The organism is Agrobacterium sp. Ap1, from assembly GCF_017313375.1.
GTDB lineage: Bacteria > Pseudomonadota > Alphaproteobacteria > Rhizobiales > Rhizobiaceae > Neorhizobium > Neorhizobium cellulosilyticum.
In genome coordinates this window covers 508182-565852 of record NZ_JAFLMY010000001.1, presented here as the reverse complement: position 1 = coordinate 565852, position 57671 = coordinate 508182, and the positions used below count along the sequence as shown (strand labels likewise).

The 57671-nt window shown below is 59.5% G+C and carries 53 protein-coding genes (1 of these 53 only partly in view); 35 read left to right on the top strand and 18 right to left on the bottom strand.

Annotated features, from left to right (window positions below; genetic code table 11):
* The 7 genes from adh to JZX87_RS02665 form a co-directional block, all read left to right on the top strand.
* On the top strand, positions 1–779 hold the 3' portion of the coding sequence (adh, locus tag JZX87_RS02695; RefSeq protein ID WP_206823650.1) for an aldehyde dehydrogenase. Its footprint begins 730 nt before the window's first position; only the last 779 of its 1509 coding nucleotides appear in the window; the start codon falls outside the window, past its left edge; its stop codon occupies positions 777–779.
* 127 nt (positions 780–906) lie between these two features.
* On the top strand, positions 907–1236 hold the full coding sequence (locus JZX87_RS02690) for a hypothetical protein (RefSeq protein WP_206823649.1): 330 nt from the start codon (positions 907–909) through the stop codon (positions 1234–1236).
* Between the two features lie 29 nt (positions 1237–1265).
* Positions 1266–1646: a DUF779 domain-containing protein gene (locus JZX87_RS02685; RefSeq protein ID WP_148143016.1), complete on the top strand. Its 381-nt coding sequence runs from the start codon at positions 1266–1268 to the stop codon at positions 1644–1646.
* Between the two features lie 71 nt (positions 1647–1717).
* A complete protein-coding gene (locus tag JZX87_RS02680; RefSeq protein WP_206823648.1) occupies positions 1718–4012 on the top strand; it encodes an FdhF/YdeP family oxidoreductase in 2295 nt (764 codons plus the stop codon).
* Entirely contained in the window at positions 4009–4284 is a 276-nt protein-coding gene (locus JZX87_RS02675) for a hypothetical protein (protein ID WP_206823644.1), read from the top strand. The genes JZX87_RS02680 and JZX87_RS02675 overlap by 4 nt, the downstream gene beginning before the upstream one ends.
* 407 nt (positions 4285–4691) lie before the next feature.
* A complete protein-coding gene (locus JZX87_RS02670; RefSeq protein WP_206823641.1) occupies positions 4692–7121 on the top strand; it encodes a glucose/quinate/shikimate family membrane-bound PQQ-dependent dehydrogenase in 2430 nt (809 codons plus the stop codon).
* Between the two features lie 196 nt (positions 7122–7317).
* Complete coding sequence (locus JZX87_RS02665; protein WP_206823639.1) at positions 7318–8709, top strand: FAD/NAD(P)-binding protein; 1392 nt, start codon at positions 7318–7320, stop codon at positions 8707–8709.
* Positions 8710–8879: 170 nt separating this feature from the next.
* On the opposite strand, the gene JZX87_RS02660 is transcribed toward JZX87_RS02665, so the two are convergent.
* Together JZX87_RS02660 and JZX87_RS02655 are read right to left on the bottom strand one after the other, a co-directional pair.
* Positions 8880–11441 carry a GcvT family protein gene (locus tag JZX87_RS02660; protein ID WP_206823638.1) on the bottom strand — a complete coding sequence of 854 codons (2562 nt, stop codon included), beginning with the start codon at positions 11439–11441 and terminating at the stop codon, positions 8880–8882.
* Positions 11442–11553: 112 nt separating this feature from the next.
* Entirely contained in the window at positions 11554–12354 is an 801-nt protein-coding gene (locus JZX87_RS02655) for a potassium channel family protein (RefSeq protein WP_206823637.1), read from the bottom strand.
* 180 nt (positions 12355–12534) lie between these two features.
* Here JZX87_RS02655 and JZX87_RS02650 point away from each other — a divergent pair, with 180 nt between their 5' ends.
* Positions 12535–13926 (top strand): ethanolamine ammonia-lyase subunit EutB, encoded by a 1392-nt coding sequence (locus JZX87_RS02650; RefSeq protein WP_206823636.1) that lies wholly within the window; start codon positions 12535–12537, stop codon positions 13924–13926.
* Between the two features lies 1 nt (position 13927).
* The gene (gene eutC, locus JZX87_RS02645; protein WP_206823634.1) at positions 13928–14701 is read left to right on the top strand and encodes an ethanolamine ammonia-lyase subunit EutC; all 774 of its coding nucleotides are present in this window, start codon (positions 13928–13930) and stop codon (positions 14699–14701) included.
* Positions 14702–14709: 8 nt separating this feature from the next.
* Here the strand turns inward: eutC and JZX87_RS02640 are convergent, their stop codons facing one another.
* Positions 14710–16284, bottom strand: a complete 1575-nt coding sequence (locus tag JZX87_RS02640) for a sensor histidine kinase (RefSeq protein ID WP_206823632.1) — start codon at positions 16282–16284, stop codon at positions 14710–14712.
* 305 nt (positions 16285–16589) lie between these two features.
* Here JZX87_RS02640 and JZX87_RS02635 point away from each other — a divergent pair, with 305 nt between their 5' ends.
* From JZX87_RS02635 to JZX87_RS02625, 3 genes are all read left to right on the top strand, one after another.
* Entirely contained in the window at positions 16590–16775 is a 186-nt protein-coding gene (locus tag JZX87_RS02635) for a hypothetical protein (RefSeq protein WP_148143025.1), read from the top strand.
* Between the two features lie 26 nt (positions 16776–16801).
* Complete coding sequence (locus JZX87_RS02630) at positions 16802–17320, top strand: Dps family protein (protein WP_183820872.1); 519 nt, start codon at positions 16802–16804, stop codon at positions 17318–17320.
* Between the two features lie 89 nt (positions 17321–17409).
* Positions 17410–19056, top strand: coding sequence for an FAD-dependent oxidoreductase (locus JZX87_RS02625; protein WP_206823629.1), 1647 nt, complete (start codon positions 17410–17412; stop codon positions 19054–19056).
* Positions 19057–19080: 24 nt separating this feature from the next.
* Here JZX87_RS02625 and JZX87_RS02620 read toward each other — a convergent pair whose 3' ends face one another.
* The 3 genes from JZX87_RS02620 to JZX87_RS02610 all read right to left on the bottom strand — a co-directional run bounded on the left by JZX87_RS02620 (position 19081) and on the right by JZX87_RS02610 (position 20587).
* Positions 19081–19377 (bottom strand): UBP-type zinc finger domain-containing protein, encoded by a 297-nt coding sequence (locus JZX87_RS02620; RefSeq protein ID WP_183991038.1) that lies wholly within the window; start codon positions 19375–19377, stop codon positions 19081–19083.
* 19 nt (positions 19378–19396) lie between these two features.
* Positions 19397–19765 (bottom strand): response regulator transcription factor, encoded by a 369-nt coding sequence (locus tag JZX87_RS02615; protein ID WP_206823623.1) that lies wholly within the window; start codon positions 19763–19765, stop codon positions 19397–19399.
* Between the two features lie 204 nt (positions 19766–19969).
* The gene (locus JZX87_RS02610) at positions 19970–20587 is read right to left on the bottom strand and encodes a response regulator transcription factor (RefSeq protein WP_148143030.1); all 618 of its coding nucleotides are present in this window, start codon (positions 20585–20587) and stop codon (positions 19970–19972) included.
* A 198-nt stretch (positions 20588–20785) separates the two neighbouring features.
* On the opposite strand from JZX87_RS02610, the gene JZX87_RS02605 reads away from it, so the two are divergent.
* Both JZX87_RS02605 and JZX87_RS02600 read left to right on the top strand, forming a co-directional pair.
* Entirely contained in the window at positions 20786–21334 is a 549-nt protein-coding gene (locus tag JZX87_RS02605) for a helix-turn-helix domain-containing protein (RefSeq protein WP_206823621.1), read from the top strand.
* 249 nt (positions 21335–21583) lie between these two features.
* Positions 21584–21982, top strand: coding sequence for a response regulator (locus JZX87_RS02600; RefSeq protein WP_148143032.1), 399 nt, complete (start codon positions 21584–21586; stop codon positions 21980–21982).
* A gap of 6 nt (positions 21983–21988) precedes the next feature.
* Here the strand turns inward: JZX87_RS02600 and JZX87_RS02595 are convergent, their stop codons facing one another.
* Both JZX87_RS02595 and JZX87_RS02590 read right to left on the bottom strand, forming a co-directional pair.
* Positions 21989–22966 (bottom strand): agmatinase, encoded by a 978-nt coding sequence (locus JZX87_RS02595; protein ID WP_206823619.1) that lies wholly within the window; start codon positions 22964–22966, stop codon positions 21989–21991.
* An 85-nt stretch (positions 22967–23051) separates the two neighbouring features.
* Positions 23052–24434 carry an aminotransferase family protein gene (locus JZX87_RS02590; RefSeq protein WP_206823617.1) on the bottom strand — a complete coding sequence of 461 codons (1383 nt, stop codon included), beginning with the start codon at positions 24432–24434 and terminating at the stop codon, positions 23052–23054.
* Positions 24435–24709: 275 nt separating this feature from the next.
* On the opposite strand from JZX87_RS02590, the gene JZX87_RS02585 reads away from it, so the two are divergent.
* Together JZX87_RS02585 and JZX87_RS02580 are read left to right on the top strand one after the other, a co-directional pair.
* The gene (locus JZX87_RS02585; RefSeq protein ID WP_206823610.1) at positions 24710–25912 is read left to right on the top strand and encodes a mandelate racemase/muconate lactonizing enzyme family protein; all 1203 of its coding nucleotides are present in this window, start codon (positions 24710–24712) and stop codon (positions 25910–25912) included.
* Positions 25913–25923: 11 nt separating this feature from the next.
* Positions 25924–26838: a DMT family transporter gene (locus JZX87_RS02580; RefSeq protein ID WP_286194050.1), complete on the top strand. Its 915-nt coding sequence runs from the start codon at positions 25924–25926 to the stop codon at positions 26836–26838.
* A 66-nt stretch (positions 26839–26904) separates the two neighbouring features.
* Here JZX87_RS02580 and JZX87_RS02575 read toward each other — a convergent pair whose 3' ends face one another.
* From JZX87_RS02575 to JZX87_RS02550, 6 genes are all read right to left on the bottom strand, one after another.
* Positions 26905–27912 (bottom strand): TRAP transporter substrate-binding protein, encoded by a 1008-nt coding sequence (locus JZX87_RS02575; protein WP_148143036.1) that lies wholly within the window; start codon positions 27910–27912, stop codon positions 26905–26907.
* A 51-nt stretch (positions 27913–27963) separates the two neighbouring features.
* Positions 27964–29241, bottom strand: a complete 1278-nt coding sequence (locus tag JZX87_RS02570) for a TRAP transporter large permease (protein ID WP_148143037.1) — start codon at positions 29239–29241, stop codon at positions 27964–27966.
* Between the two features lies 1 nt (position 29242).
* Positions 29243–29776 carry a TRAP transporter small permease gene (locus tag JZX87_RS02565; protein WP_183820881.1) on the bottom strand — a complete coding sequence of 178 codons (534 nt, stop codon included), beginning with the start codon at positions 29774–29776 and terminating at the stop codon, positions 29243–29245.
* 19 nt (positions 29777–29795) lie between these two features.
* Positions 29796–30956, bottom strand: a complete 1161-nt coding sequence (locus JZX87_RS02560) for a fumarylacetoacetate hydrolase family protein (protein ID WP_183820882.1) — start codon at positions 30954–30956, stop codon at positions 29796–29798.
* Between the two features lie 148 nt (positions 30957–31104).
* Complete coding sequence (locus JZX87_RS02555; RefSeq protein ID WP_206823601.1) at positions 31105–31818, bottom strand: FadR/GntR family transcriptional regulator; 714 nt, start codon at positions 31816–31818, stop codon at positions 31105–31107.
* 24 nt (positions 31819–31842) lie between these two features.
* Positions 31843–33288, bottom strand: a complete 1446-nt coding sequence (locus JZX87_RS02550; protein WP_206823599.1) for an FAD-binding oxidoreductase — start codon at positions 33286–33288, stop codon at positions 31843–31845.
* Positions 33289–33472: 184 nt separating this feature from the next.
* Between JZX87_RS02550 and denD the strand changes: the two genes are divergently transcribed.
* From denD to minE, 6 genes are all read left to right on the top strand, one after another.
* Positions 33473–34456, top strand: coding sequence for a D-erythronate dehydrogenase (gene denD, locus JZX87_RS02545; RefSeq protein ID WP_206823596.1), 984 nt, complete (start codon positions 33473–33475; stop codon positions 34454–34456).
* On the top strand, positions 34453–35343 hold the full coding sequence (locus JZX87_RS02540) for an NAD(P)-dependent oxidoreductase (RefSeq protein WP_206823593.1): 891 nt from the start codon (positions 34453–34455) through the stop codon (positions 35341–35343). Before denD ends, JZX87_RS02540 begins: the two co-directional genes overlap by 4 nt.
* Positions 35344–35585: 242 nt before the next feature.
* Positions 35586–36887 carry an MFS transporter gene (locus JZX87_RS02535; RefSeq protein WP_286194049.1) on the top strand — a complete coding sequence of 434 codons (1302 nt, stop codon included), beginning with the start codon at positions 35586–35588 and terminating at the stop codon, positions 36885–36887.
* A gap of 308 nt (positions 36888–37195) precedes the next feature.
* Positions 37196–37957 carry a septum site-determining protein MinC gene (gene minC, locus JZX87_RS02530; RefSeq protein ID WP_206823591.1) on the top strand — a complete coding sequence of 254 codons (762 nt, stop codon included), beginning with the start codon at positions 37196–37198 and terminating at the stop codon, positions 37955–37957.
* A gap of 31 nt (positions 37958–37988) precedes the next feature.
* Entirely contained in the window at positions 37989–38804 is an 816-nt protein-coding gene (minD, locus tag JZX87_RS02525) for a septum site-determining protein MinD (protein ID WP_148143045.1), read from the top strand.
* Complete coding sequence (gene minE, locus JZX87_RS02520) at positions 38801–39064, top strand: cell division topological specificity factor MinE (RefSeq protein WP_148143046.1); 264 nt, start codon at positions 38801–38803, stop codon at positions 39062–39064. The genes minD and minE overlap by 4 nt, the downstream gene beginning before the upstream one ends.
* Before the next feature lie 70 nt (positions 39065–39134).
* Here the strand turns inward: minE and JZX87_RS02515 are convergent, their stop codons facing one another.
* The 3 genes from JZX87_RS02515 to JZX87_RS02505 form a co-directional block, all read right to left on the bottom strand.
* A complete protein-coding gene (locus JZX87_RS02515; RefSeq protein ID WP_148143047.1) occupies positions 39135–40394 on the bottom strand; it encodes an O-antigen ligase family protein in 1260 nt (419 codons plus the stop codon).
* Positions 40395–40404: 10 nt separating this feature from the next.
* Entirely contained in the window at positions 40405–41790 is a 1386-nt protein-coding gene (locus JZX87_RS02510) for a polysaccharide biosynthesis/export family protein (protein WP_246435665.1), read from the bottom strand.
* 83 nt (positions 41791–41873) lie between these two features.
* Positions 41874–42554: a sugar transferase gene (locus JZX87_RS02505; protein ID WP_206823588.1), complete on the bottom strand. Its 681-nt coding sequence runs from the start codon at positions 42552–42554 to the stop codon at positions 41874–41876.
* Positions 42555–43280: 726 nt separating this feature from the next.
* On the opposite strand from JZX87_RS02505, the gene JZX87_RS02500 reads away from it, so the two are divergent.
* Both JZX87_RS02500 and JZX87_RS02495 read left to right on the top strand, forming a co-directional pair.
* Positions 43281–43574, top strand: a complete 294-nt coding sequence (locus JZX87_RS02500; protein WP_206823581.1) for an exopolysaccharide production repressor protein — start codon at positions 43281–43283, stop codon at positions 43572–43574.
* A 111-nt stretch (positions 43575–43685) separates the two neighbouring features.
* Positions 43686–44693 (top strand): glycosyltransferase family 2 protein, encoded by a 1008-nt coding sequence (locus tag JZX87_RS02495; RefSeq protein WP_206823579.1) that lies wholly within the window; start codon positions 43686–43688, stop codon positions 44691–44693.
* 79 nt (positions 44694–44772) lie between these two features.
* Here the strand turns inward: JZX87_RS02495 and JZX87_RS02490 are convergent, their stop codons facing one another.
* Positions 44773–45741: a glycosyltransferase family A protein gene (locus JZX87_RS02490; RefSeq protein WP_206823576.1), complete on the bottom strand. Its 969-nt coding sequence runs from the start codon at positions 45739–45741 to the stop codon at positions 44773–44775.
* Between the two features lie 443 nt (positions 45742–46184).
* Between JZX87_RS02490 and JZX87_RS02485 the strand changes: the two genes are divergently transcribed.
* The 11 genes from JZX87_RS02485 (at position 46185) to JZX87_RS02435 (ending at position 57669) form a co-directional block, all read left to right on the top strand.
* Complete coding sequence (locus tag JZX87_RS02485; RefSeq protein WP_206823573.1) at positions 46185–46472, top strand: hypothetical protein; 288 nt, start codon at positions 46185–46187, stop codon at positions 46470–46472.
* A gap of 17 nt (positions 46473–46489) precedes the next feature.
* Positions 46490–47407: a glycosyltransferase family 2 protein gene (locus tag JZX87_RS02480; RefSeq protein ID WP_206823572.1), complete on the top strand. Its 918-nt coding sequence runs from the start codon at positions 46490–46492 to the stop codon at positions 47405–47407.
* A gap of 92 nt (positions 47408–47499) precedes the next feature.
* The gene (locus JZX87_RS02475) at positions 47500–48996 is read left to right on the top strand and encodes a lipopolysaccharide biosynthesis protein (RefSeq protein ID WP_206823570.1); all 1497 of its coding nucleotides are present in this window, start codon (positions 47500–47502) and stop codon (positions 48994–48996) included.
* Between the two features lie 39 nt (positions 48997–49035).
* Positions 49036–50064 carry a polysaccharide pyruvyl transferase family protein gene (locus tag JZX87_RS02470; protein ID WP_206823568.1) on the top strand — a complete coding sequence of 343 codons (1029 nt, stop codon included), beginning with the start codon at positions 49036–49038 and terminating at the stop codon, positions 50062–50064.
* A gap of 557 nt (positions 50065–50621) precedes the next feature.
* On the top strand, positions 50622–51740 hold the full coding sequence (locus tag JZX87_RS02465; protein ID WP_286194048.1) for an acyltransferase family protein: 1119 nt from the start codon (positions 50622–50624) through the stop codon (positions 51738–51740).
* 4 nt (positions 51741–51744) lie between these two features.
* A complete protein-coding gene (exoK, locus tag JZX87_RS02460) occupies positions 51745–52536 on the top strand; it encodes an endo-1,3-1,4-beta-glycanase ExoK (protein ID WP_206823560.1) in 792 nt (263 codons plus the stop codon).
* 67 nt (positions 52537–52603) lie between these two features.
* Positions 52604–53797: a glycosyltransferase gene (locus JZX87_RS02455; protein ID WP_206823558.1), complete on the top strand. Its 1194-nt coding sequence runs from the start codon at positions 52604–52606 to the stop codon at positions 53795–53797.
* A 14-nt stretch (positions 53798–53811) separates the two neighbouring features.
* Positions 53812–54840 (top strand): glycosyltransferase family 2 protein, encoded by a 1029-nt coding sequence (locus JZX87_RS02450; RefSeq protein WP_286194047.1) that lies wholly within the window; start codon positions 53812–53814, stop codon positions 54838–54840.
* The gene (locus tag JZX87_RS02445; protein ID WP_206823555.1) at positions 54837–55766 is read left to right on the top strand and encodes a glycosyltransferase family 2 protein; all 930 of its coding nucleotides are present in this window, start codon (positions 54837–54839) and stop codon (positions 55764–55766) included. The genes JZX87_RS02450 and JZX87_RS02445 overlap by 4 nt, the downstream gene beginning before the upstream one ends.
* A 2-nt stretch (positions 55767–55768) precedes the next feature.
* Positions 55769–56719 carry a glycosyltransferase family 2 protein gene (locus tag JZX87_RS02440; RefSeq protein WP_206823904.1) on the top strand — a complete coding sequence of 317 codons (951 nt, stop codon included), beginning with the start codon at positions 55769–55771 and terminating at the stop codon, positions 56717–56719.
* 44 nt (positions 56720–56763) lie between these two features.
* A complete protein-coding gene (locus tag JZX87_RS02435; protein WP_148143057.1) occupies positions 56764–57669 on the top strand; it encodes a UTP--glucose-1-phosphate uridylyltransferase in 906 nt (301 codons plus the stop codon).
* The last annotated feature ends 2 nt before the right edge of the window (positions 57670–57671 follow it).

Genomic DNA, 57671 nt, shown 5'->3' with positions numbered 1-57671 from the left:
TCATGCAATATGCCAGCCAGAACCTCATTCCCGTGACGCTGGAACTTGGCGGCAAGTCGCCGAACATCTTCTTTGCCGACGTGGCCAATGAAGACGATGATTTCTTTGACAAGGCGCTGGAAGGGTTCGCGATGTTCGCGCTCAACCAGGGCGAGGTCTGCACATGCCCGAGCCGCGCGCTGGTGCATGAGTCGATCTACGACCGGTTCATGGAGCGGGCGGTGAAGCGTGTGGAAGCGATCGTGCAGGGCAACCCGCTTGATAGCGCCACGATGATCGGTGCGCAGGCATCCAGCGAGCAGATGGAGAAGATCCTCTCCTATCTCGATATCGGCAAGCAGGAAGGTGCTGAAGTGTTGACCGGCGGTGATCGCAACGATCTCGGCGGCGAGCTGGCCAACGGCTATTACATCAAGCCGACGATCTTCAAGGGCCACAACAAGATGCGTGTGTTCCAGGAGGAAATCTTTGGCCCGGTGGTTTCGGTCACCACGTTCAAGGATGAGGACGAGGCGCTCTCGATCGCCAACGACACGCTTTACGGTCTTGGTGCCGGGGTATGGACGCGTGACGGCAACCGCGCCTATCGCTTCGGCCGCGAGATCCAGGCAGGCCGCGTGTGGACCAATTGCTATCACGCCTATCCGGCGCATGCGGCCTTCGGCGGCTACAAGCAGTCCGGCATCGGTCGCGAGACGCACAAGATGATGCTCGACCACTACCAGCAGACCAAGAACATGCTGGTGAGCTACAGCCCGAAGAAGCTCGGTTTCTTCTGATCCAAGCCGGAGCCGGGCAGGGGAAGAACTCTTCTGCCCGGCTTTCGTGCCTATCAACCGGCCTTGAAATTCTCGCGAAAGGACTATTCGATAGGCAGTCATAATCCGGCAGCCGAGATATTCCGCGATGTCGAATGAAAATGAACCGCTGGTCGAAATGCTTTTCCGCAATGGCACGCTGACCTTTGTGGGGATCATTCTCTCGTTCTCTCTGACATTTCTCAGCCAATGGGCTCAAAACCCGATCCCATGGACCCTTATCGACCTGCCGACGATGCTTCTGCTCTCCGCCGGGATCATCACGCAGGGGAGCTCTCTCGTGATTTTTCTGCGGCACGATTCACTGCAGCGGCGGGTATATGACAAGGCAAGCAAAGTGTTTCTCTGCGGTCTGGCGATGACTGTCTCGGGTGTTTTCATGGCGATCGTGATAGACTTCGTTCAGCTCATCACCTGAGCATCAAAAGCTCTTTGGGAGGAGAGATCATGAATACTCATGTCAACGGGGAGCCGCGCGTCACCGCTACCGATGCGGCACTCGATCTCATCGCCGAGATAAGGCAGGACTACCCGGAAATCCTTTTCCACCAGTCCGGCGGCTGCTGCGACGGGTCATCGCCGATGTGTTACCCGGCTGATGATTTCATTATCGGTGACCATGACGTGAAGCTGGGCGAGATCGGCGGCGTGCCGGTCTATATCAGCGGCAGCCAGTTCGAGGCGTGGAAGCACACGCAGCTGATCATCGATGTCGTGCCGGGCAGGGGGGGGATGTTCTCGCTCGATAACGGCAGGGAAAAGCGGTTCCTCAGTCGCTCGCGGATTTTCGGTGGCGGAGAGGCCTGCACTATTCCTCGGGTGCGTTGATAGATTTTGTCTATCGAGCCATATGAACAGTTGGCTTGAAGCGCTTTTGATGATCGTCAATAGCATCCGTCATGACTGCATCGTTTATTGGCAAGAAGTCCTCGGCCGCCGGCGGCTGGGGTGCGTTGAAGAGCTGCGGCAAGCGGCTTCTCGAAAGTGGATCGCCGCTCTCAGGCGCCCGCACCATGTTGAAGGCAAACCAGCCGGACGGTTTTGACTGCCCCGGCTGCGCCTGGGGTGATCCGGAACATGGATCGTCATTCGAATTCTGCGAAAACGGGGTGAAGGCGGTTTCCTGGGAGGCGACGGAAAAGCGTGCCACTCCAGCCTTTTTCGCAGCCAATACGGTATCCGAACTTCGCAAGCTGAGCGATTACGAACTGGAGCTCAATGGGCGTCTCACTCATCCCATGCGGTATGATGCGGCGAGCGACCGATATCTGCCCGTTGCCTGGGAGGATGCCTTTGCCGAGATCGGCGGCATTCTCAAAAGTCTCGACAGCCCCGACCGGGCGGAATTCTACACGTCGGGTCGGGCCAGCAACGAGGCGGCCTATCTCTACCAGCTGTTCGTGCGCATCTATGGCACCAACAATTTTCCCGATTGCTCGAACATGTGCCACGAGGCAAGCGGTGTCGCGCTGAAACAGGCGATCGGCGTCGGCAAGGGCACGGTGCTTCTGGAGGACTTTGAAAAGGCGGATGCGATTTACGTCATCGGCCAGAACCCCGGCACAAACCATCCGCGCATGCTCGGCGATCTTCGCCGTGCGGCGATGCGTGGGGCGGATGTGGTCGTGTTCAATCCGGTGCGCGAAAAGGGGCTCGAGCGCTTTTCTGATCCGCAGGACAAGATCGAGATGCTGCGCGGCGGCTCCACCGAGATTGCCAGCCACTATTACCAGCCACGTCTCGGCGGCGACATGGCAGCGGTGCGCGGCATGGCCAAGGCCGTGTTTGCAGCAGAAGATGAAGCGATTGCCGCAGGTGAGCCTTCGGTCCTCGACCATGCCTTCATCGCCGAACATTGCGCCGGGTTTGCTGAATACCGCGCCGCGGTCGATGCTACCGGCTGGGCCGAGATCGAGGACCAGTCGGGGCTTTCCCGCGCCGAGATCGAGCGGGCGACAACCGTCTATATCAAGGCCGAGAAGGTGATCTGCACTTGGGCGATGGGCGTCACCCAGCATGTCCATTCGGTGGCGACGATCCGCGAGATTTCCAATTTCATGTTCCTGCGCGGCAATATCGGCAGGCAAGGCGCGGGGCTTTGCCCGGTGCGCGGCCATTCCAATGTGCAGGGAGATCGTACGGTCGGCATCAACGAAAAACCGCCCGCTGCTTTCCTCGATGCGCTGGAAAGACATTTCGGTTTTTCCGCGCCGCGTGCCGATGGGCATAATGTTCTGGCGGCGATCGGGGCGATGCTGGATGGTTCCGCGCAGGCCTTTATCGCGCTTGGCGGCAACTTTGCCCGGGCGACGCCCGATAGTGCGCTGGTCGAGAAGGCGCTGAGCCGGATGAAGCTCACAGTCAATATCGCGACCAAGCCGAACCATTCGCATCTGATGCCGGGCGAGGTCTCCTATATCCTGCCCTGCCTCGGTCGCACCGAGATGGATCTGAACTCGCTCGGCAATTCCCAGCTCGTTACCGTTGAGGATTCGATGAGCATGGTGCATGGTTCTGCGGGTATCAACCGCCCAGCTTCGCCGCATCTCCTCTCGGAAGTCGGTATCATCGCCGGCATTGCCGAAGCGACGGTCGGCACAGATGTCGTGCGCTGGGCAGCGCTTGCCGACGATTACGATCTCATCCGCGATCATATCGAAGCGACCATTCCGGGTTTCGAGAATTTCAATGCCCGTCTCCGGAAGCCGCGTGGTTTCCATCTGCGCAACACGGCGTCGCATCGCGAATGGAACACACCGGCGGGCAAGGCGTCCTTTGCTGCCGTTGCGTTGCCGCAGGAGACGGTGCACCAGCGCGCCCGCAAGCGCGGCGGTCGCTTTGCCTTGCAGACCTTCCGCTCGCATGACCAGTACAATACCACCGTCTATGGTCTCGATGACCGGTATCGTGGTGTTTATGGCGAGCGGCAGGTGATCTTCATCCATCCCGAGGACCTGAAGGATATCGGTGCGGAAGCCGGTGACCGGATGGATGTCGTGACCGACTACAATGACGGAGTTTCCCGCGTGGCAGAGGATTTCCGCTTCGTGCCCTATGACATTCCGCGCGGGAGCATTGCCGGTTATTATCCAGAGCTGAACGTGCTCGTGCCGCTCGGCAGTGCCGGCGAGGAAAGCGATACGCCGACCTCCAAGTCGATCATGGTGTCGTTCCGCAAGCACGAGGCGGCGTGACCGAGGATAGCGTTGAAACCGAGCGGTTTCTTGCTCTTGTCGCGGAGCTTCAGGAGAAGGATCCGCGACTGACGTCATTGCAGGCGGCGATCATCGTCGCCGCGGAAGCGAACATTGCTCTCGACAGCCGTTCGTTTGCCCGGCTTCTCGGGGTTGCCCATGCTCTGGCGCTGAGAGAGCTGAATGCACTTGTCGAAATGGGCGGGCCGTTGCGCATCGTGAAGCGGGAAACGCGGACACTGCGCAGCTTTTACGTCGTCGAGCATCCATAGAAGATACCGGGATGGCCAGATATTTACCGGCTTCAGATCGCGACGTTCATCCCAAATCATGCTTGAAATTCAGATTTATCAGTAGATTAAGGTCGTTCAGAATCCTTGAACAGATTATGTACGGAATAGTACATACATTTTTTTGCCATTTTGCCGCAGGCGGCGTTATACCGCAGGTGCGGGCATGCAAGCCTGCCGCTGGCGCGCGGGGAGGGCGTGGCAAGCGACCTCGAAGTCCTCGAAAGGGACGCCTCCGACCAGCCGATTGCATATCATTCGGCCTGCCGTTTGCGTTTCTTCGACAGAAGCACGGTACTGCACTTGATCCTGTTCCCCGCTCCTGACGGCACCGCTGTGGCCTTTGACTGTCGACACTGTCGAATCCACAACTGGAGCTAGAGACCCAAATGGAAACCTCAAAGGGCGCCCTGTCCGCGATAGCCAAGACCTGGCTTTTCGTGCTCGGTGCCGTTCTCGCCCTCGCGGGCCTGTTTTTCGCCGTTGCCGGCGGCAAGCTCGTCATGCTCGGCGGCAGCTGGTACTTCCTGCTTGCCGGCATTGCGATCGTTATCGCCGGTGCGCTTGTCATTCTTCGCAAGCCTGCAGGTGCGCTGCTGTTCGGCCTCGTTACCATCGCCACCGTCGTCTGGGCGATTTGGGATGCGGGCCTTGATTTCTGGCCGCTGATCTCGCGCCTGCTCGCCTTCGGCGTCGGTGCAACGGTGATCGCGCTGAGCTTCCCGCTGCTGCGCAAGGCCGCCGGCAGGACGCCCGCCTATCTGCCGTCCTTCCTGGTTGCCGCTATTCTTGCTGTTGCTTCCGTCGCCGGTTTTGCCGGCATGATGGTGCCGCACCCGACCGTCGCTTTCTCCGGCACGCCTGCACCGCTCACTCCGGTCGATCCGGCCAAGGAGCAGAAGAACTGGGAAGCTTATGGCAATTCGGCCGGCGGCTCGCGCTTTGCCGCGCTCGACCAGATCACCCGCGACAACGTCAAGGACCTGACGGTCGCCTGGACCTATCGTACCGGCGACACCCCGATCAGCCCCGGCGGCGGCGGTGCCGAAGACCAGCAGACGCCTCTGCAGGTCGGCGACCGCGTATTCCTGTGCACCCCGCATAATAACGTCATCGCGGTCGATGCCGATACCGGCAAGGAGATCTGGAAGAACGAGATCAACTCGAAATCTTCCGTCTGGATGCGTTGCCGCGGTCTCGCCTATTTCGACGCCGCTCGTCCGCTCGCTCAGCCGACCGTCGATGGCTCGACGCCGGTGGCCCCGGTGACGGTTGCCGAAGGCGCGCTGTGCCAGCGCCGCCTGCTGATGAACACGATCAATGCCGAGCTGATCGCGCTTGATGCCGATACCGGCGCATTTTGCCCGGATTTCGGCACCAATGGTCGCGTCGATCTGAAGGTCGGCATGGGCAATGCGCCTGATCCGCAGTACGTGCTCACCTCCGCTCCGACGCTTGCCGGCACCACCGTCGTCGTCGGCGGCCGTATCGCCGACAACGTGCAGGTGGATATGCCTGGCGGTGTCATGCGCGGTTTCGACGTGATCACCGGCGAGTTGCGCTGGGCCTTCGACCCTGGCAATCCGGAAATCACCAAGCTGCCGCCGGAGGGCCAGACTTATACGCGCTCGACGCCGAACGTCTGGGCAGCCATGTCCTATGACGAGGCTTCCAACACCGTGTTCCTGCCGGTCGGCAGCCCGTCGGTCGATCTCTATGGTGCTACCCGCACCGATCTCGACCACAAGTACGGCGCTTCCATGCTGGCGCTCGACGCCACGACGGGCCGCGAAAAGTGGGTCTACCAGACGGTTCACAACGACCTCTGGGACTTCGACGTGCCGATGCAGCCCTCTTTCTTCGATTTCAAGAAGAAGGACGGCTCGACGGTTCCGGCGCTGACCTTCGGCACCAAGGCCGGCCAGATCTGGGTTCTCGACCGCGCCACCGGCCAGCCGCTGACGGAAGTCGCGGACGTGCCGGTCAAGCCGGGCAAAATCCCCAACGAACCCTATGCACCGACGCAGAAACTGTCGGTCGGCATGCCGCAGATCGGCGCGCAGACGCTGACCGAAAGCGACATGTGGGGTGCAACTCCGTTCGACCAGCTGTTGTGCCGTATCGCCTTCAAGGGCATGCGTTATGATGGCGTCTACACGGTTCCGGGTACAGATCTGGCGCTCAACTTCCCGGGTTCGCTCGGCGGCATGAACTGGGGCGGTTTCTCCACCGACCCGGTGACGAACACCATCTTCGTCAACGACATGCGTCTCGGCCTGTGGATCCAGATGAAGGAAGCCGCACCGACCACCGCCGTTTCAAGCGGTTCGGAAGCCACCAACACCGTCATGGGTGTCGTGCCGATGAAGGGAACGCCCTATGCGGTCGACAAGAACCGCTTCCTGTCGGCGCTGGGCATTCCTTGCCAGGAACCGCCTTTCGGCACGCTGACGGCGATCGACATGGATAGCCAGAAGATCAAGTGGCAGGTTCCGCTTGGTACCGTCGAAGATACCGGCCCGTTCGGTATCAAGATGGGCGTTCCGATCCCGATCGGCATGCCGACCATCGGCGGCTCGCTCGCCACTCAGGGTGGTCTCGTCTTCTTCGCAGCCACGCAGGACTATTATCTGCGCGCCTTCGACAGTGCGACCGGCAAGGAAATCTGGAAGGCCCGCATGCCGGTTGGCAGCCAGGGCACGCCGATAACCTACAAGTCGCCGAAGACGGGCAAGCAGTATATCGTCATCTCGGCCGGCGGCGCGCGCCAGTCGCCCGACCGTGGCGACTACGTGATCGCCTACGCTTTGCCGGATTGATCGGTCCGAACTGCATCGAAATTGGAGCCGCGGCATGGAAACATGTCGCGGCTTTTTTCGTTTATGCAACCGAGCATCACCTGTGGCTGACAGAAACGAGGGCTTTACAGACGTTCAATCCCGACTAGGTTGGTAGTGATATCGGACGCCTGAGGGGATGGCGACCGGCTTTCCGAAATAGAGCAGGAGTTGGCCCTTGATCTATGACGTCGCTGTTGTCGGCTCTGGTTTTTCAGCCATTGCGCTGACGATCAATCTTCTGCGCCAGCTTGGGCCGGAGCGGTCGATTGCCATTATCGGCGATGATCCGGGGTTCGGCCGCGGCACTGCCTATCGCAGCGAATTCTATCTCCACAGGCTGAATGTGCCTGCAGCGCGAATGAGCGCCTTTCCGGATGAACCTGACGATTTCCTCGATTGGCTGAAGGAAAAGGGGCGCAAACCGGTCGGTGATTATTTTGCCGCGCGTGGAGATTACGGGCTTTATCTCAGGGACAGGCTGGCCTCGCTGTTGCGCCGCCGGGATGACCGCGTTGCCGTCGATTTCATCAAGGCCAAGGCGACCGCCTGCATGATGCCCGGTGATACGGATGTCGAATTCCATCTCGACAATGACACGGTGCTGCGAGCACGAAATGTTGCGCTCTGCCTTGGTGTCGGTAATGCAGAAATGCCGATCGCGTCTGATCTTGTTCCGGAAAGGATGCAGCGCCGTATCGTTCAGAACCCCTGGCGGCTCGGCTGGCTGTCGTCCGTCAAACCAGATGACGATATCTGCATTCTGGGTTCAGGCCTGACGATGGTCGATCAGGTCCTTTCGCTACGCTCGCACGGACATCGTGGCAAAATCCATGTGATTTCGCGTCGGGGCCTCGTTCCGCACCCCCACAGCACGATCAAGCCGGAGCCGGTCGAACCTCGCCTGCCTGCGACAGGCCGCGAGATCAGCGACATTCTCGCCGGCTTTCGGTTGCAGGTGCGCGAGGGAGCCGACTGGCGCGGGCTGATGGATGGATTGAGGCATCGCACGCAGCAGCTCTGGCAGGAACTCAATGACGCGCAGAGATCCCGTTTCATGCGGCATGCGCTTGCCTGGTGGAACATTCACCGGCACCGTCTTGCCCCGCCGGTCTGGTCGCGCTTCAAGCCGTTGATCGATGCCGGCACGGTGACGGTCCATGCCGGTTTCATACGCGAGATCGCGGAGGCCGATGGCGGGATCGGCATCCGCTTCCGCAAACGCGGGACATCCGAGATGCAGGAGATTGCCGTCGACTGGATCGTCAACTGTACCGGCATGGAGCGCGCTGGCATCGCTCATTCACCGCTGTTGCAGCAGATGTGCGAAGCATCCGTGATCGGCATGGACAGGCTGGGCCTCGGCGTCAGCGTCGATGCCCGCTCGCGTATTTGTTGCCCGGATGGAACGGTGCGGCAGAGGCTTTATGCCGTCGGTGCGTTGACCGCGGGGCAGTTCTGGGAAATCACCGCCGTGCCAGATATCCGCAATCAGGCAAAAAAGGTGGCGGAGGAGATTGCCGGGGAGCTGGCGGGTGATGCCGAGATAGGGCGGCGGCAGAGCGCTTGAGGTTTTTTGATGAGCGGGCAACGCTCTCTTCCCTCATCTCTGTTCCTCGGGTTAAACCCGAGGAACAGAGATCCAGCCAGCCCAAGCACTGGGCTGAGAAGACTCGTTTCGCCGCGCCGACGCGCGTCGGCTGGATTCCTGTCACAAGGCAGGAATGAGGGAGTTTCAGGTTACGTCCGCGGCTTCAAATTCTCCGGGTCATAGAGCGGCTTGTAACCCACCGCCGCCACTTCCACCGGGAAATCCTCGTTGAAATAGTTGACCGTGAGTTTGCGGCCGACCTCACAGTAATCCCACGGCAGATAGGCAAGCGCGATGTTCTTGCCGATCGTCGGGCCATAGGCGACGGAGGTCGTGTAGGAGATGCGGCCGAGTTCATCCACCAGCGTCTTGCCGGTATCCGGGTCGATCACCGGCATGGAGCCGACCGGGTAGCGCTTGACGCCGCTCGCATCGGTATTGTCGGTCATCACCAGTGTGCACAGCATCGCCGGCTGGTGGTGCCTAGCCTTGTATTCCAGATGCTTCGCCTTGCCGCGGAAATCCGCTTCCTTGACCTTGGGACGGGCAAGATCGGCCTCGATCAGGTTATACTGGGTCAGAAGATCGCCGTTCTGCAGCCGCAGTGACTTTTCCATGCGGCGGGAATTGGCATAGGTCTCGACGCCGAAGGCCATGACGCCGGTGGCGCGCAACGCATCCCAGATGGCAAGACCGTCCTCGTATTTCATATGCAGTTCCCAGCCCTGTTCGCCGACATAGGAAATGCGGAAGGCGGTCACGGTTTTGCCAGCGATCTCGATCGGCTTGATTGCGGCGAAGGCGAAGTTTTCGATGTCGAGACCGGCCGGATCAGCGACCACTTGTCTCAGCGTCTCGCGGGCATTCGGTCCCCAGATGCCGATTGTGATGAACTTTTCCGAGACGTCGGTAATGGTGACGTCGAGGCCGCGATCTTCGGCAACGCGCTTCATGTAATGGAAATCGCGCGGGCCGGCATCGGCGCCGTTGACGAGGCGGCCGCGGTCTTCCATCCGGAAGACGGTGAAGTCGGCACGCACCATGCCCTCGTCGTCGAGGAAGTGGGTATAGATGCCCTTGCCGATATTGGCGTCACCGCCGATTTTCGCGGCGCAGAGCCATTCCAGCAGTTCGAGATGGTCGGGGCCTTCGATATCAACCATGTGAAAATGCGAGAGATTGACGATGCCGCAATCCTCGCTCATCGCCAGATGTTCAGCATTGGAGACCCGCCAGAAATGGCGGTTGTCCCATTCGTTTTCGCGCACCGGCACCTGATTGGCGTATTTTTCCAAGAGGTGCTCGTTGGCAGCATAGCCATGCGCACGCTCCCAGCCGCCGAGTTCCATGAAGTAACCGCCAAGCTCTTTCTCGCGCTCGTAAAAGGGCGATTTTTTCGCTCCGCGGCCCGTTGCATAGGGCTCTCGCGGGTGGATGGCCGGGAAGTAAATCTTCTGCGCCGCCTCATAGGTGCGTCCCTCGATAAACTCTTCGGTCAACTGATGCGGATAGAAGCGGGAATAGTCGATCGAATTGTGGTCGACCTCCGTACGCCCATCGGTCATCCAGTCGGCGATCAGCTTGCCGTAACCGGGGCCGTCCTTGACCCAGATAGCGACGCAGTACCAGAGGCCGTGCACCTTCTGGCTTTCGCCGCAGGACGGGCCGCCGGCGGCGGAGACCTGCAACAGGCCGTTGAAGGAATGGCCTTCGTTATAGCCGAGTTCGCCGAGGATCGGGGTCAGTTCCATCGCACGCTCGAGCGGTGTCAGGATCTGCTCCATGTCGAGGTCGCGCTGCGAGGGTGACAGGCGGGCCTCGTGTTTTTCGAGAATGTCGCGTGGGTGGCAGAGGCGCGGATTGTCGGTCTCGTAATAGCCCCACTCGATCTGGCCGCCTTCGGTCGTGTTCGGGTCGCCGGTGTCGCGCATATAGGCGGAGTTTCCCTGGTCGCGCAGCAGCGGGTAGCCGATTTCCTTGCCGGTGCCGGCAAACTCGTTATACGGCCCGAAGAAGGTGAGCGGGTGATCAACCGGCATGACAGGCAGATCTTCTCCTACCATTTCCGCAATCAGGCGCCCCCATATGCCGGCGCAGACGATGACGTGATCGGCCATGATCGTGCCGCGATGGGTGACGACACCCTTGATGCGGCCGTTCTCGACGACTAGCGAGGTTGCCGGCGTATTGCCGAAGACCTTAAGCTTTCCGGCTTTTTCGGCGGCATCGACCAGCTTGCCGGCAACCGTTTGCGAGCGGGGAATGACGAGGCCTGCATCGGGATCGAACATGCCGCCCTGGACCTGATCCTCCTCGATCAGCGGGAACATTTCCTTGATCTCGGCGGGGGAGACGTAATGGGCGCGGGTGCCGAAAGCCTTGGCGGAGGTCAGCTTGCGCTTGATCTCTTCCATCCACGGGTCATCGCCGGTGCGCGCGACTTCCAGCCCGCCGATGCGGGCGTAATGGCCCATCTTCTCGTAAAAATCGATGGAGTACTGTGTGGTCCAGACCGAGAGATAATCATGGCTGGTCGTGTAGCAGAAATCCGAGGCGTGGGCGGTCGAGCCGATATCGGTCGGGATGCCGGATTTGTCGATACCGACGATGTCGTCCCAGCCGCGTTCCACCAGATGGTGGGCGATCGAAGCGCCGACGATGCCGCCCAGACCGATGATGACCACTTTTGCCTTTGATGGAAATTCTGCCATTGCCGTCTCCTGACTCTGCGGGGGAGATTAGCGACAGTTTGCGGCCCGGCCCAGTCGATATACGACACGGAAGGATGATCATCACGCCATCGGATCAAACCGCGTCATTCCATCAATCGCCATCGTCAGGAATGTTCAGGAGGTGACCACAGGCCTTGCAATGTACGGCGTCGGTATCGTGTCGCTGCAGCCCGCATTCGGGGCAGGGGAAGCGCACCTTGGGCGGCCGGATGATCGCCTGCGCCAGTCGTACGAACAGCGAGATGCCGATGATCATGGTGAAGACGGAGGTCAGCTTGCCGAGCGTGCCGGGAAGCGTGATGTCGCCGAAGCCGGTGGTGGTGATAGTGGCGACGGTGAAATAGAGTGCGTCGACGAAACCCTCTCCGCTGGGGCGGTCGTAGAAGAAGGTCGTGTAGACGAAGCCCGTCACCACAAAGAGGAAGACGACGAAGTTCAGGCAGGCGCGCGTCACGTCTTCCAGATGCTGGCAACCAAACCGGCGCATGACTTCCTTTAAGAGCGGGCTTCTGCCGATCGCCCAGATGCGCATGACGCGCAGGAAGGCGAAGTTGAAGAGCGTATCGGGAAACAGCAGGGTTGCCAGAATGAAGAGGTCGACCCAGGTCATAGGCATTTTCAGGAAGCGGCCAAAGGATGGGGCGGCAAGCGAACGGGCCGCCAGCTCGAAAGCGACCCAGACGGCGATCATGTAGTCGATAATCAGATATGACGGCCCGTCACGCAGGTATGGGCCGAGAAGGAAGAATGCGAGTATGCAGATGTCGATGAAGGCAAGCAGAGCCTGCCAGCGCAAGGCCCAGGCATCGCGGCCCCTGGCTATGCGGCGGATGGTTTCCCGCAGCGAATTGATATCGAAACGGGATGTGTTCGGGGCGCCGTGAGATTCCATGCGGCGTAGATATTGGACCGCGCTCGCAGGTCAAGCACGTCTCCGTTGCGACAGATCAAGTTTGACCTTGAAAAGCGAAGTGTTTGTCGTGCTTAATCGGTTTGGAAGAGAGTGCTTTGGAGGAAGCGGTATTTTCCAGGGAGGCCGACTGCGCGCGCTTTTTCAATGGGTTGATCCTTCATGGCCTACAAGACGACGATCGAGCAGACTGTTTTTCGCTTCGATGACCTGAAGACGCTCTTGGCGAAGGCGACGCCGGAACGTTCCGGTGACCAGTTGGCAGGCATTGCGGCTGAAGGTCCGGTCGAGCGGCTGGCGGCGCAGATGGCGCTTGCCGATCTGCCGTTGAAGGCGTTTCTCGGCGAGGAACTGATTTCAGCGGATGATGACGAGGTTTCCCGGCTGATCGCGGAGCGGCACGATCCGGCGGCCTTTTCCGCAGTCTCCTCGCTTACCGTCGGAGAATTCCGCGAATGGCTGCTCAAACCCGAGACGACGCATGATCGGCTTGAAGCCGTCACCTGGGGGCTGACGCCGGAAATGGTGGCAGCCGTATCGAAGATCATGCGGCTGCAGGACATGATCGCGGTTTCCGCCAAGCGCCGCGTCGTCACCCGTTTTCGCAACACGATCGGGCTTGCGGGGCGGCTTTCCACCCGTAACCAGCCCAACCATCCGACCGACGACAGCCGCGGCATCATCGCGTCGGCTATCGACGGGCTGCTGATGGGATCGGGCGATGCCGTGATCGGCGTCAATCCGGCGACCGACAGTACCGAGGACTATATCCGTATCGTCTCGTTGCTCGACGAGTTACGCGAGAAGCTGGCGATCCCGACCCAGACTTGCTGTCTCGGTCATGTGACGACTGCGATCCATGCGATCGAACGCGGCGCGCCGGTCGATCTGGTCTTCCAGTCGGTGGCGGGATCGGAAAAGGCCAATCGCGGTTTCGGCGTCGATCTGGCGCTGCTAAAAGAGGCACATGAGGCCGGACGGTCGCTGAACCGCGGCATGCCGGGTGCAAACGTCATGTATTTCGAGACGGGGCAGGGTGCCGCCCTTTCCGCCGACGCGCATTTCGGCGTCGATCAGCAGACGATGGAAGTGCGCGCCTATGCGGTCGCCCGCGAGTTCGATCCGCTGCTCGTCAACACCGTCGTCGGCTTCATCGGTCCGGAATATCTGTTCAACGGCAAGCAGATCATCCGCGCCGGTATCGAAGATCATTTCTGTGGCAAGCTGCTCGGCCTGCCGATGGGCGTCGACGTCTGCTACACCAACCATGCCGATGCCGATCAGGAAGACATGGATACGCTGCTGACGCTTCTCTGCGCGGCCAATGTCAATTTCGTCATCACCGTTCCGGGTGCCGACGATATCATGCTGAACTATCAGTCGCTGTCGCATCACGACGCCGTCTATTGCCGCGAGACCTTGAAGCGGCCGCCTGCACCCGAGTTCGAACAGTGGCTTTCCGAGATCGGTCTGACGGATCGCGATGGTGCTTTGATCGGCGAGCCGGCAGCACTTTCCAACTATGCGCGCCAAAGCGCATTGATCGGAGCCTGACATGGCCAAGGTGATAGAACCCTCCGCTGCCGAAAAGACACTGGATCTCAGGGAGATGACCGATGCGCGTGTCTCGCTCGGTCGCCATGGGGCAGGTCTTCCGACGCAGGCGCAGCTTGCCTTTCTGCTCGATCATGCGCGGGCGCGCGAAGCGGTCTGGACGAGTGTCGACCGGGCCTCGCTCACTGATCGGCTGAACCGCATCGGCTTGTCTGTGATCGGGGTCGACAGCATGGCTCCTGATCGCAGCATCTATGTGCGGCGGCCGGATCTCGGGCGGATGCTCGCGCCGGAATCTGCTGATCGACTGAAACAGGCGGGGACGGGCAAGGGCTACGACGTGGCGATTGTCGTTGCCGACGGCCTGTCGTCCAGCGCGGTCGATCTCAATGCCGTGCCGTTGATCGAGGGGCTGGTGCCGAAGTTGGCGGCCTTGAACCTTTCGGCAGCGCCGATCGTGATGGCAAATCAGGCAAGGGTGGCGCTCGGCGATCCCGCAGGGGAAGCGCTCGGCGCAAAGCTGACGATCGTGCTTGTCGGGGAGCGTCCGGGGCTTTCGGCCGCCGACAGTCTCGGGGCCTATGTCACTTATGGTCCGAAGTCGGGAAACCCGGATTCCGGCCGCAACTGCGTTTCGAATATCCGCGATGGCGGTCTGCCGATCCGTGAAGCCGCCGAGGTCATTGCCGCGCTGGTCAAGGACATGATGAAGACCCGCGTCAGTGGGGTTGCGCTGAAAGCGGCCGTGGCAAAGCTGCCGCCTTCGAGCGTCTAGCGTTTTTGTCAGGCGGTCAGCGGCACCGCTTCTTCCTCATCCGTGGCGAGTGGCAGTCTGACCTCGACGATCGCGCCCTGTCCGTCTGTCCGGTCGCGGATCGAGATCGTGCCGCTATGCGCCATCATGATCGAGCGGCACATGGCAAGACCGAGGCCCATGCCGTTCGGCTTGGTGGTGTTGAACGGCTTGAACAAGGTTTCCGGCGCCATCGAACCCAGGCCTGCGCCGCTATCGGTAAAGCGGATTGCGATGCCTTCATCCGTGAGGCTGCTCTGGATCGTCAGCGTACGCGTGTCCGCCGTCTCCATTGCATGTATGGCGTTGGATATGATGTTGAGGAAAACCTGCTGCAGCAGAACCCGATCCCCACGAACCGTTCCACCTTGAGCCATCAGCGACAGGTTTACCTGCACGCCGTCGGCTACAAGTTCCTTCTGCTTCAGCTGCACCGCATCGGCGATTGCGGCATCGACCGTGACTTCCGCATTTTCCGATTTTGACTTGCCGAGCAGCATCCGTACGCGCTTGACGACCTGGGCAGCATGTTCAGTCGCTGCAACGGCATCCTGCAGGGCGAGCTTCGCCTCATCGATATCCGGTGGTTGCCGATTCAGCCAGCGTGTGCCGGCCTGCACGAAGGTCATGATCGCCGAAAGCGGCTGGTTGACTTCATGGGCAATCGAGGCCGAGATTTCGCCGATCATCGCGGCGCGAGACGCCTGTTCCAGTTCCTGCCGCGACGTTTCCAGCGCTTCCTGGAACTGGTGCCGCTCGGTCATGTCGACGATGCTGGCCTGTATGCGGTCGAGACCGGAACCGTCCTTCGGAAAGCTGAGGGCGACCAGGATAGGGATCAGTCTGCCATCCTGGCTGCGCACGGTGGTTTCCGACTGAAATTCGGTCTGGCCTTCGAAAATGCCGGCGAGGAAATGGGCGAAACCGCCATCGTTGTCAGGAAGAAAATCGTCGAGCGTGCGGAAGAACTCATCCTTGGAGGGAACGCCCATCAGCTTCAGCGCGGTCTGGTTGACGTCGGTGATCCGAACGGCCTTGCGCATTCTGACGACAAAATCGTGATTGTCTGCAAGATACGGGCGTATATCGACGATGCCACGTTGGCGCAGCTTGTCGAGTTCGGCCTTCACGAAGCGGAAATCGTTCTCCCAGATTGCAATGGCCAGCGTCTCGAAAATCGTCCGGTAGCGGTGCTCGCTCTCCTTAAGGGCTGCCTCGTCTCCAACGCGGCGCAAAAGGAGAAGCGTCGTCACGATGTTCGCGGCGAGGCTGAAGAGAAGCCGCAATGTCGCCTGGGATTCGAGATTATGCGCATGTGAAGTTGCGAAGCTGATGAGGGTGAGAATTGCGCAGATTGCGGAAGTCCTGCGAATAGCTTTTTTGCTGCCAAGGTCACCCGCCAGCACGATCACCAGCACGTAGAGCACGGCAACGGCGCTTGCCAGCGTCGTAAACGTGTCTATGGCGAAGATGGCGAGCCCGGAAGCAATACCGAAAGCTACGCGATATCTGTTGCTGGCTGCCACACCCGGCCGGTTCCCGGATCGCCGCATCCAATTCGTCATGTCGCCCTGCAAGACCAGTCCCCTTGATCGACAATTCGTGCCTGATCGCTGTTGCCCCATTCTTGCGACAGACTATCGGAGAATTGCGTGATATGCTTCTCTGAAATAATCCTGAATTGTCCAAAATTACGCAACCGGCTCGTTTGGGTTGCTGTCGAAATGCAGGCTGCACTGCTCGCGCAAATGGATTTGTCCAAGTCGCACGCAGGGCAGGGCGATATTGTCTCACCCGTGGAACACAAACATCGTAACCTCATTTGTCAGAGTGGCGGCGTGGGTGTTCGCAGCAAAATTGGAGGCATGACATGACGAACAAGCGTCAAGACGCGGAAGACGTTCTGCGTGACGGTCTCGAAAGCCTGCCCGAACCTCTCGATCTCGTCGTTGCGAGAGCGCCCGCGGCCCATGTCGAGACCGATGAGGATGTCGACGAGGCGTTGCGCGAGACGTTTCCCGCAAGCGATCCGCCGGCGTCGTTCAGAACCGCGTAATTCAAATCTCAATGAAGGATATGATCATGGAACAGACCGCCAAATCTCGCCGCTCGGCAGATCTCAAGACCCCGACAGGTCTTGGCGCTGAGGCAACCAAGGACATTTCCGGCGGCGCCAATGCGCTGCTCGCCGATGTCTTTGCGCTTTATCTCAAGACCAAGAATTTCCACTGGCATATGTCCGGTGTGCATTTCCGCGATTTCCATCTGATGCTGGACGATCACGGCGACGAGCTGCTGGCGATGACCGACCCGCTGGCCGAACGCGTCCGCAAGATCGGCGGCAACACGCTGCGCTCGATCGGGGATATTTCGCGCAAGCAGCGGATCGAGGACAACGACGCCGATTTCGTCCATCCGCATGAAATGCTGGCGGAATTGCGTGAAGACAATGCTTCCCTCATCGCCAGCATGCGCGAACTGCATGATGTCTGCGACGAGCATAACGATGTCGGCACAGCCAGCCTGCTCGAAAACTGGATCGACGAGTCTGAAAAGCGTGCCTGGTTCCTGTTCGAGATCCTGCGCGACACCAACAAGTAATATGTGCTTCGCCGGCATCCGTATTGCGGATGCCGGCTTTTCGTTGATAAAATCCGCGATTATCGGTGATGTCGTGACGGGAGCTTTGCATGCCTGATCTTCCTGTCGATCCCACCGATCCGTGGATACGCCCGGCCCAGACCTTTCCCGCACTGACAGACGAGATGATCGAACGCATCCGGCCTTACGGGACGGAGGAGCTTGTCGCGGAAGATACATATGTTTTCCGCCGAGGCGATCATTCGATCGATTTCCTTCTGGTTCTGGATGGTGAATTGCAGATGTTCGCTGATGATCCGATCCAGGGCCGGCATCATCTCTACAGCTACAAACGAGGCCAGTTCAGCGGTGAGCAGAACATGTTCACCCATCGCAGCATTCTGCTGTCCGGCCTCTGCCTTGCCGGATCGCGGGTTATCCGGGTCTGCCACGAGAAGTTCCGTGCGCTGATCACCGGAGAGCCGGATATCGGCGAGACGATCATCCGATCCTACATCCTTCGCCGCGCCGGCTTCGTGCGCCACGCGACCGGTGGCGGCATTCTCATCGGCCATAGGGAAAGCGGCGATCTGTTGGGCATCCAGCGATTTCTCATCCGCAATCTCTATCCCGTCACGATCATGGGCGTGAGTGATGTGGATGCGCCTGCTGTGATGCAGAGGTTCGGGATCGGTGCGGATGATCTTCCGGCCCTGATTACGCCGGATCATGGCGTTCTCAAACAACCGACGAATGAGATACTGGCCGACGAACTGGGGCTTTTCGAACCGCCGGAAGACGATGCGCTTTATGACGTCGTGGTGCTTGGCGCGGGACCGGCCGGGCTTGCATCGGCGGTCTATGCCGCCTCGGAAGGGCTGAAGACACTGGTCATCGAAACCATGGCGCCGGGCGGCCAGGCCGGCACGTCGTCGAAGATCGAGAATTATCTCGGGTTCCCGACCGGTATTTCCGGGCTGGCGCTTGCGGGGCGCGCCCATATCCAGGCACAGAAATTTGGCGCACGGCTTTGCGTGTCACGAAGTGCCGCATCACTCGATTGCTCAAACTCGCCTTATGCGGTGGGCCTGAGCGATGGCCGTTCGGTCAGCACGAAGACTGTCGTGGTTGCGACCGGCGCGCGTTATCGCAAGCTCGATATTCCCGATTATGCAAGGTTTGAAGGTCGCGGCATCCAGTATGCGGCAACCGCCATGGAAGGCCAGATCTGCTCCGGTCAGGAAGTCGTCATTGTCGGTGGCGGCAATTCGGCAGGGCAGGCAGCGGTGTTTCTTTCCCGGACCGCGCGTCACGTGCATATGCTGGTGCGCAGCAAGATTTCCGCGACCATGTCCGACTATCTTGTCCAGCGTATCAAGAGCTCGCCGCATATCACCCTTTGCGAGGGATGCGAGATTACCGAGCTTGGCGGAGAACACGGGCTGGAAACCGTGACCTGGATCGATCGCACGAGCGGGGAGACGTTGCGCTGCAATGCCTCCAACCTGTTCGTTATGATCGGTGCGGACCCCAATACCGACTGGCTCGACGGATGCCTGGAACTCGACCGGCAAGGCTTCGTCTGTACCGGCCTTTCCTCCGACGATATGACACGGCATCCCTATGCCGCCAGCAAGCCGGGCATCTTTGCCGTAGGCGATGTGCGGGCCGGATCCGTCAAGCGGGTGGCATCAGCCGTGGGTGAGGGATCGGTTGTCGTCGCCGCGATCCATCTGTACCTCGCAGCGGCTCATTGAACCGCTGCCCTTTCTCTTGAACTTTCACACGTAACGGGGGATCGGGCCGACCTGCGGTGTCTGGTCGGGCAGGTCGACGATCTCTTCGTCGATATAGCACCATCCCCAGCCTTCCGGCGGATCGTAGCCTTCGATGATCGGGTGACGCGTGTGCCTGAAATGGGCTGTCGCATGCTTGCCTTCCGATTGGTCACAGCAGCCCACATGGCCGCATTCGCGGCATAACCTCAGATGAACCCAGGTCATGCCAAGCTCCAGACATTCCTCGCAACCGCGGGTCTTCGGCGTCACTTTTCTGATGAAGTTATGATGCGTGCACATGCGCTGCTTCCTTGAGTGTTCAGGTTGCCGGCTGCGTTGCCTTTTCGATGCAGTCGATGAGAATATCGACCTTGAAAGGTTTTGGCAGGACGCAAGTGTCCTTGCCCAGACTAAGCCGCCCGACCTCTTCGGCAAAGGCGGTGACGAAAATGAACGGAACCTCGCTTCCGCGCGCTGAAAGCGTCTGGAAGAGGTCGATGCCGCTCATGCCGTCCATGTGGACATCGGAGACGATGCAGGAACAGTCGGCTGCTGCGGTGGTGGCGAGGAACGCTTCTGCGGATTCAAAGCTGCGCGCTTCGTAACCGAGTGATCGCAAAAGGCCGCTCATCCCGCGACGGATGTTCTCTTCGTCGTCGATGATGGCAATGATGACAGGCGCTTTCAACGGGTATGAACCAATCTCCGGGAAACCCGGTCTTTCTCTTTCCCTGTAATATGCGCCTCTGAGCCAAGGGTTTAAATTATACGGGGGTTTATTCGGCTCATTCCAAAGCGTGTCGCTATCTTTCGGATATGTTCTAAACGCTCTGATCTTTGCTTCATCGCATTTCTTTGACGCAAAATCGCTTCGCACTTTTGCGCGAAATGCTTAACGGTGCGACAGGCCGAGCAGCTCTGCCATCTTCACAAGATCAGCGAAGGTTTTCGCGCTCATCTTGCGACTTACCTTGCCGCGATGGATCTTCACGGTGATCTCGCTTAGGCCCAGTTCGCCGGCGATCTGCTTATTCATCAGGCCGGCCGTTGCCATGGCCATAATCTGCTGTTCGCGCGGAGAAAGCTGGGTATAGCGGGATTTCAGGTCAGCCTCGGTTTTGCTGGAGCCCAGGAATTCCTGATGCTTCAGCACGGCCGAGGCGACGGAATCGAGAATGTCCTGATCCCGGAACGGCTTGGAAAGAAAGTCTGCGGCTCCAGCCTTCATGGCGCGCACCGTCATCGGGATATCGCCATGTGCGGTAACGAATATGATCGGAACGACGATGCCGCGATCGGTGAGTTTCTGCTGGAAATCCAGTCCGCTGGTGAAGGGAAGCCGGATATCGAGGATCAGGCAGCTGGCCTCGGGAAGGCAATCGTCCTCATAGAGGTCGAGCGCGGTCGCAAATGTCCGCACGCGGTAACCGACGGAGCGAAGCAGAGTGTCGAGTGCCTGCCGGATCAGCGGCTCGTCATCGACAACCAGAATGATTGGGCTTTCCGTCATATCCTCAATTCATTGAAATTGCCGTGATTCAAGCTCTAACCGACCCTACGCGGCAGCTTCCGCCAAGGGCAATCATACCCGAGTATATGAGGCTAAAACCCATGTGTGCGAAAACTGACTGACTGTAGAATATCCGATTGGCGGCGGTCATCTCAATATGGACTGGTGAAAATTCAACAGACCCACAGGAGAGCGCAGATGTCCGCCACCGCAGCTGTTGTCGCCCGTCAGATCAACCCGCTCGATATGAGCACCATCTATGCCGATCTCACAGGCCTATATCCAGAAAATCCCTTTTCCATCGACGCCAAAATCACCGAACGCCAGCCTGCCCAATTGCGGCTTGTGGAACCGGTTGCATCTGTCAGGCCTGAAAAGCAGGGCACGACCGGTGGCCTTGCTCCCTGGCAGGTCAAGAAGGTGAAGCTATATATCGAAGCGCGTATCGGACATGGGATTCCGCTCGATGAACTGGCGCAGCAGGTTCGCCTCAGCACAAGTTATTTTTCCGCGGCATTCAAGGCAACCTTCGGCGTTCCTCCGCACAGCTATGTCGTGTCATGCCGGGTGGAGTATGCCAAGCAGCGTATGTTGACCACCAATGCGCCGCTCTGCGAGATCGCGCTCGATTGCGGACTGGCCGACCAGTCTCATCTATCCCGCGTGTTCCGGCGCGTCACCGGCACCACGCCCAGCGCCTGGCGTCGTTTTTTCTCCCGTCCGGACTGTGCCGTCGCGCTGCAATAGGCGACGGCATGCGTGCCGTGTCGAGGCGCTGCAGGCGGCCCCCTCAGGCCTGCAGCGTCTCGATCTGAAGCGACCGATGATGCAAGGATATCACGGTGGCTTAGCATTTTCGAAGATTGTATCAGAATGGGGAACTACTTGCCCTTGATCGCGTTAGGCGGCCGGACGGGATGGTGACGACGGTGAAGTCGGAGCCTGAAACTGGGATGCGGGCTTCTTGTCTTACCGCCGCATCCGATAGGACGGACCATGGCGGATGACGCATCAATTCAATTGCTTTTGGTCGAAGACGACCATCTTCTGCGGCTCGATGCCGAGGAGTTGTTGATCGAAAACGGCTTCGAGGTTGCGTCCTTCGCTTCCGCAGAAGAGGCAATTGCCGCGCTCGATGCGGATGCCGCCCAGTTTTCCGGCGTTATCACCGATATCCGCCTCGGCAAAGGTGCGAACGGCTGGCAGGTCGGCCGCCATGCGCGGCAGTGTCAGTCGAACATTCCCGTCGTCTATGTGACGGCTGATAGCGCGGCTGAATGGACGTCGCATGGCGTGCCAAACAGCGTGCTGATCCAGAAACCCTTCGTGCCGGCACAGTTGATCTCCGCTATCAGCGGGCTTCTCAACGATGCCGCCATGGCGAATGCGGTGTGATCGGCGCTAGTTGGTGCCGCGACGCTTGCCAATGATTTCGGCCATGACGCAGAGCAATTCGAACATCACGGTTATGCCGAGGAAGGCGGTAGCGCCGCTCGTGTCGAATGGCGGCGAGACCTCCACCATGTCGGCGCCGACGATATTGAGCCCGCGCAAGGCCCGCACGACCTGAAGTGCCTGAAAACTGTTCGGGCCGCCGATCTCCGGTGTGCCGGTTCCGGGTGCAAAGGCCGGATCGATGAAATCGATATCGTAGCTGACATAGGTTTCGCCCGAACCGGCAATTTCCTTGGCCTCAACCATGACGTCCTCGACACCGCGGGCATGAAATTCCTCGATCGGGATGACGCGGATGCCGACCGCATCGGCGAAGTCACGGTCCTCGAAATCATAGGCCGGGCCGCGGATGCCGATCATGCAGACGCGTTTCGGGTCGAGCAATTCTTCCTCGACGGCCCGGCGGAAGGGCGTGCCGTGGGTATATTTGAAGCCGCCGAAATAGGAATGGAAGAGATCGGTGTGGCTGTCGAAATGGATCATGCCGAGCGGCCTGTCGCGACCAAGCGAGCGCAGGATAGGCAATGACGAAAGATGATCGCCGCCGGCGGTCAACGGCATGATGCCGGCTGCTTTCACCCGATCGTAGAAGGCGGTGATGCGCTTCATCGAATCCTCGACATCGGCCGGGTTCGGTCCGACATCGCCCAGATCGGCGCAGTTTGCGAGATCATAAGGCCTGATCCGCGTTGCACCATTCTCGTGCCGGACCATGCTGGAGAGATCGCGCAACTGGCGCGGTGCATGGCGGGGTCCGGGGCGGTTGGTCGTGCCGCCATCCCATGGCACCCCGATCAGGCCGATATCGACCTGGCTCAAACGTTCGTCGTCCAATGCAATATGCGGCAGGCGCATGAAGGTTGCGATACCTGCGAAGCGTGGCAGATCAACACCCGAGATCGGGCGGAATTCGGAATTGGTCATCCAGGTTCCCACGCGGCATTGCCGCTCATATCGTGCGAAATGATGCGGGCCGCGTCTCGAAACTCCGGCCCGCTTTTCGTGGCAGTCAGCCGAATACCTTGGTCAGGGCCTTGTCGATGGCACCGGTGATCTGGTCGATTTCGCTGGCATTAATGATCAGCGGCGGGCTCATGCACAGCGTGTTGTTGAGGCCGGGGACCGAGCGGTTGGTGGCGCCGATTATGACGCCCTGCGCCAGGCAGTCGGCCGTGACGGCCTGGACCATCTTTTCCGGTGCCGGTTCCTTGGTTGCGCGATCCATCACAAGCTCCGCGCCGCAGAACAGGCCGAGGCCACGGACATCGCCGATCACCTGATGGCGGCTCTGCAATTCGCGCAGGTTGTTCATCAGCCGCTCCCCCATTTTCAGCGTGTTTTCGAGCAGGCCTTCGTCCTCGATAATGCGCATGTTTTCAAGCGCTGCGGCCGGTCCGGACGTGCAGCCGCCGAAGGTGGAGATGTCGCGGAAATAGGACATCGGGTCGGTCGGATCGTCCTTGAACATCTCGAAGACCTTTTCGGTCGTCACCGTGCAGGAGATCGCTGCGTAACCCGAGGCGACGCCCTTCGCCATGGTGACGAAATCGGGCTCGATACCGTAGTGCTGGTAACCGAACCATTTTCCGGTGCGGCCCATGCCGCAGACGACTTCGTCGATATGCAGCAGGACATCGTATTTGCGGCAGATTTCCTGCACGCGTTCCCAATAGCCCTTCGGCGGGGTGATGACGCCGCCGCCGGCAGTGACCGGTTCTAGGCACAGAAGACCAACGGTTTCCGGGCCTTCGCGCAGGATGACTTCCTCGATCGCGTTGGCGGCGCGGATGCCGTAATCGTCCACGTCACCCCACTGGCTGCGATATTCGAGGCAGTGTGGCACCTCGACAAAACCTTCCGGCATCGGGCCGTATTGCTCGCGGCGCTCCTTCTGGCCGGCGGCGGCCAGCGTGCCGAGCGTCGTGCCGTGATAATCGCGGTCGCGGTAGAGGATCTTGTACTTGCCGCCATTGTGTTTGCGATGCGCGATCTGGCGCACCATCTTGAACACCTTCTCGTTCGCTTCCGAACCGGAATTCGAATAATAGACGCGGGTCATGCCCGGCATCTTTTCGATCAGTTTTTCGGCAAACAGCGCTGCCGGGACGTTGCCGGCGGCTCCGGCGAAATAGTTGAGTTTTACCAGCTGGTCGCGCACCGCGTCTGCAATCGTCGTGCGGCCGTAACCGACATTGACGGTCCACACCGCACCGGCCACGGCATCGAGATATTCCTTGCCGGTCGCATCCCACACGCGCGTACCCTTGCCCTCGACATAGATTTTCGGATCGACGCTCTCATATTGCTTGTGCTGCGAGAGATGATGCCAGACATGGGCGCGATCGGCCTCGATGACGGCCTGGATGTCGTTCGGACGGGAAGCGACGTTCATGATGTTCCTCTTTCTTGCTTTATGTGTCGTCCAGCCCTTTCCTCGGAGCATGGCGACGTTTGTTGTTGCCCATGAAAGAGCCCTTCTCGCCTCATGTCAAAGGATTTGCGCGGTAATTTTACGAAAGCGGTAGTGGCGTTTGAAAGCGGAGCAGCGGAGGCGTGAAATACGCGGTAATTTTATTAGCGTAGCGTACTTTAGAGGCTACAAACGGCTTTCGATCCCGGCGCAATTCCCTTAAGATTACAGGCTCTTGGGAAATTCTGGGAGGAAACATGAAGATCACCAAGCTGGAGACGGTGCGTGTCGCCGAGCGGAGCAACCTGCTCTGGGTTCTGGTTCACACCGATGAGGGCATTACCGGATTGGGGGAGACCTTTTTCGGGGCCGAAACGGTGGAGAGCTATATCCACGAATATGTCGCCCCGCGTGTCATCGGCCGCGATCCGCTGGCGATCGATCTTCTGGCGCAGGAACTGGTCGGTTATGTCGGCTTCCGTTCGTCGGGTGCCGAAGTGCGCGGCAATTCCGCCTTCGACATCGCGCTGTGGGACATTTTCGGCAAAGTGACCGGCCAGCCGATCGCGCAGCTGCTCGGCGGTTTTTCGCGCAAGGAAATCCGCACCTACAATACCTGCGCGGGCACCGAATATATCAAGAAGGCGACGGGGCAGACGACGGCCAATTACGGGCTTTCGACCGGCAAGGACTATGACGACCTGAACGGCTTCCTGCACCGCGCCGACGAACTGGCGGAATCGCTGCTTTCCGAAGGCATCACGGCGATGAAGATCTGGCCATTCGACCAAGCGGCGGAAAAGACCAAGGGTCAGTATATCTCGTCTGCCGATCTGAAGGCGGCGCTCGAACCCTTCGAGAAGATCCGCAAGGCCGTTGGCGACAAAATCGATATCATGGTCGAGTTCCATTCGATGTGGCAGCTGTTGCCGGCGATGCAGATCGCCAAGGCTTTGAAGCCCTACAACACGTTCTGGCACGAAGACCCGATCAAGATGGACAGCCTGTCCAGCCTGAAACGCTATGCTGAAGTCTCGCCCGCGCCGATCTCGGCGTCCGAGACGCTCGCCACGCGCTGGGGCTTTCGCGATTATCTGGAAACCGGGGCTGCCGGCATCGTCATGCTCGATATTTCCTGGTGTGGCGGGCTTTCGGAATCGCGCAAGATCGCCTCGATGGCGGAAGCCTGGCATCTGCCGGTCGCCCCGCATGATTGCACCGGCCCAGTCGTGCTCTGCGCCTCGACGCATCTGTCGCTCAACGCGCCGAATGCACTGGTGCAGGAAAGCGTGCGCGCCTTCTACAATACTTGGTATCGCGATCTGGTGACGGCGTTGCCTGAGGTGAATAACGGCATGATCACTGTGCCGCCCGGTCCGGGTCTTGGCATGGAGCTCAACCCGGAACTCGACAAGGCCTTCACCGTTAGCCGTCGGTTCTCCGACGCTTCGTCCATCTGAGGAGACCAGCCATGCAAATCTCCTCGACGGCAGCCTTGCGCGGCGCATCTGTGGCCGGTCCCGCGATCATGTTGCTTGGCATGCTGATGTTCGCGCTGAATGACACAATGGGCAAATGGCTGGTCGCCAGCTACGGGCTCGGGCAGGTCGTGCTTCTTCGAAGTCTTGCCGCCCTCGTCATCCTTGTGCCGATGGTCTGGATGGCCGGGTTGCCGGCACTTACCAAAGCCGAGCGACCATGGATGCAGCTTGCCCGCGTGGTCTGCTCGACGGCGGAAGTGTTCTGCTTCTATTACGCCGTGATGTACCTGCCGCTTGCCGACGTGATGACCTATTGGCTGGCAGCGCCGATCTATGTCGCGGCGCTTTCGCCGCTTCTTCTGGGCGATCATGTCGGATGGCGGCGCTGGACGGCGATCGCCATCGGTTTTGTCGGGGTCATCATCACGCTGGAACCGTCTGCTGCGATGTTCACCGCGCCTGCGGTAATCTCGATCATCGGCAGTGCCGCCTTCGCCTTCATGATGATTTCCGGACGCTTTCTGCGCGGAACGCCGGACACAACGCTGGTCTTCTTTCAAGTGATGGGGGCGGGGCTCGCAGGGCTGGCGTTTGCCCTCTTCGACTGGTCGCCGATCCAGTCCGGTTTCGATCTCGGCCTTTTAGGCCTGCTCGGCATCGTAGCGATGGCGGCGCATATGCTGGTCAATCGGGCGCTGAAAATCTCGGATGCGGCAACGGTCGCGCCACTTCAATATACGCTTTTGCTCTGGGCGGTGATCTTCGGCTTTCTGTTCTTCGGCGACGTGCCGCGGTTGACCATGCTTGTCGGTGCAGCCCTCATCGTCGCTTCCGGCCTGTTCATCTTCATCCGCGAACAGATGCTGAAGAAGCGGGACAGCGTGCTTCCGGCTGTGCCCGAATAAAAAGAAGCCCGCACCGGCGGGGTGCGGGCTTCACTCACGACAGCTTTTCCGGGGAGTGTATCCGGATCAGTTGCCGCGGATGGTTTTCAGCTCGGCGAGAATGCCGTCGACAACGTCGGCGCCGATCTGGGCCTTGTGCTTTTCATAAACGATCATGGACTTTTCGCGGATGCGGGTCTGCTCTTCCGGCGAAAGCTGGTTCACTTCGAGACCTGCCGCCTTGATCTTTTCCAGCGACTTCTTGTTCAGGTCGGCGATGACCTGCCGCTCGACATCACGGCCGACGACCGCACATTCGCGCAGCGCTGCCTGTTCTTCCGGCGTGTAGGTGTTGAAAATCGCCTTGGAGAAGAGGAAGAGGAACGGCGTGTAGGCGTGGTTCGTCTCGGTGATGTATTTCTGCACTTCGAAGAACTTCGATGTGTCGATCGTCACATAGGGGTTTTCTTGCGCGTCGATCGCCTTGGTTTCCAGCGCCGAATAGACTTCACCGAAGGCCATCGGAGTGGCGTTGGCGCCGAGGTTCTGGAACGTGTCGAGGAAGATGTTGTTCTGCATGACGCGGACCTTGAGGCCCGAGAAGTCTTCCCACTTGGTTACCGGATGCTGGGAGTTGGACAGGTTGCGGAAACCGTTTTCCCAGTAGGCGAGGTTGACGAGGCCAGCTGCGTCGAGCTTCTGGTTCATCGAGTCGCCGAACTTGCCATCGAGAACCTTGTAGGCTTCTGCAGGGCTCGCAAACAGGAACGGCAGGTCGAACACGCCGAGCGCCGGGATGATGCCGACGAGCGGCGAGGACGAGGTGACGACGGCTTCCTGGACGCCTGAACGCAGCGCCTGAGTTGCCTGAAGGTCACCGCCAAGCGCGCCGCCCCAAAACGCGGTGAGCTTCAGCTTGCCGCCCGACTTCTGGTCAAGGCATTCCTGCATGGCCTTGATACCGTTGCCGACCGGGTGATCGGCATTGATGCCGTTCGAGACGCGGATGTTGCGGCTGTTGAACTCGGCAAATGCCGGAGCCGAACCCGTAATCGCCATCGCCAGTGCGGTTGTTGCGAAAAGAAGTTTCTTCATGGTTAGTCCTCCCAGTTGAACTTTGAATAGAAAAGGTTGTTTGTCAGGCCGTCAATGCAACCATCGTGCAGGTACCATCACGAGATCGGGAAACAGCACGAGCAGGAAGAGCACGATCGTCTGTGCCAGCAGGAACGGCCAAACCCCGGCCGTCACCTTGCCAAGCGGTATCCTCCCGACACCGCTGACAACGTTGAGAACAATCCCGACTGGCGGCGTAATCAGGCCGATCGAGTTGTTGATGATGAATAGCACGCCGAAATAGACCGGATCGATGCCCGCCTGCTTGATGATCGGCATCAGGACAGGGGTCAGGATCAGGATGGTCGGCGTCAGGTCGAGGGCGGTGCCGACGACGAGCACGAGGATCATGATGACGAACATCAGCAGCATCGGCCGGTCGATCAGCGGCTCGATATAGCCGGCGATTTCGGCCGGAATATTGGCAGCGGTAATCAGCCATGCCGATACGAGTGCGGCGCAGACCAAGAACATGATGACCGCGGTGGTCTTGGCTGCCTGCAGGATGACGCGGGGCAGGTCGCTCGGTTTCAGTTCGCGGTAGATCACCATGCCGACAAACATCGCATAGGCCGCAGCCACGACCGCGGCTTCCGTCGGGGTCACCACGCCGGCCTTGATGCCGCCGAGAATGATCACCGGCATGCCGAGCGCCCAGAGTGCGCGCCCCGTCGCGTTGAGGCGTTCCTTGTAGGTGGTCTTGGGCAGCGCCTGCACGTTGTCCTTGCGGGCAACGATGAGCCAGGTGATGACCAGCGACAGGCCCATCAGGATGCCGGGGAAAATACCGGCCATGAAGAGCTGGGTGATCGAGACGTTTGCGGCGACGCCGAAGACGATGAAGGCCATGGATGGCGGGATGACCGGGGCGATGATGCCGCCGGCGGCGATCAGGCCGCCCGAGCGCGGAATGTTGTAGCCGGCCTTCGCCATCATCGGGATGAGGATCGCGGCAAGCGCCGCGGTATCGGCCGCTGCCGAGCCGGAGATCGAGGCCATGATAAGGGCTGCGACGATCGCCACGATGCCGAGGCCGCCGCGGATATGGCCGACGCAGGCGATGGCGAAATCGATGATGCGCTTCGACAGGCCGCCGGAGTTCATCAGCTCGCCGGCGAGAATGAAGAAGGGAATGGCGAGCAGGGTGAAGGTGTCCGCACCCGCGATCATGTTCTGGGCGATGATCTGGCTGTTGAACATGTCCATGTGCCACATGAGCACGACGCCGCAGAACATCAGCGAGAAGGCGACGGGTACACCGATCGCCATGGCTCCAAGCAGGGAGCCGACAAATACGAATAGTGTCATATCAGGTGCGCTCCGCCATCTGCTCGATCGTCAGGTTTTCGCCGGTAAAGGCGGCGATCTCTTCCTCGGTGACGCGGCCGGTCAGGAGGCGGAAAAGGCGGTCCAGTGAAATCAGGATACAGCCAGCGCCGGTAAAGAAGCCGACACCATAGACCCAGCCCATCGAAAGGCCGGTGACGGGAGCCGCCATGCTGGTGTTGATCGGCAACTGGACCCAGGTGCCCCAGAAGAATATGGCGGAACAGCCGATGATCACGAGGTTGCTGAGGATCATGCAGGCGATGCGGCCCTTGCGGCCAAGCATCGCCACCAGGGATTCAACGCCCAGATGGGCGTGTTCGCGAAATGCGACGACGGCGCCGATAAAGGTAAGCCAGACGAAGAAGTAACGCGACAGTTCGTCGGAGACGTTGAGGCCCGAATTGAAGCCGTAGCGCAGCACGACATTGCCGAACACCATCAGGGCCATGCCCGCCAGAAGCAGGATCAGCAGGATCTCAAGGAACTTGTAGAATAGGTCGATAATCTTTTGCATTTGCTCCTCCCTGATGCCCTTACAAAAGACCGCGCTTGGCCAGATTTTTCATCAGCGCGGTTATCCCGAATGTCCATTCGGGGCAGGTGTCGCTGTGCTCCACCCGGTTGACCAGCCGCCCGAGTTTGGGGCTCGAGATCTCGACGATGTCGCCGATCTCGTGGGTGAAGCCGAGGCCCTTGCCGCGGCGATCCTTGACCGGGGCGAACATGGTGCCGAGGAAGAACAGCGCGCCATCAGGATATTGATGGTTGCGGTTCAAAAGCTGTGAGGTCAGATTTTCCGGCGTACGGCTGATCGCCTTCAGCGGGCTGACACCGGTCATCTCGAAACCGTCTTCGCCCTTCACGGACAGGCTGATCTCAGCCGACTTGACGTCGTCGATGGTGAATTTGCCGTCGAACAGGCGGATGAACGGGCCGATCGAGCAGGAGGCGTTGTTATCCTTCGCCTTGCTCAGGAGCAGCGCCGAGCGGCCTTCGAAATCACGCAGGTTGACGTCGTTGCCGAGCGTTGCGCCGATGATCTCACCCTTGGAAGTGATGGCGAGCACGACTTCCGGCTCAGGATTGTTCCAGTCGGATTTCGGATGGATGCCGACATCGGCGCCACAGCCGACGGATGACATGGGCTGGGCCTTGGTGAAGATTTCCGCGTCCGGGCCGATGCCGACTTCGAGATATTGCGACCAGAGGCCCATATCCTGCAGCAGTTTCTTGACTTCGGCAGCCTTTTCCGATCCCGCAACGAGGCCCTTGAGGTTATCGCCGAGAACCGGGGCCAGGCGGCCGCGAATTTCTTGGGCGCGCAGAGGATCGCCTTTGGCCTGTTCCTCTATCACCCGCTCCAGCATGCTGTCTGCGAAGGTGACGCCGGCGGCCTTGATCGCCTGAAGGTCGGCCGGCGCAAGAAGCGTTCCTGCCTTGCCGTTCAGGAAGTCATCGAGGCTTCCAAGATCGGTGAATGATGAGGTTGCGGACAGCCTCGCAACAAGATCCTCAATCTCCAGCAGCGCGGACAGGGTCGGCGCCAGTGAAGAGAGGTCTAGAAGATGTCCGTTCGAGAAAAGTACCGGGCTAGGGCCGGCTGCTGCGCTCGACCATACACGTCCAACCAGAAGCGCATGTCGCGCATCCACCGGCAAGACGATATCCGACGACAGGGCATGCAGATATGCCAAGAAAATCCTCCCATGTTCAGGAAAAGGCCTCCACCTTTCCCGACGTTGTCAGATGTCCGACAACGTTAGAGCCGTTTTAATATGACTTTTGCGTTTTGTCTATAACGGCAGGAGGACGTGGGGGTGGAAAACCAACCCTGACCTGCCGTCAGCTCATTTCCAGCTCAAGGTTCAGGCGCCGGGCAGCGCCATTCAGGTGCCGCTTCATTGCGGTCTTTGCGGCAGCCGGCTCGCCGGTTGCAATCGCATCACGAATGGCGACATGTTCGGCGATGGTCACTTCGACGATTTCCTCCAAAATCGCTGCGGCGCGAGCCGCGTTGATCGCGACATGGGTTCGCTCGGTGATGAAGCCGACGAATTGCTGGAAATATTCATTGTGAGTGGCGGCAGCGACGGCACGATGGAAGGCGAGATCGGCGACGACGCCGTGTTCACCCCATTTTTCCGCGCCGGTTATCTGCGCTAAAATCTCGTCGAGCCTGGCAAGATCCTCGCGTGAATGGTGGAGGGCTGCCAGGCCAGCAGCTTCCGTCTCCAATGCGAAGCGCACCTGGAACAGGTCGCGGAAAGCTTCCTTGTCTTCCGGTGGTCCGGCCTCGATCCGGAGCGACTGGCGCTGCGCGAGTTCGGTCGCGAAGGCACCGACACCCTGGCGGGTTTCGACCAGGCCCTCGTTGCGCAGATGGGCGATCGCCTCGCGTACGACCGAGCGGCTGACGCCAAACGTCTGGGCCAGAAGATGTTCGGTCGGCAGTTTCTGGCCAGGAGCGATGCTGCCATCGGAAATCTCCCGGCCGATTTCAGCGGCGATGCGCGTCGGCAGATGCTCACTTCGTCTGATCTGGGTGAAATCGGCCATGGCGGATGTTGCTCCTTGTGATGGCTAGCGAATATCCGCGCCGAGATCGATTTGGCAATGGGGGTTCAGTAGCAGATCCGGATCGATCGCCTTCTTGATAGCTATCAGAAGGCCGCGCTTGGTGTCGGACAGGCGCTCCTCGAAATCTTCGCGCTTCAGGCGGCCGATGCCGTGCTCGGCGCTGATGCTGCCGTTGTATTTGTCGACCACGACATTGACGACCTTCTTGGCCTTGTAGATTTTTTCGTGGCGTTCCTCGATGGTCGAGCCGTTCGGCGGCAGCACGTTGAGGTGTACGTTGCCGTCGCCGACATGGCCGTAGGACACGCTGATGCAGTCGGGCAGTGCTTGCGCAACCGCCGCTTCGGCATCGACGACGAAAGCGGCAAGCTGCGACAGCGATACCGAGATGTCGGTGCGCATATGGGCGCCACGCTTGGCCTGGCCCTCGTTCATGCCTTCACGGATGAGCCAGAGATTGCGAGCCTGCGCCTGAGATGTGGCGATCGTGCCGTCGACCACCAGTTCGTCGTCCATCACACCCTCGAGAAAACGGTGCATCAGATCGTCGATATCGACGAGGCCGGAGCCGGAAATCTCCATCAGTACGTAGGCGGGATAGTCGCCCGACAACGGGATCGGCAGGTCGGGCATGGCTTCGCGCGCAAGCGTGAAGGCGAGCGGCGGCATGAATTCGAAGGCCGACATCAGGTCGCAGCAATCGCGCCTTGCACGACGGTAGAGCGTGATCGCGTCGTCCAGCGAATTCAGCGCCAGAAGTGCGGTTGCGACATTGTCGGGGTAGGGCGTCAACTTCACCGATACGGCGGTGATGATGCCGAGCGTGCCTTCTGCGCCAATGAAGAGCTGTTTCAGGTCCAGCCCACGATTGTCCTTGCGCAGCGTCGACAGGCCGTCGAAGACGCTGCCATCGGGAAGCACGACTTCGAGGCCGAGAACCAGTTCACGGGTCATGCCGTAGCGCAGCACATTGATGCCGCCGGCATTGGTGGAGACGTTGCCGCCGATGCGGCAGCTGCCCTGGGCGCCGAGTGCGAGCGGGAAGAACATGCCCTTTTCGGCGATGGCATCCTTCAGTTCGGCCAGCACGCATCCGGCGTCGACCACGGCGGAGAAATCGTCGCTGTCGATGTTACGGATTCTGTTCATGCGCTCTAGCGAAAGCACGACCTGACGTTCCGGTTCATCCGGAATGCCGCCGAGAACGAGGCCTGTGTTGCCGCCCTGCGGCACGATCTTCAGGCCGAGATCGCGACATGCCTTGACGGCCGCCTGCACATCCTCAGTCGAGCGGGGGCGGATGACGGCAACAGCAGCGCTGGTCACGTCGCCGTGCCAGTCGCGGCAATATTGCAGCATGTCAGCCGAGTTGGTGAGGACAAGATCTTCGCCAAGAATTGCGCATAGCGAAAGACGCTGCTCGGCGATCGAGCCTGAAAGGTCCGTCATGTAGTCTCTCCTCCCCAGGAGTGCCCGGAAATGTCTCCGGCAGTCCAAAGCCTCACGTCAGTTTTCACCGGCTGCTTTTTTGCCTGATGACGAACTCTTCTATTTCCAAACGGAGCATACAGGGTTATCAGACAACCTTACAAGAGGAAATTCGTGGGGCATCCACGGGTGTATGGGAGGAAACATGCATATTCTTGTTATCGGTGCTGCCGGCATGGTCGGTCGCAAGCTCACCCAGCGTCTCGTTTCGGAAGGGGTGCTGCACGGCAAGCCCGTTGATGCGTTGACGCTTGTCGACGTCATCGAGCCGGAAGCGCCTGCCGGTTTTGCCGGCAAGGTGACGACGCTGGCGTCTGATTTCAGCCTGCCCGGTGAAGCGGAAAAGTTGATCGCAACGCGGCCGGACGTGATTTTCCATCTGGCGGCAATCGTTTCGGGCGAAGCGGAACTCGATTTCGACAAGGGTTATCGCATCAATCTCGACGGCACCCGCTATCTGTTCGATGCCATCCGGCTTGAAAACCAGAAGGATGGTTATTTCCCGCGCGTTGTCTTCACCTCGTCGATCGCGGTCGTCGGTGCGCCCTTGCCCTATCCGATCCCCGATGATTTCCATCTGACGCCGCTCACCAGTTACGGCACGCAAAAGGCGATGAGCGAACTGCTGCTGGCCGATTACAGCCGGCGCGGTTTCTTCAATGGTATCGGCATCCGTCTGCCGACAGTCTGCATCCGCCCGGGAAAGCCGAACAAGGCTGCCTCCGGTTTCTTCTCCGGCATTCTGCGCGAGCCGCTTGTCGGACAGGAAGCAATCCTGCCTGTCTCCGAGGACGTGCGTCATTGGCATACATCTCCGCGCTCCGCTGTCGGTTTCCTCATTCATGGCGCCGGTCTCGACCTTTCGAAACTCGGCTGGCGTCGCAGCCTGTCCATGCCGGGTGTCAGCGCGACAGTCGGTGAGCAGATAGAGGCCCTGCGGCGGGCTGCGGGCGAAGACGCGGTGAAACTGATCCGTCGTCAGCCGGACGAGATGATCATGAATATGGTCGCCGGCTGGGCGCCGGGTTTTGAGGCCAAGCGCGCCACCGAACTCGGCTTCACGTCTGAGAAGAATTTCGACGAGATCATCCAGGTTCATATCGAGGATGAGCTGGGAGGCAAGCTGTGACCGGCGAGACACAAAAGAAGAAGATAGCCTTTCTCGGGCTTGGCCTGATGGGGCTGCCCATGGCGCGCCGGCTTGCCCGTGCCGGTTATCCTCTGACGGTATGGAACCGTGACGCTGCAAAGGCGAAGCCGCTTAAAGCCGAGGGGGCAGTGGTCGCCGCTTCGGCCACGGACGCGGTTCGCGATGCCGATATCGTCTTCACCATGATGACCAATGGCGATGTCGTCGGTACGGTCCTGTTCGATAGCGGGGTTGCCGCTGCGATGAAGAAGGGTGCCGTGCTGATCGACACCAGTTCGATTGCGCCGTCGATTGCCCGCGATCATTCCGCCAGACTTGCTGCTATCGGCATCAGGCATCTCGATGCCCCGGTTTCCGGTGGTGTCGTCGGTGCCGATGCGGGCACGCTGGCAATCATGGCCGGTGGTGATGTCGATGTGGTTGCGGATCTTGCCGATGTCTTCGCCGTTCTCGGTCGCGTCACGCATGTGGGGCCGAGCGGGGCAGGTCAGGTGTGCAAGCTCGCCAACCAGCAGATCGTGGCGGTCACCATCGGTGCCGTCGCTGAGGCGATGATCCTTGTTCAGGCCGGCGGCGCATCGCGTGAAGCCTTCCGCAATGCGATCCGCGGCGGCTTTGCGGAGAGCCGTATTCTAGAGCTGCATGGCGCGCGCATGGTGGAACGGAATTTCGATCCCGGTGGTTCGTCGAACAACCAGCTGAAAGACCTGAATACGGTCATGGCGCTCGCCAAGGAACTTTCGCTGCAGCTGCCGTTGACGCAAACGGTGACCGGTGAATTTTCCGACTTCGTTTTCGAAGGCGGCGGAGAAAAGGATCATAGCGGCCTTCTGCTTCACTTCGAAAACATCAACCCCAGGTCCTGACGGCAAACAGGCAGGTGAGATCGGGAATGGCGGCGTTGCTGCCATTCGCTCGCGAAAAAATGCTGCACTGCGATAATATGTCTTATTGACGGGTCGATTAGGGCTGGCCTCGACGGGCTTTCGGGCGTAACACGGTCGGACACCCCAACCCGGCGCGGCCCGCGATTGCGATGCGTGGCACCCCCTGGCACCCTTACGTCGCCGCGCTGTTCAGAAATGGATCTGCGCTCTTGGATAACACCTTGGCAAAAGACGTGGCCTCGTCGCCTATCGACGAAAAGGTCAGGCTGAAATCTATCATTGGCGGCTCTGCCGGCAATCTGGTCGAATGGTACGACTGGTATGTCTATTCCGCCTTCACCCTCTATTTTGCTCCCATCTTCTTTCCCTCGGGCGACCAGACGGCGGAACTGCTGAGTGCTGCGGCCGTCTTTGCCGTGGGCTTCCTGATGCGGCCGATCGGCGCCTGGTTCATGGGCATCTATGCCGACCGCAAGGGCCGCAAGGCCGGCCTGACGCTTTCCGTCACGCTGATGTGTCTCGGTTCCTTCCTGATCGCGATTGCACCAGGTTACGAGTCTATCGGCCTTGCTGCGCCAGCGATCCTCGTGTTTGCGCGTTTGCTCCAGGGTATCAGTGTCGGCGGCGAATATGGCGCCAGCGCCACCTATCTCAGCGAAATGGCCGGTCGCAACCGTCGTGGTTTCTTCTCCAGCTTCCAGTATGTGACGCTGATTTCCGGTCAGCTTGTAGCCCTTGCGGTGCTGCTCGTGCTGCAGGCTTTGCTCACTGCGGAACAGCTGCAGTCCTGGGGTTGGCGCATTCCGTTCTTCATCGGCGGATTGCTGGCGATCGTGGTGTTCTATATCCGCCGCGGCCTCGTTGAAACGCAGTCGTTCAAGAATGCCGACAAGGATGCGAAAAAGGCTTCCGGCGGCTGGGCGCTGTTCAGGCATTACCCGAAAGAAGCCTTCCTCGTCATCGCGCTGACGTCGGGCGGTACGCTCGCCTTCTACGCCTATACGACCTACCTGCAGAAGTTCCTGGTCAACACGTCGGGCTTCAGCAAGGAGACGGCGACGGAGATCACCACGGCGGCCTTGTTCGTCTTCATGCTGTGCCAGCCGATTGCCGGAGCGCTTTCCGACAAGATCGGGCGCAAACCGCTGATGGTTGGCTTCGGCGTCCTCGGCACGCTGTTCACCTACCTGATCTTCACCTCGCTTGCGGCCACGACGAACGCGTTCACTGCGTTCCTGCTATCGCTGGTCGGCCTGCTGATCGTGACCGGTTACACGTCGATCAACGCTGTGGTGAAGGCCGAGCTTTTCCCGGCGCATATCCGTGCGCTCGGCGTCGCTCTGCCTTACGCGCTCGCCAACACGATCTTCGGCGGCACGGCTGAATTCGTGGCGCTGAAGTTCAAGCAGATCGGCCATGAAGAGTGGTTTTTCTGGTATGTGACGATCATGATCGCCATCTCGCTTATGGTCTATGTGAAGATGCGCGACACCAAGCATCACAGCCATATCAAGGAAGACTGATTCTCGCCGGCTTGGCCGTTTAAGCTCAAGAACGATGATTTACCGGAGGCGGGCCCATGGCTCGCCTCTTTTCGTTTCTCCTTGCGCCACTTTTTTCTATGCGGAAACAAGGCGTGCCCGGCTCGTCGCTTGCAAAAGAAAACTCGCATAAGCCTCGATCAAGGCTGCAGGTTCAGGGTCTTCCGTATCACCTATCGCGACCCTGTTTCACCCGAGTTGGTTACCGCTTCTTAAGATTTGGGCGGGTCGCGTTAACCATTTGTTAACCACGTCAGCGGTAGACATCGGGCAACGATTTATTAACGTAGATGACCAAAGTGCTAACAGACGCTCGCTCCATTCGCATCAAGGGCCGTTCGTTCCTGGCGGTCGTTCTTTCACCGGATCTTCCGCTGGATCAATGGCTTGAACGCCTCGACGATCTGGCTGCCCGATCTGCCGGTTTCTTTCTCGACAGGCCCGTCGTGCTCGACGTGTCGGAACTGTCGATCAAGAAGGCCGAACTGAAACAGTTGATCGACGACCTTGCCCAGCGCAAGGTCCGGATCATGGGCATCGAGGGCGCGCGCCCGTCGCAGCTCACCCCCGAAATGCCACCGGCGATGAAGGGCGGCAAGCCTGCCTCCGACGTCGAGGTAACGGCACAGGAGCCGGAAACCGAGGCCGAGGCCGAAGCCGATGTCGCCGCGACTGTCTCACCGGCGCCGCAGCGCCAGGAAGCGCCGCAGGTTCGGGCGATCCCGCAGTCGCTTACAATCGACGAGCCGGTCCGTTCCGGCCAGTCGATCATCTTTCCGGAAGGCGACATCACCATTGTCGGCTCTGTCGCATCCGGTGCCGAGGTTATCGCCGGCGGTTCGATCCACATCTACGGCACGCTGCGCGGCCGGGCGATGGCAGGGTCGATCGGCAATAGCAACGCACGCATTTTCTGCCGCCGCCTAGAGGCGGAACTGATCGCCATCGACGGTATCTACAAAATGGCGGAAGACATGGATTCAAGCCTTCGGGGGCACGCCGTGCAGCTTTCGCTTGAGGGCGAAACGATCATGGCAGACGTACTTTTCTGAACCGGAACAAGGTTCAATACAGGAGATCAATATGGGGAAAGTCATAGTCGTGACGTCCGGCAAGGGCGGGGTTGGCAAGACAACATCGACGGCCGCACTCGGAGCAGCGCTGGCACAGCGCAATGAAAAGGTCGCCGTCGTCGATTTCGATGTCGGGCTTCGCAACCTCGACCTCGTGATGGGTGCAGAGCGCCGCGTGGTCTACGACCTCGTCAACGTCATCAACGGCGACGCAAAGCTGCCGCAGGCGCTGATCCGCGACAAGCGGCTCGACACGCTGTTCCTGCTGCCCGCTTCCCAGACGCGCGACAAGGACGCGCTGACGGAAGAGGGTGTCGAGCGCGTCATCGGCGAATTGAAGAAGTATTTCGACTGGGTCATCTGCGACAGCCCGGCCGGCATCGAAAAGGGCGCGACGCTTGCCATGCGCCATGCCGACGTTGCCGTCGTCGTCACCAACCCGGAAGTCTCTTCGGTTCGCGATTCGGATCGCATCATCGGCATGCTCGATTCCAAGACGCTGAAGGCCGAGAACGGCGAGCGGATGGAAAAGCATCTGCTTCTGACCCGCTACGATTCCGTCCGTGCGGAACGCGGCGACATGCTGAAGGTCGATGACGTTCTGGAAATCCTCTCCATCCCGCTTCTCGGCATCATCCCGGAAAGCACGGATGTTCTCAAGGCATCGAACCTCGGTGCTCCGGTCACGCTGTCGGATGCACGCAGTGCGCCGGCACAGGCCTATTTTGAAGCTGCCCGCCGTCTGGCCGGCGAAATCGTACCTGTGACGGTGCCGGGCGAAAAGCGCGGCATCTTCGGAAAACTCTTCGGAAGGAAGGCCGCATGAGCATACTGCGTCTTTTCACCCGTTCGCCTCGGCGCTCGGCGCCTGCTGCGCGGGAACGCCTGCAGGTTCTTCTGGCTCACGAGCGGGCATCCACCGGCTCCGACCTGACCGCGATCCTGCGCGAGGAAATCCTTGCCGTCATCGCCAAGCACGTCCAGCTCGATGCTGACCGTGTCACGGTGAAGGTCGATCGCGACGAGAATGTCTCGATCCTCGAGATCGATGTCGAGATTCCGCTCGATGCCGCAAGGGCAGCCTAAGTCTCCCAAGACTTGAAATGAAAACGGCCCGGGGCTTCTGCTCCGGGCCGTTTGCTTTTTTTTTGGTGGGTCAGGCCGCGATCGGGTGGTGCCTGTATCGCTGCTGCGGAAGCTGGGGCACGGGCCGCCGGAGGGTCAGTTTTCCAGCGGCATAGAACATCAGGAAAGAACCGATCTGATAGGGGAAGATCACGTCGATCTCGACGAAGGATCGCATCAGCAGCAACAGGCTGACGGCGAATAGGACGATGGATGACGGATCATTGTGCCGGTTCAGCATGGCGCTCAGATGGCCGAAAACGTTTCGCAGCAACATGAAGACAAGCAGCGCAAGACCGACCAAGCCGTTCTCCACGGCCACCTCGATATAGGTGTTGTGGAAGTGGAAGCCTGTGCGGGTGGCGATGAAAAACTCGTCCCAAAGCTGTTCCGGCTTGGCAAAACCCTGGACCCAGAAACCCTGATAACCCATGCCGAGGACCGGGTTGAGATGTGCTGCCTCGATACCCTGTTGCCAGAGATAGGTTCTGCCCGTCAGCGTCGAATCCTTGCCGAACAGGCCGAGGATCGCATCGACTGCGCCCATTTGCAGGCCGGCCACGACGATCGCCAGGCCGATCACGAGAATGCCGACGAACAGCAGCTTTCGGCTTCCTGGCGCCAGAAGACCGAATGGCAGATAGGCGATACAGGCGGCAATCAGCCCCGCCGTGGTGATAACGGACGTTGCCGATTGGGACGCCATCAGGCAGTAGGCGCAGAGAAGTGCCGCGGCACCGGCGCCAGCCAGCCATATATCCCGGCGGCGGAAGACGATGGCGTAGAGAACCGAGAAAACAATGCCGAGGGAGGCGTAAAGCCCGAGCTGGTTCTTGGAAGCGAAGGATCCGACGAAGCTGTAGCTGCCATCCATCGCATCATAGCTGTAGTGACCGAAGACGATCGAATAGAGCATGACCACGACCGTGCCGACGATCGAACCGCGTGTCAGCGTCAGCACGCTGATCGTGCGCATTGCTATCAGGGCGCAGATCAGATGGGTAAGCAGCTGGATTGCCGTCCTCAACGACACCGATGGCGCCGGCGACCAGAAGGCCGACAGGAAACAGAGAAGCGGGAAGGCGATTATCCAGAAATATCTGAAATAGTTGCCCAGCACCCGTTTGTAATCAACCAGGATCAGTGGAAACCAGAGCCCGTAATAGACCAGGATCGACACCTGCCCGAAAAGGCTGGAATAGGCGAAGACGAAGAAGGATAGCGCCACTGCCGCTATCCCATAGACCTGGTTCCTGTCAGGGTCGACCAACATCGACCGAGCGATTTTCATTCGCCACCTATCACTGCATCAGAAGGTCTGATGATACCTTGATCACGTCACCGGGGCGTAGCATGGCGTTTTCATCGACGGTGATCTGTTTCGGACCGTCGCCATTATCCCGGACGATGACGTATTTGATCGTCGCGTCCTTGTTCGACGGGTCGAATTTCAGGGCTTCGGCCGACTGCGCCAGGGCTTCCTGCATCAGCTCGCGGCTGGTCGAGAGTTCAAGACCGAGCTTTTCCAGCTGCGCCTCGGTGTCCTGCAGTTCCTGGGCGCGCTGGGCATCCCAATCGTTGCGAAGGTTGATCTCGTCCTGGTTCGCCTTGTTGATATCCTGCTTGGCCCGCAGTGAAGCCGTGTCCGTATCGAGCATGTTGGATTCGAGATCCGCTGCACGTTCTTCCGCCGAGAGACGGCGGCTGGATGTGGCAAGACCCTGTTCGCTGAGCTTGGCCATGCGATCGCGGTCGTCGTTATAGAGCGCGAGCTGCCGCTGCTGTGTTCCCGATTTCTGCGCCAGAGACTGGACTTCGGTATCAAGCAGGGTTTTGAGGTCGGCCAACGCCTTCAATTGAAGCTCGTAACGTTCGCGACGCGACTTCATAAGCGAGGCCTCGCTCGCCATCAGTTCCTTGGCGTTCGGCACATCCTTCAGTTCCGGCGGCATGGCCAGTTCCTTGGCATTGGCGATTTCGGCCATGAGGCGCGCCCTGCGAGCGATTAGTCGCCCGCGTTCCGAATCACTGACCTGCGCATCGCCGCGCGCCCGGATGAAATCGCGGGCAAAGCGCTGGCCGGCGTCGGAACGCTTGAGGCCACCGGCGAGGCTGACGGCTTTCAGAACGGTCAGATTGGGGGAATAGGGATATTCGCCCGGTTTATCGACATCGCCCGCCAAGAAGAGCGGCCGGAATTCCGCGATTTCCACGGAAGCCGAGGGGAGGTTACGCAGGGCGAATTCGCTCTGCAACCTCTCGCCGATCGCCTTGCCGACCTCTGCCGTCGTCTTGCCGGCGGCATCGAGATCACCGATGAAGGGCAGCGATAGTGCTCCGGACGGGCCGACCGCATAGTCGCCGCTGACGGCATCCCAGGTGCGGACGCTGCCGTCTGCCGGCTGCCATTCCGCAACGCGAATGCGAAGCTTGTCCATCACGCCAAGGCGATAGGCCCCCTCCTGGCTCTTTGCGCTGACCGTTGCCGTCGCTTGCGCCGGTTTGCTGGTCTTTGTCGCAGGCTGGGCCGCAGCTGCGGCCTGAGGTTGGGCTTGGGACTGGGGTGTCTGGGACTGAGGCTGGGCAGAAGTCTGCGCGCCTGCTGATGTGGTCAGCGACAAAACAAATGTTCCCGCCGCTATTGCCAGCGTCGGGATGCGTCGCGGAAAGACCATTCGGATACCCATCAGATCTCCTTGGTTTATTGCATTTCGTATTTCGTGGTGATTTCCGCACCGGCGGATAACGCGCGGTGCGGCTATGATGCCCGTCAGTAGCTACCGCGGGCCATGCAGACGGCAGGGATCGTCTTCAAGATGATCGAGACGTCCTTTATCAGCGACCAGTTCTGCACATACTGCGTATCGAATGCGATGCGGGTCTCGTAAGACACGTCATTGCGTCCGCTGATCTGCCATAGGCCGGTCAGGCCGGGGCGGGTCTGCAGGTAATAGACGGCAGAGCTGTCATAGACCTTCAGCTCGTCGTCGACGACCGGACGCGGACCGACGACACTCATCTCACCGCGGACGATGTTGAGGAGCTGCGGCAGTTCGTCAAGGCTGAGCTTACGCAGGACACGACCAACGGCCGTGACGCGCGGGTCGTCCTTGAGCTTGCGGGTCTGGCGCCATTCTTCCGCAGCCTCGGGGTTTTCCCGAAGATGCTTCCGAAGCAGTTCATCGCCATTCACCGCCATGGTGCGGAACTTCAGGCATTTGAACACACGGCCCCTGTGGCCGATGCGGCTGTGTCCGTAAAAGGCGGGGCCTTTATCGGTCAGCTTTACCAAAGCCATGATCATCAAAAACAGCGGGCTGAAAACGATCAGAGCCATGCCCGCTGCGGTTACGTCAAACGTTCTTTTGGCCAGGCCGCCGATCGGGAGTGTCATGGCGGCATAGTCCAGGTCTGATAGCGGCGTATCTGCCGAACGTGTCGCTGACTTCATAGAGGGGGCTCCATTTAGGTTTGGCGATAGTCGGTGCCTTAAGCGGCGCTTCATTGAGCTGGTATGTGATAATAAGTCTGTGTTCGTAATTTGATGCCAGACAAAAATTTCTGCGATGTGACGGGAAGGGCTGGTGGGAGGCCAAAAGGCGAGAGATTGTCACAGCTGCAGGTCGTGATCGTAAATATAAAGGCTTACACAAATACTACCGCAAGCCTGTAAAATTGAATCGATGTCGACTATTAATCGTAATCGAAACTTGATCCGGATGTATTACCAGTGATTTTACGCGGTCTGATCATTCACCGCTTCTTGAGGTTCAGGCCCTAAGTAGCTTGCCCTTAGGACCAAAGGCCTAGGCCTGCTGCACTGCAATACAATGGTGCGGCGCAAAAAGGCGCATGATGGCGCCTTGTGACCTTTGTAACAATAAGTGAACGGATATCGCGGGCGCTCGGCACCCGGCGGCGTCTATTTGTTCCAAGAGGCGCCAAATCAGGCTTAATTGTGGCGAAAGTGTGGTGGAGATATGTGGTAACAGGGTGTTGAACCGTTTGAAAGGCACCTAGCGGGCGATGACGGAACGTTACGAAAGATTCACTGGCCAAAATTTATGAGCCGGCGAAAATCTTGAAAACTCTCTCACTGCACAGTAATGTAAAGGGCATGTGAGAGGACTGATGAAATTTAAAAATTCATAAGAAAAGTCCCTCGGGAGGAATGATGATGTACGCACCGCGTGTATTCGTGAGCATGTTGGGCACACTCGCCGTGTTTGCTGTTGCCGCTTACGTCATGTCAGGTTCCTTCTGGACGGCGCTCATCGAGACTATTTTCTGCGCGCTAATACTTCAGATCGGTTATTTCATCGGAATCGTTTACATGGTGCGTCGGGAGAAGGCGCAGATGGATGCCGACCGGTCGAGTGATGGCCTCAAGGCAAAGTCGAGAGCAGAGGCAGGCGTCCGCGACAGCCTGACAGCCGAAGCGCCAGCTCGGGTTCACATTCAGGATCATTGAGCCTTTGACGGGCATTTCTGGCCCCTAAAATTAGCCCTTTCACATCGCTGCCATTTTCCTAAGTTCATAAGTCTGCACCAATGAGCGGTGAAACGGACGATGGAGAAGCTTATGGCGCAAGCCGTTGACGAAACGATCTGTGTAATCATCGCAGCCAAGAACGCATCCGATACGATCGGTCTGGCAGTGGCTTCTGCCCTTCGCGAGGCCGCCGTATCTGAAGTTGTCGTCGTCGATGATGGCTCCAGCGACGGAACGGATCAGGCGGCACTTGCAGCGAATGATGGAAGTGGTCGCCTGAAGATCATCTCCTTCGAGAAGAATCAGGGGCCTTCGGCGGCCAGAAATGCGGCGATTGCCCAGTCGAGCGCGCCGCTGATCGCAATTCTTGACGCAGACGATTTTTTCTTTCCGGGCCGGTTCGCGCCGATGCTTGCAGAAAGCGGATGGGATTTTATCGCCGACAACATTGCCTTCGTCGCCGATCCGGCTGCTCTTTCTACTCCGGCGCGGTTTCAGTCGCGGGCGCGCGAGCTTTCGCTCGTCCAGTTCGTCGAGGGCAATATTTCTCAGCGTGGCAAACCGCGCGGCGAGACCGGTTTCCTGAAGCCGGTCATGCGCCGATCCTTCATCGTTGCAAACGGCCTAACCTACGAAGAGGGGCTGCGGCTCGGCGAGGATTACGATTTCTATGTACGGGCACTTGCGCTTGGCGCCCGTTACAAGGTGATCGAACATTGCGGTTATGGCGCCGTGGTGCGCGGCGATTCTCTTAGCAGCCGTCATCGCACCGAGGACCTGAGGCGGCTTTATGAGGCCGACAACGCTGTGCTTGCCGCGATGCAATTGTCTCCTGATGCGCGTTCGGTGATTACCCATCACCGCGACCACATCAAGGCGCGGTATGAATTGCGCGAGTTTCTCGATGTGAAACGGCAATCGGGCAAGGGTGGTGCAATCAGGCATATCCTGTCGCGTCCGGATGCCCTTGTGCCGGTGGTCACCGGCATTTTCTTCGATAAGTACGATGCGCTTCGGCGCAAAAACACGTCCGCGGCGTCACTGCCGACGACTCCTCGCTATCTGTTGGCCGGCGTGCCGGTACCAGGGCAGGGCTGACACCAAAAGGATAGAGGGCGGATGATCTGTCATCCGCCCTCTCGTTTCGTCGCGAAACCGTGTCCTTTGCCCGGCTGGATTATCCGCGTCGGCGATCGATCTTCCCTGCGCCGAGCTTGACGGCTGCGCCAAGAATGGCCGGGTCGCGCATCACCCAGCGGGCCAGCATGCCGAAATCCGGCGACTGACGGCGCTTCAGCCGTCCCGCCTGGCTCCACAACGCCTGTCGTCTTGCGATGTTCTTGTAGGAGGTGATCGACGCGACGTCCTCCGGCCTGTCCTCGAAACGCGTTTCGAGCGTATCGAGCGCCACGAGTGTGTTGAACTGCTGCTGGAGGAATTCCGGCGACTGGTTGTCAATGCCGTGGAAGATGTTGACGCCCATGCCGCGGGCAGCGCCCGGTGTGTCGCACAAGACTGTTCGCTTGGCATTGAGGATGCAGTCGGCAAAGAACAGCACGTCCTCGGCGGCGAGCCGCAGCGCCGGATCGAACCTTATCGTTTCGAACAGCGGGCGGGCGATCACCATGCAGCTCAGGTGCAGGAAGGCCCAGTCCTTGAGCATGACGCTGGCAAGTTCGGGGATCTCCAGCACGAGCGGATCTTCGACCAGCGTCTTGCCTTCCTCCGTCTCCGCCAGCTTGGCCATGCCGAAATGATAATAGAATTCCTCGCTTTCCTGCATCGAGGCGAAATAGCACTCGGCCTCGAAGCGGGTCATGAAGTCATGGGCGTTCTTCAGGTGGTCGGTGCGCCATAGGTCGTCGGAATCAAGCAGGGCGACGAAGCGTGTTTCTGGCGGAACATTGTCCAGGCCGGTATTGCGGGCTGCACCCGGTCCGCCGTTTTCCTGGCGGATGACGCGGATCTTCGCCTTCCATTCGGCGGGGCTGTCGCGCAATTCCGTTTCAGCGGAGAGGGGCGACTGGTCATCGACGATGACGATGTCGAAATCCTTGAAACTTTGCGCGAATATCGATTTCAGCGCGCGGGACAGAATTCCTTTTTTCCGTTGGTAGAACGGAATGACAACAGTAAAACTAGCCATGTTTTGAATTCCTTAGCAGTTCTGGAACGTGAGCTTGGGTGGCTGTCCATCTTTCTTGGAGAGAGGAGAGGGCGCGTATCACAAGGCCGGGGCCGGGCTGTTGCCCGTTGCGGAACACAGGGATGGCGGTGAAAGCATCTGCGCCCTTGCGGACGCAGGTCTATCTGTCGAAGCTGGCAGCCTGGGCGGCTACAGCGGGTGGCCCACGAACGGTCAAGCAGGCCTGAACAGACGCAGTTTTACGATCAGCGGACCTTTCCAAATGATGAGGGCGCGGACCCAATTCTTGCAGTCCGACGCCATTCTCGGCTTGGCGATTCGCGCTTCCGTCGATGCGACAGATGTCGCAAACGCCATGTTGGTGTCGTGGTTGCGCAAGCGCAGAGACGCGATCCTAATCTTGGGCACTGCACCAATTTTAGAAGGGTGAATACGGCGAAAGGGTGAATTTCGTGCTGTTTTCGCGTGACGGCGCAGCAGGCTCAGATGAGCAAAATCGCCTGTTTTTACCTAAAAACAGTGGATTGAAGCGACCGATTATCATTTTTCCGACAAGAAAGGCGGGTATGCAAAATATCTGGCGCTGGCAATGTTCCGGTACGAAAGCTGCCCTATCTGTGAGCAGCAATCATGAAAATACCCCAATTGCACTCCTGATTGCTTTCGTGGTTTGTTGCAGTGCAAAAAGTCTCTTGGTGACGAAGTGGCGGCAAGCCGCTTTATTCGCTTAACGGTTGAAGGGAACAGGATGACGTTCGAGGTTGTCGATATTAGCCTCATCATTTCTTCGCGTAATCGCGCCTTCGGGCTCGATAGCTGCCTGCAGGCCATCTCCCATGCCGCGCTGCAAGCGCGCGACCTCAAGCTCGAGTTCATCTTCGTCGACAATGGTTCGACCGATGCAACTTCCGAGGTCGTCGCCAGGTGGAGCGAGACCGCTCCGATCAAAACGACGCTAATCTTCGAAAGCCGTCCGGGCTTGTCGCATGCCCGCAACACCGGGATCGAGAACGCGCGCGGGCGCATCCTTGCCTTTACCGATGACGACTGCGAAGTCTCGCCGGATTATTTCACCACCATCGCCGCTCTGTTCGCCAATGACACCGCCCCCGTCATGCGTGGCGGCCGCATCGACCTGGGCGACGAGCGCGATCTGCCGATCACGATCAAGACGGACACGGAACACGCGGTCCTCAACATCTACAATCATCCGGGCGGCTTTATCCACGGCTGCAACATGGCTTTTCCGAAGGCGCTGGCGGACAAGGTCGGTGTATTCGACGTGCGCTTCGGCGCTGGCGCCACGTTCCGCTCCGGCGAGGATACGGATTACATCCACCGGGCTTTCCGTGAAGGTTTCAGCGTGGAATATGTTCCGACCCTCGTGGTCAAGCATTTCCATGGCCGACGCAGCATGGACCAGGTTCAGCGGCTGTTCGACGGTTACTCCTATGGCAATGGTGCGCTTTACGCTAAATACATGTTCGTGCGGGATTCCAACATGCGTGGCATGTTCCGCTGGGACGTGCGCCAGGCGCTGAAGGAATATTTCGGCGGCAAGAACCTCGATAGCGCGCTGGGGCTGACCTATCGGAACACGGTGAAGCAGAATTTTGCCGGACTCTGGGCCTATTGGCGCAGCGGCCGGGCGGGTCAGACCTCTTAAAACATCCGAACATTTTCGGAAACGGTCCACGCCATGCGGGCCAAGACGCATATGGGGCGGTTTGCGCCGCCTTCTAATCGATTGGAATGTTCATGGATGCTCAAGCCGTCGACAGTGGCGACCTGAAAAAGAAAACCGCGACATCGATCCTGTGGTCGATCGTGCGCGTCGGGTGGAGCACGGTCGCGACCTTCATCATCTTCGTTATCCTGGCCCGTATTCTCGGGCCTGCGGATTTCGGCACGTTTGCGCTTGCCAGCCTGTTCGTCGAAATCGGCCGGGTGCTTGCCTATGCCGGGCTTGGCGATGCCGTGACCCGTCAGCTCGAACTGGACGAAGAGCTGGCCGATACCGCCTTCTGGGCCTCGGTTGCTTTCAGCGTCTCGGTCGGAGTTGTCATCTTTTTTGCGGCACCCGCCTATGGTGAATTCGTCCGCGATCCGAATGTCGCGGCAATCCTCAAATGGCTGGCGCTTTTCCTGCCTCTGTCATCGCTCGCCGTCATCCACAATGCCCGACTGGCGCGCGATTTCGGCCACAAAAGCCTTGCCGCCCAGAGCATTGCCGCGAGCCTTCTGTCTGGTCTTACGGCGGTGGCCGCGGCCTTTCTCGGTTGGGGCGTCTGGTCGCTGGTGGCGCAGACCGCGGTCAATGGCATCGTGCTCGTCGTTCTGGGCTGGTTGTCCTATCGGTGGATCCCGAAGCTGCGCTTCAACTTCGCTATCTTCCGCTCGATCTTCCTGTTCAGCGTCAGCCTCGTGGTCAGCCAAATTCTCTGGATGATGCTTGCCCGCGTGCAGGATATCTTCATTTCGCGATGGTTCGGACCGACGGAAGTCGGGCGTTACAGGATCGCCTGGCGGCTGATCGAGCTGATCTCGCAGGCAGTGCTGTCGCCGATCGGCAGTGTCGCGCTGGTGACGCTGTCGAAGCTGCAGAACGATCCGGTCAGCTTCCGCAACGCCTATAACCGCATCGTCGGTCTGGCAGCGCTTGGAACCTTCCCGTTGCTACTCGGCTTTGGTGCGCTGTCGGATCAGCTGATCCTCTTCCTGTTCGGCGACAAGTGGGGCAATGCCGGCGATGTCGCGACCGTGCTCGTCATGATGGCCGTGCCCTTCGTGATGAACGTGTTTGCCTCCTCGGCGCTTGCGGCCGTCAACAAGGCACAGAGCATCTTGTCAGTGGCGGCGCTGCAGCTTGCGATGACGGTCGTGCTGACATGGCTGCTGGTGCCCTATGGCATCATCGCGGTTGCTGCCGGATATGCGCTGCGGGCGTGGCTGACCATGCCTTACCAGCAATATGTGCTGAAGCGCTTTGCCCATATCGATTCACTGGGAACGCTGAAGGCGATTTCGATGCCATTCATCGGTTCGCTGGTCATGGCGGTCTGCGTCTGGTTCGCCAAGCCGTTCATCCTTGCGGCGGTAACACCCGCATGGCTTGGCACCGGGCTTTGCATTGCGCTGGGCGGCGCCATCTATGCCGCATTCATGCTGATTTTCGCCTTTAAGATGATCCGGCCCTATCTCGCCATGATCATGTCGATGCTGCCGGCACGCTTCCGCCTGCTGGCGCAAAAGTAGACCCAATTGGAAATGAGACCGTACGTCCAAGGAGATCCCATGCAGGAAACAAGTGCTGCCACCATCAAGAGGCTTCAGGGTGTAATTCACGACAACCTCGCCGATCTGGTCGATCTGTCCGGGCGTTACGCGCTTCTGGATTTTCCGAACCATTACAATATCGGTGACAGCGCCATCTGGCTCGGGGAACTGGCCTATTTCGACCGGGTAAAGTCGAAGCCGAGCTTTGTCAGCGAAATCCCGACCCATAGCGACGAGCGGATGCTGGCTGCGATCGGCGACGGCCAGATCCTGCTGCATGGCGGCGGCAATTTCGGCGATATCTGGCCGGGTTTTCGCGAGTTTCGCGAACATATCCTGGGCAAATACCAGGGCCGTCCGGTCATCCAGATGCCGCAGACGATCCATTTCAAGAACCAGGAAAACGTCGACAGCACGGCACGCGCGATCGAGAAGCACGGCAATTACAAGCTCCTGGTGCGCGACAAGAAGAGCTTTGAGTTCGCAAAGAAGTGGTTCCAGTGCGAAGTCCGGCTTTGCCCGGACATGGCCTTCTGGATCGGTCCCGTGAAGCGCCTTGCGCCGAACCATGACTTGCTCCTTAACCTTAGGGCGGACCAGGAAGTCGGCGCGGCACATGATACGTCCCGCGCCATCGCACGCCCAAATGTGATCGTGGCGGATTGGCCGGAACACGAGGAAGCCGATTTCCAGAAGCGCACCAAGCGTGCTGCCATCATCAAGGGCCTGTTGCGCGGCGATGTCGGCGGGCGAGCGAAGATGACGGAACTCGCCTATCGCGAGCGGGCGCAGCAGCGTTTTGACCGCGGCGTGCGGCTGTTGAGTTCCGCACGGCAGGTCATTACCGACCGAATGCACGGTCATATCATGAGCCTGCTTCTCGATGCCGATCATTGCGTGCTCGACAACAGCTACGGCAAGACCAGCACGTTCATCGATGCCTGGCAGACCGCCAACGGCGACCGGGCAGCTCTGGTTGCAAATATCGACGAGGCGCTGGACGTTCTGGATAAGCGCACGGCTCTCATCCGCGCGACAACCATCTGACAAGGTGTTTCGCCCGCAAGGGTAAATGAAATCCTAAAAAATCCAGCCAAGGCGGCCGGGCGATAAAACGTCCGGCCGCTTTTTTTGTCGCAATCGGCGCCCGATAGCGGGTGTTGAGCCATCCTGGACACCTGCCGGCAAACGGTTTCCGGCGATTCGGGCAAATCACCGATTTCGCCTCATGTTTGCCATATTTTTGCCTCAATTCGCCATTGTTGACGTAGTCTTCTCACGTGCAATGCACGATCACGCGAGAAAACGTGATTGTTTTTTTAATTTTGAGTCTCGCTGCACCGCAGCATTATTATATTAGCTTGGCCTACAAATCCCCTATGTACCAGCGCTTCCGGCCTGACAAAAGCCAATGACTGCGCGCCGAATAGTCACCACTGCTAGATTTCGCACCTGCCAAATTTGCTGCGCTGCCACATTTTACCCGAAACTTCACGTGATGCTTCTCACTCACGCGGGCTCAAGTCTGCTCTGATTGAAATGGCGGTGACGGGAGGCACTGCTCAAAAGGGGTGACTGGTTTGACTGTTGATCAGAACATATCCTTGCGTATCAATTTGATGCGTATCCTGCTGATCTGCGGCATTGTCTTCGTGCATGTGCCTCACGATCCGGCATCCGATGTGGTGATTGCCCAGACCGGTTGGTTCAACTGGCTGAGTGTTTTCCTTGGCGACAGCCTGTTTCGCATCGGTGTGCCGTGCCTCAGCATGATTTCGGGTTATCTTCTGCTGCGCAAAGGCGCGGCATCCTTCAACTATGGCAAGGTGGTTCGTTCCAAGACAATGACGGTGCTTCTGCCGTTCCTGATCTGGAACCTGTGCCTGTTCGTGGCGATCCTCGGCCTGCAGCGCGCCGGCATCGGCGTCGGCTATTTCCCCGACATCACGGCATCGCTGCGTGAGATGCTGACCTATGCGTTTGCGCTGGAAGGCATGCCGGCCAATGTGCCGCTGTATTTCCTGCGCGATCTGTTCGTCTGCATCCTGTTGTCGCCGGTCTTGCTGTTCCTGCTGCGTCACGCGGCAATCCCGGTGCTTGCAGTGCTTTTCGTTCTTGCCGTCATTCCCGACCTGAGCTTTGCCATCGTCGTCAAGCGCTCGATCCTGTTCAGCTTCGCGCTCGGCATGTATCTGGGCTTGCGTGCCGCCGACCTGAAGGCGCTCGACCGTTTCGCATGGCCGGGTTCGATCGCAACGCTCGCCGCGGCCTTCGTCCTGTCACTGGCGATCTATCTGAGCCAGCCCGGTTATCCCTGGGGCGTCGATCTTGCGCGCAACGTGCTGTCGATCATCGGCGCCTTCGGTTTCTGGATGATCTCGGCGATTGCGATCGAGACACGGCTGGGCAGGCGGCTGGCTTCGACCGGCAGCCTCAGCTTCTGGGTGTTCTGCGCCCATTATCCGGTTCTCGTGGCTTTGTGGATGGTGTGGAACCGCGTCGGAACGGCGGAAGCCTATCCGCTTTTCTATTTCGGCTCGGTTGTCGTCTCGCTTGTCATCTTGGTGATCAGCAACGCCGTCATGATGCGGATTGCGTCGCCCGTTTATCAAATCCTGACCGGCAGCCGCGGGCGCAGGGAAAAACTCGCGAAAGCGACTTCGAGCCGTTCCGTCGGGTCTTCGCACCCGATGGAACCGAAACTGTCACAACAGCGCAGGTGAAACCATGACGACCATCGCCATCAAAATCGCGGCCGCCATCTCCACTCTGGGCCTTTCCTTCCTCTCCGCCACCATGCCGGCTGCGGCGCAGGGTACGTTGAACAACAAGTCCTTCGTCGAAAATTTCGACAGTTTCGACCGATCCTTCTGGTATGTCGCGGACGGCTGGGCCAACGGCTCGCACCAGAATTGCACCTGGTCGAAGAAGCAGATCGATACGGCGGGCGGCACGCTGACGCTGAATTTTTCGGAAGGCCAGTCGAAGGACCGGAAGTTTCTCTGCGGCGAAGTGCAGACCAAGTCGCGTTACCTTTACGGCACCTATGAAGTGCGGATGAAGGCGGCGGCCGGTTCCGGCCTCAACTCGGCCTTCTTCACCTATATCGGCCCGACCGACAAGAAGCCGTGGGACGAGATCGACTTCGAGGTGCTCGGCAAGAACACCAATCAGGTTCAGGTCAACCAGTATATCAACGGCAAGGGCGGTAACGAGAAGCTCATTCCGGTTGCCGGCGGCGCCGATCAGGGTTTCAACGATTACGCTTTCGTCTGGGAAAAGGATCGGCTGCGCTATTTCGTCAACGGCAAGCTCGTTCATGAAGTGACCGATCCTTCGAAAATACCGACCAATGACCAGAAGATCATGCTCAGCCTGTGGGGTACCGACACGCTGAAGGACTGGATGGGCCGCTTCTCCTATCAGGGGCAGTCCTCCATGGTGATCGACCGGGTTTCCTTCACCGCCCAGGGAGACGCGTGCCAGTTCCCTGAATCCGTCGCCTGCAATCTCGATTGAGCCTGACCGCAGCCATTTCTTCGCTTGTCATATTGCGTTGAGTTTTTCAGCACAGGAGCATGCCCGTTTGAGCATAAACGTTCTCTATCTCGCCCATGATCTGGCCGATGCGGCCATCAGGCGGCGTGTGCTCACCCTGAAGGCCGGGGGAGCAGACGTGACGGTTGCGGGCTTTACCAGAGGACGTAACCTGCTCGAGAATGAGCCGGGCGTGCGCACCATCGTGCTGGGCGAGACCTCCGACGGAAAGTTTGCGCAGCGGATCGGTGCGATCGTCAAGGCGAGCGCCGGGCTGAAGGGCAGGCTTGCCGCTATCGACCGCCCCGACGCGATCATTGCCCGCAATCTTGAGACGCTGGCGCTGGCGGGCCAGGCGGCGCGTCTGTTCGATCGCAATCTGCCGATTGTCTACGAATGCCTCGATATCCATCGCCTGCTGCTCGACGACGGCTGGAAGGGAAGTCTGGTGCGGGCATTCCAGCGTCATTTCGGCCGCCGCGCGAAGCTTTTGATCACCAGCTCGCCTGCGTTTGTCGAAAACTTCTTCCAGCCGCGCTCCGGGCTTTCGCTGCCGGTTCTGCTGCTGGAAAACAAGGTTCTCGCGCTCGACCCGGATAGTCTGCCGCTTCAGCCGGTGCCACGCGCGCCGAAAGCCGGCGAGCCATGGCGGATCGGCTGGTTCGGCGCGATCCGCTGCGCCAAGTCGCTTGCGATCCTCACCGATTTTGCCCGCCGCATGGATGGCAAGGTCGAGATCGTGCTGCGCGGCCGCCCGGCCTATAGCGAATTTGCCGATTTCGACCGGATCGTCGCAGACGCGCCGCATGTCACCTTCCACGGTTCCTACCGAAACCCGGAGGATCTCGCCCGCATCTATGACGAGGTGCAGTTCAACTGGGCGATCGATTTCTTCGAAGAGGGACTGAATTCCGAGTGGCTGCTGCCGAACCGTCTCTATGAAGGCGGTCTCTATGGCGCGGTGCCGATTGCGCTCAAATCGACCGAGACCGGCCGCTTTCTTGCCCGCCGGGAGATCGGCGTGACGATCGACAAGGCCACGCCCGAGGCGCTGGAAGCCCTGTTTTCTCAGATGACGCCCGAAATTTACGCCGAACAGTTCGCCCGCATCGCCGCGGTCGAGCGCGGACAATGGATTACCGGCCCGGCCGATTGCCGGGCGCTTGTTGCAAAACTGGCATCGTTAAAACCCGATTTACGCTCACCTGCTGAAATGCAGGCTGCGTCAACCATGCAGTCGTGAGGTGGAATATGGTAATGAGTAGCGTTTCCGGTTCCGACATGTCGAATCAACCTTCTGAAATCCCGGCCAATCCGCGTGTCCTTCTCGTCATCCCATGCCTTAACGAGGCCAAGACGATCGAGGCGCTGTTGCGCAAGTTCTCGCTTCAGCGGGGCGAGACCGACATGCTGATTGTCGTTGCCGATGGCGGCAGCCGCGACGGCACGCCGGATATCGTCCGTCGGATGATCGGGGAAATCCCGGATCTGGTGCTTCTCGACAATCCCAAGCGCATCCAGAGCGCGGCGATGAACCTCGCGGTCAAGACCTATGGTGACGGGCGCGATTATCTCATCCGCATCGATGCTCATGGCGACTATCCGGACAATTACTGCCAGGCGCTGATCGAGGAAGCCGTTACTCACCGGGCGGATTCGGTCGTGGTCGGCATGGAAACGGTCGGCTTCGGCGCCTTCCAGCAGGCAGCGGCGATCGCGCAGAATTCCAAGCTCGGCAATGGCGGCTCCAAGCATCGCGCCGGCGGCGGCGGCGAGTGGGTCGATCATGGTCACCACGCGCTGATGCGGATCGCGGCTTACCGCCAGGTCGGCGGTTATGACGAGAGTTTCAGCCATAACGAGGATGCCGAGCTGGACTTCCGGCTCAGGAACGCTGGTTTCCGCATCTGGATGACGGGCGAGACCTTCATGACCTATTATCCCCGTTCCAGTGCCTCGGCGCTGTTCCGTCAGTATCTTGGTTATGGCCGGGGCCGGGCGAAGAACCTCTTAAAGCATCGCTCCATTCCGAAGATCCGTCAGGCTATCCCGCTTGCGGTCGCGCCCGTGGTTGCCGGTGCGGTCTTGGCCTTGCTCTACTGGTGGGCAGCCGTTCCGGTTGCCGTCTGGATGATCGCCTGCATCGCCTACGGCGCCTATATGGCGGTCGGCCAGCGCAACGCGATCGCGCTGCTTGCCACCATTCCTGCGATGATCATGCACCTCGCCTGGTCGGCCGGGTTCTGGATGGAACTGCTTCGTATTCGACGAAAGAAGGTCGCATGACGGCTGATCTCACCGTGGCAAGAATAGACATCGGCATCTGCACCTATCGGCGTCCGGCGCTTAAGGAGACACTGGAATCGCTGTTCAAGCTGACGGTTCCAGCAGGCGCTTCCTTGCGCCTGATCGTGGCGGACAACGATGCGGTGCCGAGCGCGAGCGATCTGGTGGAGAGCCTGCGCCAGCACTCTCCGTTCCCGATCCTCTATGTCCATTGCCCGAAGTCGAACATCTCGATTGCCCGCAATGCCTGCCTGACCTCGACTGAGGCGGATTTTCTCGCCTTCATCGACGACGACGAGACGGCGACGCCGGAATGGCTGGCAGCTCTCTATGAAAACGCGCGCCAGACGGGTGCGGAAGCCGTGCTTGGTCCGGTGCGTGCGCTTTATGGCGATGACAGCGCCGCCTGGATGCGCAATGGCGATTTCCACTCGACCATGCCGGTCTGGGTCGATGGCCGGATCATCACCGGTTACACCTGCAACACGCTGCTCGACATGCGCTCGCCGCTTGTCATCGGCCGCCGGTTTGCGCTGGCTCTTGGCCAGAGCGGTGGTGAGGATACGCATTTCTTCTCGCAGCTGACGGAAAGCGGCGGGCGGATCGAATTTGCCGAGGATGCGCTGGTGCTGGAGCCGGTACCTGCTAGCCGTGCAAGTTTCATGTGGCTTGCCAAGCGGCGCTTCCGCTCGGGCCAGACTCATGGCCGGATTGTTGCGGCGAAGAACGGCGGCGTGAAGCGTTTCCCCAAGGCTCTCATCGCTGCCACAAAGGCCGGCTACTGTGGCGCCATCGCCGCCGCCTTCACGCTGATGCCGGTGAAGCGCAATCGTTATGCGCTGCGTGGCGCGCTGCATGTCGGCGCCGTGATGGGCATGCTCGGCGTTCGTGAAATCCGCCAATACGGCACCCCGGAGGCTGCGTGAACATGGATAGCGGGATACCCGATATCAGCTTCATCATTGCCGCCTATAATGCGGAAGAGACGCTCGCGCGGGCGATCGACAGCGCGCTTGCGCAGGTCGGCGTCACCGTCGAGGTGATCGTCGTCGACGACTGTTCGACCGACGAAACGGTGGAGATTGCCGAAAGCTATACGGATCCGCGCGTCCGGCTGATCCGCCAGCCGCAGAATGGCGGGCCGGGCAGGGCACGCAATACCGGTATCGCCGCTGCGACCGGCCGGTTCGTCGCGACGCTCGATTCCGACGATGCCGTCTATCCGGAACGGTCGCTTTCGATGCTGCAGCGGGCCAAAACGCTCGATGCCCAGATCGTTGTCGACAATGTCGATGTCGTGCCGATGGAAGGCGGGGCGGCGAAAACGATGTTCGGCAAGCGTTTTCTCCAGGAGAAGCGCGAGATCGCGCTTGCGGAATTCATCGATTCCAACCTGATCTTCAAGACGACCTTCAACTACGGCTACATGAAGCCGGTTTTCGACCGAGAATTCCTGGCGAGGAACGATCTCTGGTTCGACGATGCTCTGAAGATCGGCGAGGATTACATCCTGTTCGCCTCGATTCTGGCAAGCGGCGCGCGCTGCGCGGTCGATCCGAACCCGGGTTATGTCTATTATCTGCGGGAAGGTTCGATTTCCCGCGTGCTGAAACACAAGCATCTCGATGACATGCTGGAGGGTGACGGCCGGTTCATGGCGCGCTTTTCCCTCGGTCCGGCCGAGATGGCGGCGCAGCGCCGCCGCACGCACAGCATCATCGAAGCCCGCTCTTTTCTCACCCTCGTCGACGAGGTCAAGGCCAAGTCGCTCGGTGGGTTCCTCAAAACCGCGTTGAAAGCCCCGGGAGCGTTAAAACACTTCCGGATGCCTATCGCTGTTCGCATGCGCCGGTTCGCCAAGGCGGCCGGTGTCAACTGAAATCCGATCAATCGGGCGTGTATGCCCCCTGGAAAGGACTAGGAATGAACTTGAAAAGACCAGTTCGTAAGGCAGTTATCCCTGTCGCAGGCAACGGAACCCGCTTCCTGCCCGCGACGAAGGCCATGCCGAAGGAAATGCTGACGATCGTCGACCGTCCGGTCGTGCAATATGCCGTTGATGAAGCCATGCAGGCGGGCATCGAAAACATCATTTTCGTCACCAGCCGCAACAAGACTGCCATTGAAGACTATTTCGACAGCAATCCCGAACTGATCGCCAGCCTCACCCGCTCAGGCAAGACCGTGCAGGTCGCGCAGTTGGAAAAGATGCTGCCGCTCGCCGGTACCGTCAGCTATACGCGCCAGCAGGTGCCGCTCGGTCTCGGCCACGCGGTCTGGTGCGCCCGTGAGTTGGTCGGCGACGAACCGTTCGCGCTGCTTCTGCCCGACATGGTTTCCTATGGTGCTCGTGGCTGCATGTCCGGCCTGATGGACCTTTACGAGGAAGTCGGCGGTAACGTGTTTGCGGTTGAGCAGTGCGCGCCGGAAGAGACGTCGAGCTATGGCGTGGTGGCCATCGGTCAGGACGTTCGCCATGGTTTCCAGGTCACCGGCATGGTGGAAAAGCCGAAGCCGGCCGATGCGCCGTCGAACTATTACCTTAATGGTCGTTATATTCTGCAGCCGCAGATCTTCGAGCTTCTCGAAAGCCAGGAGCGCGGCGCCGGCAACGAGATCCAGCTGACCGACAGCATGCAGAAACTGTTGAAGGTTCAGCCGTTCCATGCGCATCCTTACCAGGGACGTACATTCGACTGCGGATCCAAGCGCGGCTTCATCGAGGCAAACGTCGCCTTCGCGATGATGCGTGCCGACATGAGCGGCGATCTGGCAGTAACGATCCAGGAACTGCTGGATGCGCATGCGACCAAGGTACGCGCGGCTTGACG

Bases quoted from the DNA above. Each gene is read 5' to 3' on its own strand.
- JZX87_RS02680 (WP_206823648.1), top strand. From the start codon at position 1,718: ATGACTGCATCGTTTATTGGCAAGAAGTCCTCGGCCGCCGGCGGCTGG.
- JZX87_RS02625 (WP_206823629.1), top strand. From the start codon at position 17,410: ATGCCTGATCTTCCTGTCGATCCCACCGATCCGTGGATACGCCCGGCC.
- JZX87_RS02440 (WP_206823904.1), top strand. From the start codon at position 55,769: ATGGATAGCGGGATACCCGATATCAGCTTCATCATTGCCGCCTATAAT.
- eutC (WP_206823634.1), top strand. From the start codon at position 13,928: ATGGCCAAGGTGATAGAACCCTCCGCTGCCGAAAAGACACTGGATCTC.
- JZX87_RS02640 (WP_206823632.1), bottom strand. From the start codon at position 16,284: ATGACGAATTGGATGCGGCGATCCGGGAACCGGCCGGGTGTGGCAGCC.
- JZX87_RS02555 (WP_206823601.1), bottom strand. From the start codon at position 31,818: ATGGCCGATTTCACCCAGATCAGACGAAGTGAGCATCTGCCGACGCGC.
- JZX87_RS02490 (WP_206823576.1), bottom strand. From the start codon at position 45,741: ATGGCTAGTTTTACTGTTGTCATTCCGTTCTACCAACGGAAAAAAGGA.
- JZX87_RS02610 (WP_148143030.1), bottom strand. From the start codon at position 20,587: ATGACGGAAAGCCCAATCATTCTGGTTGTCGATGACGAGCCGCTGATC.
- minE (WP_148143046.1), top strand. From the start codon at position 38,801: ATGAGCATACTGCGTCTTTTCACCCGTTCGCCTCGGCGCTCGGCGCCT.
- JZX87_RS02565 (WP_183820881.1), bottom strand. From the start codon at position 29,776: ATGCAAAAGATTATCGACCTATTCTACAAGTTCCTTGAGATCCTGCTG.
- JZX87_RS02655 (WP_206823637.1), bottom strand. From the start codon at position 12,354: ATGGAATCTCACGGCGCCCCGAACACATCCCGTTTCGATATCAATTCG.
- JZX87_RS02480 (WP_206823572.1), top strand. From the start codon at position 46,490: ATGACGTTCGAGGTTGTCGATATTAGCCTCATCATTTCTTCGCGTAAT.
- JZX87_RS02500 (WP_206823581.1), top strand. From the start codon at position 43,281: ATGTACGCACCGCGTGTATTCGTGAGCATGTTGGGCACACTCGCCGTG.
- denD (WP_206823596.1), top strand. From the start codon at position 33,473: ATGCATATTCTTGTTATCGGTGCTGCCGGCATGGTCGGTCGCAAGCTC.
- JZX87_RS02620 (WP_183991038.1), bottom strand. From the start codon at position 19,377: ATGTGCACGCATCATAACTTCATCAGAAAAGTGACGCCGAAGACCCGC.
- JZX87_RS02585 (WP_206823610.1), top strand. From the start codon at position 24,710: ATGAAGATCACCAAGCTGGAGACGGTGCGTGTCGCCGAGCGGAGCAAC.
- JZX87_RS02575 (WP_148143036.1), bottom strand. From the start codon at position 27,912: ATGAAGAAACTTCTTTTCGCAACAACCGCACTGGCGATGGCGATTACG.
- JZX87_RS02475 (WP_206823570.1), top strand. From the start codon at position 47,500: ATGGATGCTCAAGCCGTCGACAGTGGCGACCTGAAAAAGAAAACCGCG.
- JZX87_RS02650 (WP_206823636.1), top strand. From the start codon at position 12,535: ATGGCCTACAAGACGACGATCGAGCAGACTGTTTTTCGCTTCGATGAC.
- JZX87_RS02445 (WP_206823555.1), top strand. From the start codon at position 54,837: ATGACGGCTGATCTCACCGTGGCAAGAATAGACATCGGCATCTGCACC.
- JZX87_RS02635 (WP_148143025.1), top strand. From the start codon at position 16,590: ATGACGAACAAGCGTCAAGACGCGGAAGACGTTCTGCGTGACGGTCTC.
- JZX87_RS02510 (WP_246435665.1), bottom strand. From the start codon at position 41,790: ATGGGTATCCGAATGGTCTTTCCGCGACGCATCCCGACGCTGGCAATA.
- JZX87_RS02435 (WP_148143057.1), top strand. From the start codon at position 56,764: ATGAACTTGAAAAGACCAGTTCGTAAGGCAGTTATCCCTGTCGCAGGC.
- JZX87_RS02630 (WP_183820872.1), top strand. From the start codon at position 16,802: ATGGAACAGACCGCCAAATCTCGCCGCTCGGCAGATCTCAAGACCCCG.
- minD (WP_148143045.1), top strand. From the start codon at position 37,989: ATGGGGAAAGTCATAGTCGTGACGTCCGGCAAGGGCGGGGTTGGCAAG.
- JZX87_RS02450 (WP_286194047.1), top strand. From the start codon at position 53,812: ATGAGTAGCGTTTCCGGTTCCGACATGTCGAATCAACCTTCTGAAATC.
- JZX87_RS02505 (WP_206823588.1), bottom strand. From the start codon at position 42,554: ATGAAGTCAGCGACACGTTCGGCAGATACGCCGCTATCAGACCTGGAC.
- minC (WP_206823591.1), top strand. From the start codon at position 37,196: ATGACCAAAGTGCTAACAGACGCTCGCTCCATTCGCATCAAGGGCCGT.
- JZX87_RS02600 (WP_148143032.1), top strand. From the start codon at position 21,584: ATGGCGGATGACGCATCAATTCAATTGCTTTTGGTCGAAGACGACCAT.
- JZX87_RS02670 (WP_206823641.1), top strand. From the start codon at position 4,692: ATGGAAACCTCAAAGGGCGCCCTGTCCGCGATAGCCAAGACCTGGCTT.
- JZX87_RS02550 (WP_206823599.1), bottom strand. From the start codon at position 33,288: ATGACGGACCTTTCAGGCTCGATCGCCGAGCAGCGTCTTTCGCTATGC.
- JZX87_RS02580 (WP_286194050.1), top strand. From the start codon at position 25,924: ATGCAAATCTCCTCGACGGCAGCCTTGCGCGGCGCATCTGTGGCCGGT.
- JZX87_RS02595 (WP_206823619.1), bottom strand. From the start codon at position 22,966: ATGACCAATTCCGAATTCCGCCCGATCTCGGGTGTTGATCTGCCACGC.
- JZX87_RS02570 (WP_148143037.1), bottom strand. From the start codon at position 29,241: ATGACACTATTCGTATTTGTCGGCTCCCTGCTTGGAGCCATGGCGATC.
- JZX87_RS02495 (WP_206823579.1), top strand. From the start codon at position 43,686: ATGGCGCAAGCCGTTGACGAAACGATCTGTGTAATCATCGCAGCCAAG.
- JZX87_RS02685 (WP_148143016.1), top strand. From the start codon at position 1,266: ATGAATACTCATGTCAACGGGGAGCCGCGCGTCACCGCTACCGATGCG.
- JZX87_RS02470 (WP_206823568.1), top strand. From the start codon at position 49,036: ATGCAGGAAACAAGTGCTGCCACCATCAAGAGGCTTCAGGGTGTAATT.
- JZX87_RS02660 (WP_206823638.1), bottom strand. From the start codon at position 11,441: ATGGCAGAATTTCCATCAAAGGCAAAAGTGGTCATCATCGGTCTGGGC.
- JZX87_RS02605 (WP_206823621.1), top strand. From the start codon at position 20,786: ATGTCCGCCACCGCAGCTGTTGTCGCCCGTCAGATCAACCCGCTCGAT.
- JZX87_RS02590 (WP_206823617.1), bottom strand. From the start codon at position 24,434: ATGAACGTCGCTTCCCGTCCGAACGACATCCAGGCCGTCATCGAGGCC.
- JZX87_RS02515 (WP_148143047.1), bottom strand. From the start codon at position 40,394: ATGAAAATCGCTCGGTCGATGTTGGTCGACCCTGACAGGAACCAGGTC.
- exoK (WP_206823560.1), top strand. From the start codon at position 51,745: ATGACGACCATCGCCATCAAAATCGCGGCCGCCATCTCCACTCTGGGC.
- JZX87_RS02690 (WP_206823649.1), top strand. From the start codon at position 907: ATGTCGAATGAAAATGAACCGCTGGTCGAAATGCTTTTCCGCAATGGC.